The sequence below is a fragment of the Streptomyces flavochromogenes genome (assembly GCF_000717595.1).
GTDB lineage: Bacteria > Actinomycetota > Actinomycetes > Streptomycetales > Streptomycetaceae > Streptomyces > Streptomyces flavochromogenes.
Genome location: NZ_JNZO01000028.1, coordinates 1 through 55,975, shown reverse-complemented (window position 1 = coordinate 55,975; position 55,975 = coordinate 1). Strand labels below are relative to the sequence as shown.

Here is a 55,975-nt window from a genome sequence, read left to right as displayed (position 1 = left end):
CCGGTGCACCCCGTGGGGCAGTGGCGCCCCGTCGAGGGCGGCCAGCCGGCGCCGCACGTCCTCGGGGTCGGCGAGGTCGGCACCGCAGGAGCGCAGGAGCGAGGCGTACCACCGGTGCCAGGTCAGGTTCCCCGGGTCGGTCATGGCCCGCTCGAAGTCGGCGGCGGCCTCCCGGACGGCCACGGCGACCTGCTCGCCCCGGCCGCCGTCGAAGCGCGCCGCGAGCCGGCCGACCACGGCGGGATAGACGGCGAGCGCCCCGGGCGGCACGTACACGAACGTCGGCAGGTCCTCGACGAGCAGCTGCCGTACGAGCCCGGGTGTCGGCTCGGGCACCCCCGACTCCCGGTCGGCCCCCCGGAGGGCGAGGAGACCCAGCACCGCCTCGGCGGCACGCACGAAAACGGGATCGCGGCGCTCGGGTGCTCCGTCGAGGAAGCTGTCGAGCCCGGTGTTGGTGAGAACGGTCTCGGCCACGCCTCCCAGGGTAGTTCGGCGGGGGACGAATCGGGCGTACGACGCAGGGGCGGGGTGAGGAATCGCCTGCGTCAGGGGCGTCTCCGCAGGGCGCGGACGACCTGGGCCAGGTGCGGGACGTGACCCGCGCACAGCCGGACGCCCGGCTTCAGGGACCCTCCGCCTCCCCTGCTTCGTGGGGTGAGGGGCCGCGGCGCACGGCGGAAGGGGGCGATTCCGGCCGTTCCGTGGGCCGATCCGCGGCGCCGGCATCAGCGCACCACCACCGTCCGGGGGGCCGAGAGGTCGCCCCAGGTGCCGTCCGGGAGTTGGGCGCGGAGGGTGACCGTGTAGCGGGTGCCCGGGGGGTCCTGGACCGGGAAGGTGTAGGTGGCGCGGCCGGGGGGCGGGGCGGTGCCCCAGATGATCGTGGTGGCGAACCTGCCGTTGAGGTGGAGTTCGTGGTGGGTCACCGGCGCGCCGGTGTCCGGTGGGGTCCAGGTGACGGTGATCTCGCCCTTGGCCGCCGTCGCCGTGAGGCGGGTGGGGGCGGTGTTCTCGGGCGCGCCCGGGGAGGGGGCCGTGGTGAGGTCGGCGGGGGCGCTGTCCGGGGAGGAGTTCTCGGCGGCGTCGCGGGCGCGGACGGTGAACGCGTAGGCGGTGCCGGGGCGCAGGCCGGTGACGCGTGCGGTGGTGCCGGTTCCGGGCACGGTGTGGACGCGGGTGTCGGCCTGGTAGACGTCGTACGCGGTGACCTCGGTGTCGTCCTCGGAGGCGGACCACCGGAGGGTCACGGCGCGGCTGCCGTCGGGGGCGGCGCGGAGCCCGGTCGGCGTGGTGGGGGGCGTGCGGTCCTCGGCTGCGGCGCGGAGGGTGGTCGCGGTGACGGTGGCGCTCGGGGGCGAGACGTTGCCGGCGGCGTCCCGGGCCCGGACGGTGAAGCGGTGGAGGGTGGCGGGGGCGAGGGCGAACACGTCGGTCATCAGGGCGGTGGCCGGGAGGTCCTTCACCTTGCGGCCCTCGCTGTAGACCGCGTACCCGGTGACGGCCCGGTCGTCGGTGGCCGCATTCCACATCACATGGACCGTGGTGGCGCTGCCCGCCGTCGCGGTGACGCCGGAGGGGACGGTCGGGGCGCGGGTGTCCCTGGTCTCGGGGACGGCGGCGCCGGAGCAGCCGGTGAGGGTGAGCATCAGCGCGAGGGCAGTCAACATGCTTGCGGCGAGCGGGCGTTGCACGGGCCGGCCTCCGTCCGTCGGAAAGGTCCAGACCTATATCGCACAGTCGGGCCGGGCTCGACAAGAGGGCGTTGTCGGTGACGTGCGCTTCACTGAGAACATCACTCTCCGTAGTCGATTCTGGGGGAATCATGACGGACCGTACGACCTATGTGAGCCACGTCGGGGTACGCCGACGCGGCTGGACCGACACGATGGTGCGTGAGCTGCTCGGTACACCCGATGTGCAGGGCCGCGACCCGCGCCGCTGGTCCCCCGCGCCCCTGCGGCTCTACCTCCTGGCGCGGGTCGAAACGGTGGAGCGGACACCCGAGTTCGCCGAGACATCGGCGCACTCGGGTGTCTCCTCGGCCGCCGCCGCGCACGCCGAGCGGCGCAGGGCCGCCGTCCTCGCCGCGATCCGCGCGGAACCGATCGAGGTTCCCCGGCTTCCCGGACCCGAGTTGGAGCGGCGCGCGGTCCGGCACCGGAAGCTCCTGGGGGCGCGCAGTCCCGGGACGCCACCGGGAGAAGGGGCTCCGGCCGGCGCGCTCGTACGGTGGCAGGTGAGCTATCTCCGGCACGCCCTCGCGCGGTACGAGGCGCTGCTCGACGGCCTGTACGGGGAGACCGGGCGCGGCGAGGCCGAGCGGCTGCTGCGACGACGGCTGTACGAGGCGATCGGGGCCGCGTATCCGGCGCTGGCTCAGGAGTGCCGCCGCAGGATCGCGGTGGAACGGTGAGCGGGCGCGCGGCCGGGGAGCGCCGACCTCACCGCGACAGGAGGCGGAGGATCGCCCGGCAGGCGGCCGGGATCGGGGCCACGATCCTGACCGCGCACCGGGTGCGGAGCTCCTCCGCCGCGTCGCCCAGCGGGCCGCCGCCGATCACGACCGCCCTTGCCCCGTCCCGCTCCCCGCACGCGCGGACCGCGCGCTCCAGTTGGTCGAGGAGCAACTCCGGTTCCGCGGAGAGGTGTTCCGGGGCGCCTTCGGTCAGGCGAAGGCCCGTGAACCGGTCGCCGAGCCCGAGGGCCGTCACATGGGCCGCGATGGCGCCGGCCAGGAGCGGTGTCGTGGTGGCGATGCCGAAGGGGGTACCACCGGCGGCCGCTTCCCGGAGGGCCGCCTCGCCCAGGCCCACCGCCGGCACGTCGGTGGCGGCGCGCAGCTCCGCCAGGCCCGGGTCGCCGAAGGCTCCGACCAGGAGCGCCGCGCAGTCGCCCCGGGCCGTGGCGCGGAGGCCCGCGGCGAGGACCCCGGGCGCGGCGGCGCGCAGGGCCGCGGGGTCGGTGAGCATGTCGGGGCCCCGGTCCACGGTCACGCCCCGGACGGGGTGGTCCCCGCCGAGGGCGCGCCGGGCGATCGCGGTCATCATCGCGGTCGTGGCGGCGGAGGTGTTGGGGTTGATCAGTACGACCTGGCCGTTCGTCGGCCGGAGGGCGCTCGTCGGCGCGTCAACGCCTGGCGCCGCGCGGTGGGGCGGTATCGCGGGGCCGGCCGGTGTGGTGGGGCCGGTCGGCATCGCGCGGTGGCCCGGCGTCGCGTCGCCGCCCCGCACCGCCGCCCCGGGCCCCGCGTCGTGCGCGGGGACCGGGGCGTGCGCGGGGACCGGGGCGTGCGCGGGGGCAGCGGGCGGGTTCAGTGGACGTGCGCCGCCTTCACCGTGTGGCTGCCGGAGATCTCCTCGCCGGGCTCCATCGGCGCGGTGACGTCGTCGTCGTCGCGGCCCCGGCCCAGGTGGTTGAAGACCACGTTGAGCAGGACGGCCGCGACACAGCCGGTCGAGATGCCCGAGTCCAGGATGATCTTCGCCGTCTCCGGGAAGGCGTGGTAGAACTCCGGCGCGGTGATCGGGATGATGCCGACGGCCAGGGAGACGGCCACGATGAGGACGTTGTTGTCCTTGTCCAGACCGGCCTTGACCAGCGTCTGGATGCCGCTGGCGGCGACCGAGCCGAAGAGGACGACGCCCGCACCGCCGAGGACCGGCCGGGGGACGACCGAGATCAGCGAGGCGGCGACCGGCGAGAGGCCCATCAGGACCAGGAAGCCACCGCCGCAGGCGACGACGAAGCGGCTGCGGATGCGGGTCATGGCGACCAGGCCGATGTTCTGCGCGAAGGCGCTGCACATGAAGCCGTTGAAGAGCGGGCTGATCGCGGAGCCGAGGGTGTCGGCGCGCAGTCCGGCCGCGATGGTCTTCTCGTCGGCGGGCCGTTCGACGATCTCGCCGAGGGCCAGCATGTCGGCGGTCGACTCGGTCATGGACACCAGCATCACCACGCACATCGAGATGATCGCGGCGAGGGCGAACTGCGGGCCGCCGAAGTGGAACGGCGTCGGGAAGCCGACGATGTCCGCCTCGGTCACCGGCGAGAAGTCGGTGACGCCGAAGGGGATGGCGATGACGGTGCCGATGACGAGGCCCAGGAGGACCGCGATCTGCTTGACGAAACCGCGGGTGAAGCGGCGGAGCAGGAGGACGACGACGAGCGTGATGGCGGCCAGCGACAGGAACGTGGTCGAACCGTAGTCCTCGGCCGCGGGGTTGGGCCCCTGGGCCCAGCCGAAGGCGACCGGGAGGAGGGAGACGCCTATGAGGGTGATCACGGTGCCGGTGACGACCGGCGGGAAGAACCGCACGAGCCGGGAGAACCAGGGGGCGGCCAGGAAGCCGAGGAGGCCGGCGACGATGATCGCGCCGAAGATCACAGGGAGGGCGTCGGCCTTGTCGTCGGTGGTGTCGACGATGGCGAGCATCGGCGCGACGCCGGCGAAGGTGACGCCGTTGACGAAGGGAAGCCGGGCGCCGATCTTCCAGACCCCGAGCGTCTGGAGGAAGGTCGCGAGCCCCGCGGTGAAGAGGCTGGCTCCGGTCAGGAAGGTGAGTTCGGTACCGGAGAGGCCGACGGCCGCTCCGACGATCAGGGGCGGGGCGACAACGCCCGCGTACATGGCGGCCACGTGCTGGAGGCCGCTGGTGAGCATCTTCAGTGGGGGCAGCGTCTCGTCGACCGGATGCGTCTCCCGGTCGTCGGGGGCGGAGCCTGCGTCTTGTGCATTGCGAACCTGGGGCTTGGCGGCCACGGCGGTTCCTCCGGTCGGTTACACGTCGGCGGCGACGCGGGGTTCAGGGAGGTGGTGCGATGCGGTGCGGGTGCAGGAGGTGCGGCTCGTTGCGGGGTGGTGCGGTGCGCGCGTGGGGAGTCCGCGACGCGGGGACGGATGCCCGGTGGGGGTGCGGGCCGACATCACCGTCCCGGGAGGTGCCGTACGTCTTCTGCGCACGGCACCTCCCGGTCGGGCTGCCACGGACCCCGCTCGGGTCCGCGGCGACCGACCGAGGGCCGTCCCCCTCGGTCGGACTCCTTGGGGAGGGTCAGCCCTGGGCCGCGATGCGGGCCAGACGCTGGGCCTCCGCGCGCGCGTCGCGCGCGATGGCGTCCTCGTCGACGGTGAGCAGTCGGTCGTTCTCGACGATCTGCTTGCCGTTGACGAAGGAGGCCGTGACCGGGGCCGCCGCGCCGAAGACGATGGCGGTGACCGGGTCGGCGATCGTGGAGTGGCCGAGACCGTCGATCTTCCACAGGACGAAGTCGGCGAGCTTGCCGGCCTCGAGGGAGCCGATGTTGTCGGCGCGGCCGAGGACCTGCGCGCCGCCGTAGGTGCCGAGGCGCAGGGCCTGGCGGGCGTTGAGCGCGGCCTCGCGGTGGGCGCCGAGCCGGTTGATGAGGAGCGCGTTGCGCAGCTCGGTGTGGAGCTCACCGGACTCGTTGGAGGCGGTGCCGTCGACACCGAGGCCGACGGGTACGCCCGCCTTCAGCATGTCGGGGACGCGGGCGATGCCGGCGGCGAGACGGGCGTTGGACGAGGGGCAGTGCGCCACACCGGTCTTGGTGCGGGCGAAGGCCGCGATGTCGGAGTCGTTCATGTGGACGCAGTGCGCCATCCACACGTCCTCGCCGAGGAAGCCGGTGGACTCGAAGTAGTCCGTCGGGCCCATGCCGAACAGCTCGTGGCAGAACTTCTCCTCCTCCACGGTCTCCGAGCCGTGGGTGTGCATGCGCACCCCGAGGCGGCGGCCGAGCGCGGCGCCCTCACGGAGGAGTTCGGTGGAGATGGAGAAGGGCGAGCAGGGGGCGACGGCGACCTGGGTCATCGCGTCGAAGGAGGCGTCGTGGTACTTCTTCACCGTCTCCTCGGTCGCGGCGAGCGCGCCCTCGGTGGTCTCGACGGCGAAGTCCGGCGGCAGACCGCCGTCCTTCTCGCTGCGGTCCATGGAACCGCGGGCCAGGGTGAAGCGGACGCCCATCTCGGAGGCGGCGCCGATGATGGCACCGGACAGGTCACCGGAGTTCACCGGGTACACGTAGTGGTGGTCCATGGCGGTGGTGACACCGCCGCGGGCCATCATGGCCAGCGAGCCCTGCGCCGCGGCGCGCACCATCTGCTCGTCGATCCGCGCCCAGGTCGGGTAGAGGGCGACGAGCCAGTTGAAGAGGTTGTGGTCGGTCGCCAGGCCCCGGGTGATCCACTGGTAGAAGTGGTGGTGCGTGTTGACGAGACCGGGCGTGACGAGATGGCCGGTGGCGTCGATGCGCCGGACCACGTTCTCCAGGCCCTCGGGAGCCTTGCCGGCGCCGATGGACTCGATCCTGTTGCCCGCGACGACGAGGTAGCCGGAGGCGTACTCGGTGTCGTTCGCGTCGACGGTCGCGATCGCCGCGTTCTCGATGACGATGCGCTGGGCTGCCGAAGGTGCTGCCATGGCGGTGCTTCCTTCATTCCTCGGGGGTGGTGTGGGCACGGCAGGACCCTAGGAGGATTTGAGTGCCGGAGCCGTGTGACGGCTCCGGGTGCCGAGATGGTGGAAGAACAGATTCAGCAGGACGGCGACGAGTGCGCCGGCGCTGATGCCGGAGCCGAGCACGGTCTGCGCCCAGGCGGGGAACTCGGCGTAGAAGGTGGGTGCGGCGAGCGGGATGATGCCCGCTCCGAGCGCGACGGCCACCAGGATGATGTTGGAGCTGTCGTCGAGTCCGGCTTCCGAGAGGGTCCGGATGCCGCTGACCGCGATCGAGCCGAAGAGGACGATGCCGGCGCCACCGAGGACGGGCATCGGGACCATGGAGACGACCGCGCCGAGGACCGGGAACGCACCGAGGACCAGCAGGGCGCCGCCGGCGACGGCGACCACGTAGCGGGAGCGCACCCGGGTCAGCGAGACGACTCCGACGTTCTGGGCGAAGGCCGAGGTGGGGAAGCCGCCGAAGACGGGGCCGATCAGGGTGGCGATGCCGTCGGTGCGCAGTCCGCGGGTGATGGTGCGGCCGTCGCTGCGCCGTTCGCAGATCTCGCCGAGGGCGAGCATGCCGGCGCTGGACTCGGTCATCAGGACCAGCATCACGATGCACAGGGAGAGGATCGCGGCGGGCTGGAACTCGGGGGCGCCGAAGGCGAAGGGGGCGGGCAGGGCCGCGACGGGCGCCTCTCGCAGGGCGGTGAAGTCGGCCATCCCGAAGGGGATCGCGGCGAGGGTGCCGATGAAGAGGCCGAGCAGCAGGGCGATCTGCTTGACGAAGCCCTTGCCGAAGCGCTGGAAGAGCAGGATGACGACGAGGGTGAAGCCGGCGAGTGCCAGGTACTTCATGGCGCCGAAGTCGGCGGCGTTCCTGTCGCCGCCCTGCGCCCAGCCGACGGGCACGGGCATCAGGGTGACCCCGATGAGGGTGATGACGACGCCGGTGACGAGCGGCGGGAAGAAGCGCAGGAGCCTGCCGAAGAAGGGTCCGACGGCGAGGCAGAACACTCCGGCGACCATCACCGCGCCGTAGATGGCGGGGAGTTGGCGGCCGGGGGCGCTGGTCTCGGCGATGGCGAGCATCGGCGCGATGCCGGCGGAGGAGGCGGCGTTGACGAACGGCAGCCGGTTGCCGGCGAAGCCCCGGACGCCGAGCGTCTGCAGGATGGTCGCGCAGCCGGCGATGAGCAGGCTGGCGGCGATGAGCCGGGTCATTCCGGCGGCGTCCAGGCCGACCGCCTGGCCGATGATGAGCGGAGGGGTGACGACGCCGGCGTACATCGCGGCGATGTGCTGGAGCGCCGCGGGGACGAGCCGCGAGGCGGGAAGCTTTTCGTCCACCGGGTGGACCTGGTCGGTCGTGCCCGGCGGGGTGGAACACGGGCCTTCGGCGGGTGCCGGCCCCTTTGCTGGCTGTGCCATGAGAATCCCTCCGGTCCGGCGCGGCCCCCGCCCGACTGCGGGCGGGCGGGGGCCGGTCACTCGGACGCCGCTTAGAGGTTGGTCATGTCGACCGGGATCTGCGCCGTGGCTCCGTCGCGGAGGACGGTGGCCTCGATGAGGCCGTACATGCGGTCGGCGGCGTAGTAGACCTCGTTGTCGTTCTTGAGGCCGAAGGGCTCGAGGTCGACCAGGAAGTGGTGCTTGTTCGGGAGCGAGAAGCGGACTTCGTCGATCTCCGAGCGGTGGTTGATGATGCGCGTGGCCATCTGGTACAGCGTCTGCTGGAGGGAGTACGAGTACGTCTCCGAGAAGGCCTCGAGCATGTGCTTCCTGGTCTGCTCGTAGGACCGCTCCCAGTTCGGCATGCGCTGCTCGTCGTCGGTCCAGTTGAACCGCCAGCGGGCGGACACCTGCGTGGCCAGGATGCGGTCGTACGCCTCCTGGAGCGTCGTGTACTGGTCCTTGATGTAGCCCCAGAACTCCGAGTTGGTGGAGTTCATGACGACGAGGTCCTTGAGGCCGGAGATGACCTCCCAGGTGGCACCGTCGTAGGTGATCTGGGTGACGCGGGTCTCCTGGCCCTTGCGGGCGAAGGAGTGGTTGACCTCGTCGGCGCCGATGAACTTGGAGTTGGCCTCGGAGGACGCGATGCGCTCCCAGGAGTACTCCTCGATCCGGATGCGCGCCTTCTTGATCGGCTCCTGGCTCGTCACGAAGTGGCGGGCGAGGTGGATGCCGAACTGCTCGGCGGACTCGATGCCGTACTCCTTGGCGAACGCGAAGATGGTGTTCTTCGTCGTGTCGGTGGGGAGGCAGTGGGCGTTGGAGCCGGTGAGGTGGACGTCGTCGAGGTCGCCGGAGAGGGCGACGGAGACGTTCAGGTCCTTGATGTGGTGGGTGTCGCCGTCCCGCGTGATCTTGACGACGCGGTTCTCTGCTTTGCCGTACTGGTTCTGGCCGAGAATCGTGGGCATGTCTGCTAGCTCCCTCGGTATACGGAGTAGCCGAACGGGTTGAGCAGCAGCGGTACGTGATAGTGCTCGCCCGGCGTGACGGCGAACGTGATCGCCACCTCCGGGAAGAACGCACCGCTGTCCCTTACGCGGGGGGCGTCCTGCTGCGCCTCGGCTTGCTTCTTGGAGAAGTACGTCTCGACCTCGAAGTCGAGGCGTACGTGGGTGGTGCCCTCCGGCAGCGCCGGCAGGTCCTTGCAGCGCCCGTCCGCGTCGGTGGCGGAGCCGCCGAGCGCGACCCACTCCGCGTCGAAGCCGCTGCGGGCCGCGAGCGTGATGGCGACGCCCTCGGCGGGGCGGCCGATGCTGGTGTCCAGGATGTGCGTGGACACCGAGGCCGTGGTGTCGGTGCTCATGCGGAGCTCTCTTCCTCGGAGGTCTCTACGAGACGGGTCAGCCGGATGCGGTTGATCTTGCCCAGTTCGGTGCGGACGATCTCCCGCTCCTCCTCGGGCGAGTTGCCGATCCGCCGGCGGAGCGCGTCGCGCATCTGCTCGCCGGTCCGGCCGGTGGCGCAGATGAGGAAGACGTGTCCGAACGTGTCCTGGTAGGCCAGGTTGAGTTCGAGCATCTCGGCCTTGAGCTCCGCGGAGGCGCCGGCCATCCCGCTCTGTTCGCGGGAGGAGGTCGGGTCCCCGGCCTTCGGACGACCGATCGGCGGGTGCCCCGCCATCGCCTCGGCCAGGTCCTCGGCGGTCAGCTCGGCCATGGCGGCGTCACTGGCGAGGAAGAGAGCTTCGGCGGTGGTGTACGGGCGCCGGGCGAGGATCTCGCTCGCCCACGCCGAACTGGAACACACCTCGTGGAGCGCGGCGAGGGCCTCGCTGTCCGCCGAGGTGTTGAACCGGGTGAGGCCCGGTGTCGTACCTGAAGTCACGGGAAGCCTCCGTGGCTGTTTTTCGCTGTGCGTCGGACGGGCTGCGGATAGCTAACGCCCTCCGCAACACGACGTCAACACTTTGTTGAAAACTCGGCCACACAAAAGCCGTCGTCCCGACATCCGGACGACGGCTTATGGCCACACATGATCAACTACTCGCCCTTGGCGGCCTTTTCCCTGCTCAGGGCGGTCTCCCTGTTCAGGTAGTTGTACACGGTGAAGCGGCTGACACCGAGTGCACCCGCCACCGTCTCCACGCCATGCCGCACCGCGAAGGCCCCGCGCGCCTCCAGGAGACGGACGGCCTCCTGCTTGGCCTTGCGGTCCAGTTCGGCCAGTGGCATCCCGTGCCGCCGCTCCATCGCCGCGAGGATGTGATCGAGGGATTCGGACAGCTGCGGCAGCCGTACGGCGAGCACGTCCTCCCCCTCCCAGGACAGGACGACGTCGTCGGCCTCCGCCTGCGCGGGGACGAGAAGCTCGGCGCCCATGGCGTCGACCAGCGGCTTCACCGCAGTGACCAGCGGGTGCTCGTTCACTTCTCGCCCTCCCCGATCACGTTGACCTGGAGCGAGACGCGGGTGGCCCCGGCCGCGAGCGACTTGCGCAACAGCGCGTCGACGGCGGTGAGCACCTCGTCGGCACCGCCTTCCGCCGTGTTGCCGAAGGGGCCGACGTCGACCGCGTCCAGCTGGGCCGACTGGATGACCTCACGGGCCACGACCGCGTGCGCCGGCGCCTCGTCGAGGTCGAACGGCTCGGTCGTGAACTCCACTCTCAAACGCACCATGGCCCCACGCTACGGGCCCGCTCGCGCGTACGGGAGCCCCGGACCTGCGGCGACCTCTTGACAAGCAGCTCCCCGGCCTTGCAACATTCCGTCAGACAGAAACTTACTTCCGCGATACGGAAGGAGCGCCGCCCCTCATGGGATACACGGACCAGCGCTTCGATGTGAACCTGTCGATCCTCTTCACGGAACTCCCGCTCCTGGAGCGCCCCGCGGCCGCCGCCGCGGCGGGCTTCACCGCGGTCGAGCTGTGGTGGCCCTGGATCGACACCGCCACCCCCGAGCAGAGCGAGCTCGACGCCCTCAAGAAGGCTCTTGAGGACGCCGGCACCCAGCTGGTGGGCCTGAACTTCTACGCCGGACAGCTCCCCGGCCCCGACCGCGGAGCCCTCTCCGTACCCGGGGACGAGTCGGACCGCTTCCGCGCCAACATCGAGGTGGCCGCCGACTTCGCCGCCTCGGTCGGCTGCAAGGCGCTCAACGCGCTCTACGGCAACCGCGTCGAGGGCGTCGACCCGCAGATCCAGGACACCCTCGCCCTGGAGAACCTGGTCCTGGCCGCCCGCGCGGCCGACCGGATCGGCGCGATCCTCCTCGTCGAGACCCTCAACAAGCCGGAGTCGCCGCTCTACCCGCTGGTGAGCGCTCCCTCCGCGATCGAGGTCATCGACAAGGTCAACGCGGCCACCGGGCTCGGCAACGCCAAGTTCCTCCTCGACATCTACCACCTGTCGATGAACGGCGAGGACGTCAGCCGGGTCATCGCGGAGTACGCGGCCAAGACCGGCCACGTCCAGATCGCGGACAACCCGGGCCGCGGCGCGCCGGGTACCGGCGACCTGCCGCTGGAGCAGCTCCTCGACGAGCTGAACAAGGCCGGGTACGAGGGCTGGATCGGCCTGGAGTACAAGGCCGCCGACGCCGCCGCGTCCTTCGAGTGGCTCCCGGCCGAGGCCCGCCCCGCCCGCTGATCCGCCGACCGGCGCCCCCTCCCCCGTACCACCATGTTTCGAGAGGCACCCTCACCATGAGCACTCTTCCCAAGATCGCTTGGATCGGCCTCGGCATCATGGGTTCGCCCATGTCCGAGAACCTGATCAAGGCCGGCTACTCCGTCACCGGCTTCACCCTGGAGCAGGACAAGCTGGACCGCCTCACCGCGGCCGGCGGCACCTCCGCCGCGTCGATCGCCGAGGCCGTCGAGGACGCCGACGTGATCATCACGATGGTGCCCGCCTCCCCGCAGGTCGAGGCCATCTCCTACGGCCCGGACGGCATCCTGGAGAACGCCAGGCAGGGCGCGCTGATCGTCGACATGTCGTCGATCACCCCGCAGACCTCGGTCGACCTGGCATCGAGCGCCAAGGAGAAGGGCATCCGCGTCATCGACGCGCCCGTGTCCGGCGGCGAGGCAGGCGCCATCGAGGCCGTGCTCTCGATCATGGTCGGCGGCGAGAAGGCCGACTTCGACGAGGCCCTCCCGATCCTCGAGGCCCTCGGCAAGACCATCGTCCTCTGTGGCCCGCACGGCTCCGGCCAGACGGTGAAGGCCGCCAACCAGCTGATCGTCGCGGTCAACATCCAGGCCTGCGCCGAGGCCGTGGTCTTCCTGGAGAAGTCCGGTGTGGACCTCCAGGCCGCCCTCGACGTGCTCAACGGCGGTCTGGCCGGCTCGACCGTGCTGACCCGCAAGAAGGACAACTTCCTGAACCGGGACTTCAAGCCCGGCTTCCGGATCGACCTGCACCACAAGGACATGGGCATCGTCACCGACGCCGCCCGCAACGTCGGTGCGGCCCTCCCGGTCGGCGCGGTCGTCGCCCAGCTCGTGGCCTCGCTGCGCGCCCAGGGTGACGGCGGCCTGGACCACTCGGCCCTGCTGCGCGCCGTCGAGCGCCTCTCCGGCCAGCAGGTCTGATCCAGCGCCCCCGTGAGCGGGGGCCCCAGATTTCCGGTCGGTGGCGGCGCTGACAACTGTCCTGTCGCGCCCAGGCGCCGCCGCCGACCGGAACACCACACTTCCTTTTCAACAAACTGTTGACGTTACGTTCGAGCCGAATTTACGCTCCTCGCACCGTCAGCAGAGCTCCCGTACGGAAGGTCACGATGTCGAAGCGCGTGCTTACGACCGAGTCCGGCGCCCCCGTCGCCGACAACCAGAACTCCGCCACCGCCGGCGTCGGTGGCCCTCTCCTCCTCCAGGACCAGCACCTGCTGGAGAAGCTCGCGCGCTTCAACCGTGAGCGGATCCCGGAGCGCGTGGTGCACGCCCGCGGCTCCGGCGCGTACGGCTACTTCGAGGTGACCGACGACGTCACCGGTTTCACCAAGGCGAACTTCCTCGGTGAGGTCGGCAAGAAGACCGAGACGTTCATCCGCTTCTCCACCGTGGCCGACTCGCTCGGCGGCGCGGACGCCGTCCGCGACCCGCGCGGCTTCGCGCTCAAGTTCTACACCGAAGAGGGCAACTACGACCTCGTCGGCAACAACACCCCGGTGTTCTTCATCAAGGACCCGATCAAGTTCCCCGACTTCATCCACTCCCAGAAGCGCGACCCCTTCACGGGCAAGCAGGAGGCGGACAACGTCTGGGACTTCTGGGCCCACGCCCCCGAGGCCACCCACCAGATCACCTGGCTCATGGGCGACCGCGGCATCCCGGCCTCGTACCGCCACATGAACGGCTACGGCTCGCACACCTACCAGTGGACCAACGAGGCGGGCGAGGCCTTCTTCGTCAAGTACCACTTCAAGACGAACCAGGGCATCCGCTCCCTCTCGGCCGACCAGGCCGCCGAGCTCGTCGGCAAGGACGCGAACTCGCACCAGACCGACCTGCTGCAGGCCATCGAGCGCGGTGTGAACCCCTCGTGGACCCTGTACGTCCAGGCGATGCCGGCCGCCGAGGCCGCGGACTACCGCTTCAACCCCTTCGACCTCACCAAGGTGTGGCCGCACAGCGACTACCCGCTGCAGCGCGTGGGCCGTCTGGTCCTCGACCGCAACCCGGACAACGTCTTCGCCGAGGTCGAGCAGGCCGCGTTCTCCCCGAACAACTTCGTCCCGGGCATCGGCCCCTCGCCGGACAAGATGCTCCAGGGCCGCCTCTTCGCCTACGCGGACGCCCACCGCTACCGCCTCGGTGTCAACCACACCCAGCTCGCGGTGAACGCCCCGAAGGCGACCGTGGCCGAGAACTACGGCCGGGACGGCGCCATGGCCACCCGCCAGGGCTCGCGCCACGACAAGAACTACGAGCCCAACTCGTACCAGGGCCCGGCCCAGACCGACGCGGCGCTCTCCGCCCCGCTCGCGATCCACGGCTGGACCGGCACCCACGAGGCGCCGCAGCACACCAAGGACGACGACTTCTTCCAGGCCGGCGAGCTCTACCGCCTGATGTCCGAGGACGAGAAGAAGCGCCTGGTCGCCAACATCGCCGGCGGCCTGTCCCAGGTGTCCCGCGAGGACGTCATCGAGAAGAACCTCGCGCACTTCGCCGCCGCCGACGCGGACTACGGCAAGCGCGTGGCCGAGGCCGTCAACGCCCTGCGCGAGGACTGACCTACCGGCAACACCCAGACTGCGTACGACACCTGACGGGAGGTCAGTGTCGTACGTGGTCCGGATCGCCGACCCGGATGAGGGGTGGCCGGTGATCCGGACAAGCGTGAGGACCGCGGCGGCGCCGAGCCAGTGCGGTGGTAAGGGCGCCGATCCCCCTTCTTGACCTGAAAGAAGCGGAGCACCGGTCGTCCGTCGGCACCGCCGCGGTCCCAACGCCCCTCCTGAGGGAGGCACAGCACAGCCCCAAGACTCCGCCCGGCGGCGCGAACGTCCTGTCGCGCCAGCCTCGTGCCGTCGGGCGGGTACAAGCCGGAGAGCGCGGAACCAGGTTTACGGTCCCTGGTTCCGCGCTCTTCTTGTGCGCGGGCCCGCCGGCGCGCGCTCTTCTTGTGCGCGCGGGCCCGCCAGCGCATCGTTTCTGCGGTGAAGATCCGCACCCGCTCGGAGGAGCCCACCGCGATTCGGGCCCCCCGCACCCGGTCACCGGCGCTATCCACTCGTACATGATCAAGAACCTGTTGCGGGGGTTCACCCCGCTCGCCCTCATCCTGTCCCCGCTCGCCGTCACCTCCCCCGCCCTCTCCGCGAACGTCGTGATGCTGCCCGACGCGCTCGCCGATCTCACCGAGGCGGCCGAGGACCCGGACGGCTTCAGGGAGAGCGCCTTCCCCCACTGGAACGCCGGCCTCGACGCGACGGACGGCTGCGACACCCGCTCCGAGGTCCTGCTCTCCGAGGCCGTCGACGCGCCCACCACCGGTGCCGGCTGCGCGCTGACCGGGGGCCGCTGGACCTCGTACTACGACGGCCAGAACGTCTCCGACCCGGCCGCGCTCCGCGTCGACCACCTCGTCCCGCTGAGCGAGGCCTGGGAGTCGGGGGCCTCCGGCTGGACCGCGTCCCGGCGCGAGCGGTTCGCCAACGACCAGGGCGCGACCGCGACCCTCGTCGCCGTCACCGCCCGCAGCCTCCAGGACAAGGCGGGACGGGACCCGGCCGGGTGGGTGCCCTCGGACGCCGCCCGGTACTGCCGCTACGTCGGCGAGTGGGTGTCCACCAAACTGCGATGGGGCCTGTCGGCGGACAAGGACGAGGTGGAGGCGCTCAAGCTGTTCGCCGACGGGCCCTGCGAGGAGACGGTCGTGATCCGCTCGGCGACACCGAAGTAGGCCCCTGCGCCCTCCCCTCGGCCCGTGCCAGCGAGTACGTCACGGTGAGCGAGGCGAGGGCGAGGACCACCATCCCCGTGCGCGGTGACGTGTACTGGGCGAGGGTGCCGGCGAGCGCCGCGCTCGCTCCCTGGAGCGCGAGCATCCCCGAGGTGTGGAGGCCGAGGGCATGGCCGACGAGTTCCTCCGGCACCAGGGCCATCAGCCGCTCCTGGTGCAGGAGGCCGGCCGCGTAGCCGCTCGCCGAGACCGTCACGGCGAGGAGCGCGAGCGGCAGTGCGGGGTCCAGGGCGAACACCGGGAACGGCGCGGCGAGCAGCGCCTGGAGCGGGAAACGGATCCGTCCGCGCAGCCGTGCCGGCAGGAAGCGGCCGACGGCGGTGTCCCCGAGCAGCATCCCGAGCGCGGCACACGCGAAGAGGAGTCCCGCGCGCTCGGGGTCGTACGGCACGAAGAGCGACTCGCAGCCCACGATGAGCCCGTTGGGGACCCAGAGGGCCAGGTAGGCGCGGCGGCGCGCGGGAGAGGACAGCAGCAGCCGGTTGGTCCGCCAGGTCTCCCCGACCGAGGCGCGGCCGGCGGCGCGGGGCGGGCGCGCCCCGAGGCCGAGGCGGGCGAGGAGCGCGGCGGTGAGGTAGAGGCCGGCGCCCACGAGGACCGTGCCCCGCGGCGAGAAGAGGGCGATCAGGAGGCCGCCGGCCGCGAAGCCGCCGATCTGGCAGGCGCCGACGGCCATGTTCGTCACCGAGCGGCCGAGGAGGAAGTGCTCGCGGGCGAGGACCTCGTTCAGGAGGCCGTGGCGCACGCCGCCGCCGAGCGCGGCGGCGAGCCCCTCGGCGAGCAGGACGAGGAAGACCGCCCAGGCCGGCAGGCCGGGAACCGCGAGGACGGCGGTGCCCAGGGCGAAGAAGAGCGCGATCCCGGAGATCGCGGCGCGCGGCGGCAGCCGGTCGGCGGCCGACAGCAGGGTGGTCGCGCCGATCAGCTGGGCGAGCGAGGGCCCGAAGAGGGCGAGCGCGGACAGGAGCGGGGACCCGGTCGCGCGGAACACGAGCGTGGCGAGCCCGAGCCCGGCGACCGTCTGGGCGGCGGTGTGGGCGGCGCCGGTGAGGAAGAGCGGGGTGAACTCGGGCGTGCGGAAGAGGTCGCGGTAGCGGGGCATGCGGGGAGTCTCGGGCGCGGGCGACGGCCTCGATAGTGTTTCGCGGAGTGGCGAAACGACGGGGGCGCGCGGCATGGGCTGGTGGCAGATCGGTACGGACTCCCTCGCCGGGAGCAGATTCGTCGTCTCCCCGCTCGCCGAGACGATCGCGGCCCTCAAGACCCTCCACGCGGCGGCCGGCGGCCACGGGTCCGGCGCCCATCCGGGCGAGCGCGCCTGGCTGGCCGCCCACCTGCCCGCTTACCGGTCGCGCCTCGCCGCCGAGCCGCTCGACTCGCTGCTCGTACGGGCGGCCCTCGGCCCCACCTGGAACGCCGACTTCCTGACGCCGACGCCGACGGGTGACCGCGAGCGGACCTTCGAGGAGGAGGTCGCGGCGGTCCGTGAGGCCGAACCCGCTTCCGCTGTGCCCCAGTTGGAGGTCGCGGTCGGTGGCCCCGTACCGGAGCCGCTGCGGTCGGCGGCGGAGCTTCCGCGGCGCATGGCGGAGGTCCTGGAGTGGGTGTGGCGGGAGACGGTGCTGCCCGACTGGCCGCGCCGTCGCCGGATCCTGGAGGCGGACGTGGTCGCGCGGACGGCCCGGTTGGCCCGGGACGGCTGGGCGGCGGCATTCGACGAGCTGTCTCCGGGGAGGATGCGCTGGCTGGGCGACGGGCGGCTCCAGGTCAACCCCCGCGCGTATCCGCCGCGTTCGGTCGAGGGCGGCCGTCTGCTGTTCGTCCCGGTGACCCCCGGCACGGGCTGGGTCTCCTGGGAGGGCACGGAACGGTTCGCGGTGGTCTACCCGTGCGCGGGCGCCCTGGCGGACCAGCCGGGCCCCGTCGCACCCCGGGCGCTCGGAGCGCTGCTCGGCCCGGCGCGCGCCGGGGTCCTCGTCAGGCTCGAATCGCCCATGTCCACGAGCCAGTTGGTGGCGCTCACCGGTCAGGGACTCGGATCGGTGGGGCGGCATCTGAAGGTGCTGCTCGACGCCGGGCTCGTACGGCGGGGACGGGCGGGCCGGTCGGTGCTGTACGAGTGGACGGAGGCGGGCGCGGTACTCGTGGCGGCACAGGGAGACCCCCGCCCCGGTGCTCCTCGGGGCGGGGGTCGGTCCCTCTGACGAGGGGGACGATCAGACCTTGAGGGCCTTGATCGCGGTCGGCGCGTGGCCGGGCTCGGTGGCCAGCTCCTCGAACTCGGTGACATCGCTCATGTCGACCGTCTTGCTCATCGCGATGTTGGTGATGCGCTCCAGGATGGCCTCGACGACGACCGGGACCCGGTGCTCGACGGCCAGCTTCTTGGCCTCCTCGAACGCCTCGCCCAGCTTGTCGGGGTCGGTGACGCGGATCGCCTTGACGCCCAGGCCCTCGGCGACCTTGACGTGGTCGACGCCGTAGACGCCGATCTCCGGGGTGTTGATGTTCTCGAACTCGAGGTTGACCTCGAAGTTGATGCCCAGGTTGCCCTGCGCCTGGCGGATCAGGCCCAGGTAGGCGTTGTTCACCAGGACGTGGACGTACGGGACCTTGTGCTGGGCGGCGACCGCCAGCTCCTCGATCATGAACTGGAAGTCGTAGTCGCCGGAGAGGGCGACGATCGGGGTCTCCGGGTCCGCGGTGGCGGCACCGATGGCGGCCGGGATGGTCCAGCCGAGCGGGCCGGCCTGGCCGCAGTTGATCCAGTTGCGCGGCTTGTAGACGTGCAGGAACTGGGCCGCGGCGATCTGGGAGAGACCGATGGTGGTGACGTAGCGGGTCTCCGGGCCGAAGGCCTTGTTCATCTCCTCGTAGACGCGCTGCGGCTTCAGGGGGATGTTGTCGAAGTGCGTACGGCGCTGGAGGGTCGCCTTGCGCTCCTGCGCGGAGGCGGCCCAGGCGGAGAAGTCCGGGAGCCTGCCCGCGGCCTTGAGCTCCTTGGCGATCTCCACGAAGAGTTCGAGCGCGGCCTTGGCGTCGGAGGCGATGCCGAAGTCCGGGGCGAAGATCTTGCCGATCTGGGTGGGCTCGATGTCGACGTGGACGAACTTCCGGCCCTTGGTGTACGCGTCCATGTTGTAGCCGGTGTGGCGGTTGGCCCAGCGGTTGCCGATGCCGAGGACGAAGTCCGACTCCAGGAAGGTCGCGTTGCCGTAACGGTGCGCGGTCTGGACACCGACCATGCCGGCGGCCAGCTCGTGGTCGTCCGGGATGGTGCCCCAGCCCATCAGGGTGGAGATGACCGGGATGTTGGTCAGCTCGGCGAACTCGACGAGCAGGTCGGAGGCGTCGGCGTTGATGATGCCGCCACCGGCGACGATCAGCGGGCGCTCGGACTCCAGGAGGAAGTTCAGCGCCTTCTCGGCCTGTGCGCGGGTCGCGGTCGGCTTGTAGACCGGCAGCGGCTCGTACGTCTCCGGGTCGAACTCGATCTCGGTCAGCTGGACGTCGATCGGGAGGTCGATGAGGACCGGGCCGGGACGGCCGGAGCGCATCAGGTGGAAGGCCTGCTGGAAGACGCCGGGGACCTGTGCGGCCTCCAGGACGGTCGTCGCGGCCTTGGTCACCGGCTTGGCGATGGCGGCGATGTCGACGGCCTGGAAGTCCTCCTTGTGGAGCTTGGAGACCGGGGCCTGGCCGGTGATGCACAGGATCGGGATCGAGTCGGCGATCGCCGAGTACAGGCCGGTGATCATGTCGGTGCCGGCCGGGCCGGAGGTACCGATGCAGACGCCGATGTTGCCGGCCTTGGCACGGGTGTAGCCCTCGGCCATGTGGGACGCGCCCTCGACGTGGCGGGCCAGCGTGTGGCCGATGCCGCCGACGTTCTTGAGCTCGCGGTAGAAGGGGTTGATCGCCGCGCCGGGCACGCCGAACGCGGTGGTGACGCCTTCGCGCTTGAGGATCTCAACGGCCGCTGCGGCGGCGGTCATACGAGGCATGGGAGTGCTCCTGCTTCGGCCGGGCGGATCCAAGCCCACCGGTCGGCTCGGAAGCCCGGAGTGACTTGTTTCCGTAATGCGGAAATACTGTTCTGCTATACGGAAGCAATGTAGGTCGGGCCCCGGAGAGCCGTCAAGAGAAGTCCGACCGGCGGGATCACGGAAGTGGCCGAACACCTCCCCCCGAGGCGTCCGATGGGTGGACGATGGGGCGGAGCGACAGGGGGTTGGTTGTGGGCGATTCGGTACCGGTGCGCTGCCCGGAATGCCTGCGCACGCAGGCGTACGCGGCACCCGTCTTCCCCTGCGCGTGCGGAAGCCCGGTGGCGCCTCCCCTGACGGCGGACGCGGCGGCGGAACCCATCACGCACCGGAACTGGACGGACGAGTGGGTCACCGTCCGCTGCGGAGCCTGCGGCCGCGAGGACGACTGGCCGCACCCGGAGATGGGCTGCGCGTGCGGGACGGTCCTGCGGATAGCGGTACGGGCGGTGGAGTCGGGGACCCGGACGGCCGGCGGGCCCGCGGAGGGCTCCGGAGGAGCCGCGGGACCGTGGCCGGAAGCGGACGCCGACCGATCGGGCACGGACTCGGGTACGCGTCCGGGTGCGGGCACGGGCACGGATTCGGGTACGCGTCCGGGTGCGGGCAGGGGTACGGGTTCGGGTTCGGGTACGGGCACGGGCACGGCCGCTGCCGGGCCGGGAGCGGCCGGCGACGGCCGGGCCTCGTCCTCACCTCCTTCGCCCGGGTCCGCTCCGTCCGGTGCATCCGGCCCGTCCGGTCCGATCGGTTCCTCCGGCCCGGTCGGTCCTTTCGCCGCGGACGGGCCCTGCCCGCCCCGGGCGGACGCCTCGCCCGGTACGGAGCACGCGCAGCCGGCCGAACCCGGATCGGCGTGGTTCGGTCCGGGACCCGGCGCCTCGCATACGGACCCCGACGTCCCCGGAGCCGCACCCGGTCCCGCACCCGACGCCCCCGGGGCCTCACCCGGATCCGCCGCCCACCGTCACCCCGCGCACCCGCCCCGGCCCGGCGCCCCCCGCGCCTTCGCCGAGCGCTACCCCTCCCACATACCCCTGCCGCCCACCGCACCGCGTCCGGCTCCGGTGCGGGGAGACTTCCGCCCGCTGACGATCCGGACCGCGCGGGACGCCGTCGCCGCGGCCGCCGGGTACCTGCGCTGGCTGGGGTTCCGGGACGTGGTCCAGCCCGAGGAGCGCCCCGCGTCCGGGGTGGACCTGCGGGCGCCGGGGCTCGTCGCGCAGGTCGACCCGAGCACCCGGCCCACCGGCCTCCGGGCCGTCGAGTGCCTCTGGCTGAACGGACTGAGCGCCTCCTCCGTGAGCGTGTTCTTCTCGCTCGCCGGCTACACCCCGGACGCCCGTTCGCGGGCCGCCGAGATCGGCCTTCCGCTCTTCGTCCTCGATCTGACCGGCACCCCGCAGCCGGTGAACGGCGCCGCCGACGACCTGGCCTCGGGCACTCCCTGAGGGTGCCGTCCGCGGGCGCCGCCCGAGCGCGTCCACGGCCGCCGTCGACGGGCCGGGCACCGGTGGCGTGGCGCCCACGACACCTCGGCATCCGAAACCGGCCATTCACGCGTGACGATCACGCTCACCCGGGCACAACACCTTCGGGGGGTGGGCGTCATGCCGACGGGGATGTGGTGGTTCATAGGAGCGGCCTGCGGGCAACTGCTGCTCGCCGTCGCGTTGTTGCGAACCCGCAGCAAGGAAAGCGAAGGGCCGCGTCCGGACGACGTGCCGCCACCGCAGGCCCTGGCGCTGCTGCGGGGCGGACGGCGGGCGGCCGTCACCGTGGCGCTGGTGGCACTGCACCAGCGCGGCGCGGTCGCGGCGGGCCGCAAACATACGATTCGGGCCAACGGCGGCCCCGGCCGCACCCGGGACCCCGTCCAGCTGGGGGTGCACGGGGCGCTCCACCGGGCGTTCGCGTTGCGTGATCTGGCGCTGCGCCCCGAGGCGCGGCGGGCGGTGGACGTGCTGCGCCGCGAGCTGCGCGGGGCGGGGCTGCTGCAGCCGCCGGCGCGGTTGTGGGCGGCCAGGGCGCTGCTCGGCTGCGTACCGCTGACGGTGGCGGCGGGGGCGTACGCGACGGGGGCGACCGGTACCGGTCTGGCCGGGGCGCTGGTGGCCGGGGCCCTGCCCGTCCTGCTCGCGGCGGTGGTGCTGCTGCGGCTGCCGCCGGCGACCCGGGCGGCGCGGCGGCTCCTCGCCGGGCTCCGGGACCGGTACCCGCTGCCGGCGCATCGGCGCGAGGTGACGGACGGGTGGCTCGTCCAGCTGTACGTGGCGCTGTACGGCGATCCGGCGCTCGCGCTGTTCCTGCCCCACTTCTCGCGGGACGGCGGGCTGCTCGACCGGCCCGGTGAGGTGGACCGGAACCGGCCGCCGCAGGAGCGTGGTCCGGTTCCGGGCGACGGCGCGGGGTGAGGCCGCGCCATACTGTCGTATGCGCATCAGAGCGGCCGCTCCGGCCGAACTCCCGCTGCTCCAGGACATCGAACGGGCGGCGGGCGAGCCGTTCCGCACCCTCGGCATGGCGGCGATCGCCGACGACGACCCCCTGCCCCTGGACGTCCTGGAGTCCTATCGCCGCGCGGGCCGGGCGTGGGTGGCGGCGGACGCCGCCGATCGCCCGGTCGCGTATCTGCTGACCGACACGATCGACGGATCCGCCCACATCGAGCAGGTGTCGGTGCATCCGGACGCCGCCCGCCGGGGTGTCGGCCGGGTGCTGATCGAGCATCTGGCGGCGGCCGCGAGGGATCAGGGCCTGGCGGCGCTGACCCTGACGACGTTCACCGAGGTGCCGTGGAACGCGCCGTACTACGCGCGGCTCGGTTTCCGTCCGCTGACCGACTCCGATCCGGCGCTGACGGAGGGCCTGCGTGCCATCAGCCGCGCGGAGGCGGCCCACGGCCTCTCCGTCTGGCCCCGGGTGTGCATGCGCCGGGAGGTGCGGCACGCCCCGGCGGACCTGGGCGTCCCGGAGGCGCGGGAGGAGGCCCGGGAGGCCCGGCAGCGGGGCTAGGAGGTTCCCGGGCATCGCCGCCCGGCTCGCCCGGGCCCAGGGCAGCGCCGCCCGGCTCGCCCGAGGTCCTAGGGAGCGCCGCCCGGTTCGCCGTACCGCTGCCGTAGTTCCACCTTCCGCACCTTCCCGCTCACCGTCATCGGGAACTCGGTGAGGATCTCCACCCGGCGCGGGATCTTGTAGTGGGCGAGCCGGTCGCGGCAGAAGGCGGTGACCTCCTCCAGGGTGGGCGGATCGGCCGGGTCGCGGGGGATGACGCAGGCGAGGATCTCCTCGCCGTAGCGCTCGTCGGGCACGCCCACGACCTGGACGTCGGCGATCTTCTCGTACCCGTAGAGGAACTCCTCGATCTCGCGCGGGTACACGTTCTCGCCGCCCCGGATGATCATGTCCTTGATGCGGCCGACGATCTGGACGTAGCCGTCGTCGCGGATCACCGCCAGGTCGCCGGTGTGCATCCAGCGGCCGGGGTCGATCGCCTCCGCGGTCTTCTCCGGTTCGTCCCAGTAGCCGAGCATCACGCTGTAGCCACGGGTGCAGAGTTCGCCCGCGGCGCCGCGCTCGACGGTGAGGCCCGTCGCCGGGTCGACGACCTTCACCTCGACGTGCGGCATGACCCGTCCGACCGTGCCCGTGCGGCGCTCCAGGTCGTCGTCGCGGCGGGTCTGGGTAGAGACCGGCGAGGTCTCGGTCATGCCGTAACAGATCGACACCTCCGCCATGTTCATCTCGGCGACGACCCGCTTCATCACCTCCACCGGGCACGGCGAGCCGGCCATGATCCCGGTGCGCAGGCTCGACAGGTCGTAGGCGGCGAAGTCGGGGAGATTCAGCTCGGCGATGAACATCGTGGGCACCCCGTAGAGCGAGGTGCAGCGCTCCTCCTGCACGGCCCGGAGGGTGGCGGCCGGGTCGAAGGAGGGCGCGGGGATCACCATGCAGGCGCCGTGAGAGGTGGCGGCCAGGTTTCCCATGACCATGCCGAAGCAGTGGTAGAAGGGCACCGGGATGCAGATGCGGTCCTGCTCGGAGTAGGCGATCATCTCGCCCACGAAGTAGCCGTTGTTGAGGATGTTGTGGTGGGAGAGCGTGGCCCCCTTGGGGAAGCCCGTGGTCCCCGAGGTGTACTGGATGTTCACCGGCTCGTCGCAGGAGAGCGGCTCGGGGCGCAGATCTCCCGGCGTACGGGCGAGGAACGCGTCCCAGCCCGGGTCGCCGAAGTAGACCGTCTCGCGCAACTCCGGGCATTCGGAGCGCACTTCATCGACCATCGCCCGGTAGTCGCTCGTCTTGTGCGCGAGTGAGGCGAAGAGCAGGGTGATCCCGGCCTGGTCGAGGACGTACGCCAACTCGTGGGAACGGTACGCGGGGTTGATGTTGACCATGACCGCGCCGATCCGGGCGGTGGCGTACTGCACGAGGACCCACTCGGCGCAGTTGACCGCCCAGATGCCGACCCGGTCGCCCTTCCGCACCCCGCTGCCGAGCAGGGAACCGGCCAGCCGGTCGACGTCGGCGCCGAATCGGGCGTACGTCCAGCGGCGTCCGGTGGGCACGTCGACGAGTGCCTCCCGCTCCGGCCAGGCGGCGACGGCCCGGTCCAGGTTGGCACCGATGGTGTCGCCGAGGAGCGGAGTCTCCGACACCCCATGGGCGTAGGAGAGTGCGGTGGTCTCTACGGTTCCGGACGGTGTCATGCCAGGTCCCCTTCCACGAATTCCCTGCCGCCGCCCTCGGCGGTCAGCCGGCGCAGTTCCACCCGCCGGATCTTGCCGGAGACGGTCTTGGGCAGCTCGGCGAACTCGATGCGCCGGACCCGCTTGTACGGGGCGAGGACCGCGCGCGAGTGGGCGAAGAGGACCTTCGCGGTCTCCGCGTCGGGCTCCCAGCCGGCCGCGAGGACGACGTACGCCTTGGGGACGGCGAGCCGCAGCGGATCCGGTGCGGGGACGACGGCGGCCTCGGCGACGGCCTCGTGCTCCAGGAGCGCGCTCTCCAGCTCGAAGGGGCTGATCTTGTAGTCGGAGGCCTTGAAGACGTCGTCGGCGCGTCCGATGTAGGTGATGTACCCCTCGGCGTCCCTCGAACCGATGTCGCCGGTGCGGTAGTAGCCGCCGGCCATGGCCTCCGCCGTACGCTCCGGATCGCCGTGGTAGCCGGTCATCAGGCCCACCGGGTTGGCGGACAGGTCGAGACAGATCTCGCCCTCCTCCACGTCCGCCTGGCCGCTCACCGGGTCGACGAGGGTGACCCGGAAGCCGGGGCTCGGGCGCCCCATGGAGCCCTCCTTGAGGCGTTGGCCGGGACTGTTGGAGACCTGGACGGCGGTCTCGGTCTGGCCGAAGCCGTCTCGGATGGTGACGCCCCAGGCGCGCCGCACGGACTCGATGACCTCGGGGTTCAGCGGTTCGCCGGCGGCGACGACCTCGCGCGGCGGGGCCTTCAGCCGGCCGAGGTCGGACTGGATCAGCATCCGCCACACGGTCGGCGGGGCGCAGAAGCTGGTGACGCCGTTGCGCTCCATCTCGTTCATCAGCCGGGCCGGGTCGAAGCGCGTGTAGTTGTGGATGAAGACGGTCGCCTCGGCGTTCCACGGGGCGAAGAGGTTGGACCAGGCGTGCTTGGCCCAGCCCGGCGAGGAGATGTTGAGGTGGACGTCGCCGGGCTTGAGGCCGATCCAGTACATCGTCGACAGGTGCCCGACCGGGTACGAGGTGTGGGTGTGCTCGACCAGCTTGGGACGGGCCGTCGTGCCGGACGTGAAGTACAGCATGAGGGTGTCCTCGGCGAGGGTGACGCCCTCGGGCTCGAACACCTCGGACTCGCGGACGGCATCCTCGTACCCCAGCCAGCTCACCCCGTCCCCGCCGACCGCGATCCGGGTGTACTCCCCCGGGACGTCGTCGAACTTGGCGGTGTCCTCGGCGCGCACGACGACATGCCGGGCGCGGCCCCGGTCCACGCGGTCGCGGAGGTCGGCGGGGCCGAGGAGCGGGGTGGCCGGGATGACGACGGCGCGCAGCTTCATGGCGGCGAGCACGGTCTCCCACAGCTCGGCCTGGTTGCCCAGCATCACGATGATCCGGTCGCCGGCGCGGACGCCCTGGGCGCGCAGCCAGTTCGCGACGCGGTTGGAGCGCGCGGACATGTCGGCGAAGGACACCTTCGTCTCGGATCCGTCCTCCTCCACGATGTGGAGCGCGGTCCGGGCGTTGCCCTCGGCGATGACGTCGAACCATTCGAGCGCCCAGTTGAACCGGTCGGACCGGGGCCAGACGAATCCCTCGTAGGCCGTCTCGTAGTCCTCGCGGTGCTGAAGCAGGAAGTCCCGGGCCGCCCGGAACCTCTCCGTCGCACTGGTCGCGCTCTGTGCCGTCATACGTCCTCCTCATTGCGGGACACGCCTCGGACATCGTGTAATCAGTGACCCAGGTCTCACTACCCCCGTTCGGGGGTGAAGGAGTGGTCCCGTGCCCGAGCGGATGGAAACGGCCGAGCTGCGCGCGGCGCTGCTGCGGCTGCGCCGGGCCAGCGGACTGCCCGTGGTCTTCGGCGGGCTGCTCCAGGACGGGCGGCCGATGCGGATCGGCGAGACCTGCGGGGCGGTGACACCCGCGCTGCACGGCCTGGCGATCTCCACCGGCTCGGGCCTCGGCGGCAAGTGCCTGGCCCTGTCACGGCCGTGCGCGGTCACGGACTACCCCTCGGCCCGGCACATCACCCACGAGTACGACGGCCCGGTCGCGGCGGAGGGGCTGCGCTCGGTGATCGCGGTGCCCGTCGTCGTACGCCGCAAGGTGCGCGGTGTCCTGTACGGGGCGCTGCGCGACGCCCTGCCGATCGGCGAGCGGGTCTTCGACGCGGCGGTCGCGGCGGCCCGCGATGTGGAGCAGGCCCTGGCCGTACGGGACGAGGTCGGCCGCCTCGACACCGCTCCGGCCCCGGGGCCGTCCTGGGAGGAGGTCCGCCAGGCCTACGGGGAGCTGCGCGAACTGGCCCCGCAGGTCCCGGACCCGGAACTGCGGGAACGCCTGCTCGCGGTCTGCGGCCGCCTGGAGACGGCCTCGGGGACACCTCGCGACCTGCCGGGAGTGGCGCTGACCCCCCGGGAGACGGACGTCCTCGCGGCGGTGGCCTCGGGCGCGACGAACGCGGCGGCGGCGAGCCGTCTCGGCCTGCGCCCGGAGACGGTCAAGGGCTACCTGCGCTCGGCGATGCGCAAGCTGGGCGCGCACACCCGCCTGGAGGCGGTGGTGGCGGCGCGGAGGGCGGGGGCGCTGCCGTAGGGCGCCTCGGTGACGGCCACGGCCGGGCACGTCACCGGAAGAAGTCCCGTGCTTCCCGCTGGGGCCCGTACAGCAGACAGCCGACGGCCTCGTGCGCGGTCAGACCCAGGAAATAGGGACCGGTGTGGTGCAGGAGGAAGAAGCGCGCGGTGGCGTCGACGAGGACCATCGCCCCGTCGAACGTCTCGTATCCGACGGGAAACAGCCTCCTGCCCAGGTTCCCGGCGAGCTCGGCGACGTCCTCGGCGCTCTCGTCGTAGATCCAGTGCGGGGTGAACCCGACGGCGATCGGCGGAGTTCCCGGAATCTCCAGGCGCACTCCACCGAACTCCCGGACGAAGTCCCGAGCGGCACGGAACGGTTCGACCGGATGGCCTTCCTCGGCGAACCGGTCGATGACGAACGCCAGGAGCTCGGGCAGCCGCGCGCCGATGTCGCGCCCCGGGTACCAGCCGGCCGCGGCGAGGGCGCCGGCCACGGCTTCCTCCCGTGTCACCCGGCCGTCTCCGCCGTCACTCCGCATGGACGATCTCGTACGGGATGTCCGAAGGCGTCATGAGCCGGAGGGTCCGCTCGGCCTCGGCGGTGAGCTCGGCGCGCTGGGCGCGCGTCACGTGCGCGAAGGGCTCGACGGTGAGGGTGATGCGGTCCTTGCCCTCGTCGAGGTGCCAGAGCCCGGCGAGGAAGCCGTCGAGGAGGAAGACGCGGTGGGCCTGGTTGCCGGTCCAGGTGCGGCCCTTGTGCTCGGCGGGCATGACACGGCTGCGGTTGGCGTGCGACAGCAGCAGGTTGTCGAACTCGGGGAGGAACCGGGGCGGGGCCGGGGTGTCCTCGTCGGGGCGGGACGCGTCCGGCAGGTCGAAGAGCTCGGTGCCGCGCTCGTCCTGGAAGACGAGGAGCCGGGGCCGCAGCCGCTCGAACGCCTCACCGAGTCGGGTCAGGCCGCACCAGGTCTGCATGTCCTTGACGGAGGCGGGCCCGAAGGCCCCGAGGTAGCGGAGCACGGTCTCGTCGAGATCGGCGGCGCCGTCGGCGGGGTCGCCGAACCACTGGTCGGTCGTGGTGAGCGCGACCTGGCCGCCACGCCCCCAGAGGCCGCGCGGGGTGACCTGGACCAGTGGCAGGAGACAGCGGGCGGCGACGGAGAGCGACGGCGGGTCGGCGTCGGGCCACTGGGGAAGCAGCTCCTCGCGCAGCTCCTTGGGCGTGCGGGGCCGCTCGGCGACGAGCGCACGGGCGATCTCGGCGAGCCGGTCGAGATCGACGCCGTCGAGACCGCCGCGGGAGACGAAGACGGCGAGCTCGCGGTCGATGGCCCCGGGCTGGACGAGCCCGCGCAGGGCGACCGCGTCACGAGCGGTGTGGGTGTGCACCGTGGAGCGCATGGTGACGATGCGGGCGACGTCACGGGACTCCATGAGCGCGGACAGCTGCTCGGGCCGGAATCCTTCGAGGCGGGCGGCGAGCGCGTAGTACGGCGGCTTGGTGTTCTGCGCCTGGAGCCCGAGAAGGTGCTCGACGGCCTCCGTGACGCCCAGGGAGGCGGGGCGGAGAAGCAGCTGGCGGTCGAGGGTGGCACGGTTCAGGGCGCGGACACCGAGCACGGGGTGGGTCGTCTTGAGGGCCATGATCGGCACGCTACCCGGACTTGCGGACAGATACGGTCCGCAAGGCGCTAGCGGCGCCACCGCGACGTGGGGGAACACCGACGCCAATCCCTCATCATTCACCCGAAACCAACCCCATATATCCTTCCCGGAGACTCAGGAGGTGCACGAGATGTCCGACCGTCGCCCACGCCAGGCATGGCGCCGCCCCCAGGCGGAGCCGCCCGCCGCCGCCTCCCCGGAGGCGGCGGAGGAGCGGCGGAGCGTGGTGCAGGCGAGTCTGTACCGGGACGGCCGTCGCGTCTCCTCGCCGGCGACGCTCGCGGAGACCTTCCGACAACTGCGCGAGCACCCCGACGGCATGGCGTGGATCGGTCTCCAACGCCCGACCGAGGAGGAACTCCACTCCCTGGCAGCCGAGTTCGACCTGCACGAACTGGCCGTCGAGGACGCGATGGAGGCGCATCAGCGCCCCAAGCTGGAGAGGTACGGCGACACACTCTTCGTGGTCCTCCGGGCGGCCCGCTACCTGGACGCGCAGGAGGAGGTCGAGTTCGGCGAGCTCCACATCTTCGTGGGCCCGGACTTCCTGATCACGGTCCGCCACGGCGCGGCACCGGACCTCTCCACGGTCCGCCGCCGCATGGAGAAGGACCCGGAGCTGCTCGCCCTGGGCCCGGAGGCGGTCCTGTACGCGATCCTCGACGCGGTGGTCGACGGCTACGCGCCGGTGGTGGCGGGCGTCCAGAACGACATCGACGAGATCGAGACGGAGGTCTTCGGCGGCGACCCGGCGGTCTCCCGCCGCATCTACGAACTCTCCCGGGAAATGGTCGAGTTCCAGCGCGCCACCCGCCCGCTGGTCGGCATGCTGCACGGCCTGATGGCGGGCTTCGCCAAGTACGGCACGGACGAGGAACTCCAGCGCTACCTGCGCGACGTGGCGGACCACGTCACCCACACCAGCGAGCGCGTCGACGGCTTCCGCCAGGCACTCACGGACATCCTCACGGTCAACGCGACCCTGGTCACCCAGCAACAGAACGCGGAGATGCGGGCGTTGGCGGAGGCCGGATTCGAGCAGAACGAGGAGATCAAGAAGATCTCCTCGTGGGCGGCGATTCTGTTCGCACCCACGCTGGTGGGAACCATCTACGGAATGAACTTCGACAACATGCCGGAGCTGCACTGGGCGGGCGGGTATCCGTTCGCGGTGGTGCTGATGGCGGTGGTGTGCACGAGCCTGTACGTGGTCTTCAAGAAGAAGGACTGGCTGTAGCAACCCACCCAGCCTCTTGATCCATTCAGCGTTGGGCAAACAGGGGACGGCGTCCCCGAAACCCCCGCGGAGCATCCGGGGGTCTTGCGCGGGTGAGGGTCGATCGACATCAGGGGCTCCGCCTCTCCAAAGGGCGACGCCCGGCGCGGGCACCGCTGGCCGCGCTCCGTGCGAGCAGGCCATTCGAAGGGTGCTACCGGGCGTCGCGCCGCCGGCGCGCGCTCGAACTCGGCGACATCCGTCATCCAGGGACCGTGCCGTTCGAGTGCGGCGCAGCTGCCGCGGACGAAGGCGCTCACCAGGTTCCGCTCTCGTCGAGCACGGCGGGCTACACACAGAGACCACGGAGACCGGGTCGCAGACCACCGAGAGCCCCTGTCGCACGGCTCTGGGCAGACCTGTGCCAGACAACCCCCGCGAGATACCCTTTCTATATGACCGAAATGAGCAATGAAGTCCATTTGGCACTCACGGGACGCATCACGTTCGAACAGGACATCAATGTGGCCCAAGGCGCACACGTCATCGCCATCGTCCAGGCACCCACGGGTCTGATCCACGCCACTCCTGGCCCCGAGCCGCCCGGTTCGCCCCCCGAGCCCGCCCTGGCGAGAGAAGAGGGCGTCCGCGAGCTGCCTTCCCGCGGTCGGCCGACGCGGCAGTCACTGCCGGAGAGTCCCCGCCGCGCACTCGACGCCTCCGGCGCCAAGACCGTCCCGGAGAAGATCACCGCCTTCGCCGCCTACCTGACGCTGGTGGAAGGCCGTGAGACATTCGGCCATCAGGATCTTCGAAGACTCTTCGAGCGGGCGCGTGAACGCATCCCCACGCATTTCTCGCGGGAGTTCGACAAGGCCGTGCGGGCCGGCTGGATCCACGAGGGGACGGAGCGGGGGTCCTACTACCTCTCGGACTCCCTGCTGAACCTCCTCGAAGACGGCTACGCAAGTCACCGGAGCAAGCGCACCCGCACATCATCTGCGTCCACGACCACCACCCGCACAAACGCCCGGCGGAAGCCGCGCATGCTCGCCGTTCCCGACGACTTCTCCGGGATCGATCAACTCCCGGCGTCCATCGACGGCGGGCCGCCTTACCAGCAGGTCAGGCTCAAGCGCGACCGGCTCCTATGGGCGATCAAGCTGGCGAAGGATCTGGGCGTACTCGCGCTGAAGACCAGCGACGTCACCTGGCTGACCGACAAACTCGGCGACGCCATCCTTTCCCGTGACATCACGGCGCACTTCAAGGGCCTGCATCGTGACGGCCTCGCCAACCGCTCAGTGGTCGACAACGCCATGCGGATCACGGAGAAGGGCGAGGAGTACCTCGCCGCCCTCTGACCCGCGTACACCCCGGCACCACATTCTCGCGGCTCCCGAACACTCCGAAACCCTGGAGAAGAACGTCACGCCGGTCCACGCGCGCAGCGTCGGTCGGTGACGCCGGATACCGACATCACCGACCGACGCACGGGCCGGTACACCCGTCACCCGCCCACTCCACCGGAATCCGCCGCGGGCGCGCCGTTCGGCGTGCAGGCCGGGCTCTACGGTCTGACGACGCTGACCGGCGGGCACTTCGGGTACGCGCTGAAGGCCGGCGCCCGGATCGAGGACTCCGCGGTCATCTACAACGAGAGCGACGAGGCCCGGGCCTTCCACGTCTACGGAGCCGACGTCACCCACGCGGCCGGTGGCGGCCCGGCCCCCGCGCAAGAGGGCCAGAGGATGGGCGGGGTCGGGGCCTGGCTGAGGCCGGACTCCGCCGCCACCGCCACCGTGCGGCCGAAGAGCCGCGCCACGGTCCGCTTCTCCCTCGCGGTCCCTGACGGCACCCCGCCGGGCAGCTACCTCGGCAGCCTGGTCGCCGCGCTGCGCACCCCCGCCGTCAGCGGCAGGGTGAACACCGAGACCCGCATGGCCCGGCTCGTCGAACTCGCCGTCCCCGGCACCGCCGACCTCCAGGTCTCCCTCACGGAACTGGAGCACCGGCCCGCGGGCGACGGCGAGCCTCTCCTCGTCATGACGCGCAGGCGACGGCGCGCCTGGCTGCGGCGCCGCGCAGAGGAACGGACCGCGCTGCGCGCACTGCGGCGGGAACTGCGGGCGGGCGACCCGCCTGCCGACGACCCCCGTGAAGCGCAGGCAGACGGCACGAGGCACCCGTGACCGGGGCAACGGGCTGCGGCGGGGGCCGGCCGTGCGACCAGGCGGGCGAAGGAGCGCTTTCCCGTCACTCGTAGCGGTACTTCAGCGAGTCCGCCTCCGCCTGCTCGATGTCGGCGATCGTCAGCTCCGGCATCCGCAGCTGGGCCAGTGTCACCTCGGCCGAGGTCGGCTGCGCGTCCGCCGACAGCCACTGCTCCGGCTTCCAGGCCCCGCTGCGCAGAAGCGACTTGGGGCAGTGCGGATACACCTCCTCGATCCCCACCACCAGCGCGCTGGCCGGCGGCTTGCCCACCGCGGTCAGCTGCGAGAGCAGGTCCGGACGGGTGGAGACACAGGCCCGACCGTTCACCCTGAGCGTCGTGGTGCGCCCCGGGATGACGAACAGCAGCCCGGCCCGTCCCGTCGCGATGACGTTCTGCAGGGTGTCCAGACGCTTGTTGCCCGTCGCGTCCGGTATCGCCACCGTCCGCGCGTCGAGGACGGTGACGAACCCGGCGGGGCCGCCGCGCGGGGAAACGTCGCAGTTGCCCTCCGCGTCCGCGCTTGCGACCAGGACCAGTGAGGACAGTCCGATCAACTGGCGTGCCTTCTCGGTGAGTTCTGTCATCTGCTTCCGCACGGCCGTGTCGTTGGGGAGTGCGTAGACCTGGCGCAGCGCCTCCTGGTCGGGCACGGAGTCGAGGCGGAGCGAGTCGAAGGCACTGCCGATGAGGGGTGTCGTCATGCCCCGAACCTAGTCGGCCGGCCCACGGCTGGTCTCGGGAGGGGGAACAAGGACGACCCGCATGCGCTGCCCGACGGGACTGTCCGGCGTGACCTGGAGTGCGGGGGTGCCGTCGTACAGCATCGGGCAGGCCGCACGGCTGCTCGGAGTGAGTTCGGAGACCGTGCGCCGGTGGGCGGACGGCGGTCGTCCGCGCATGGACCGGGACAGCTCGGGCAACCGGGTGATCGACGGGGTGGGGCTCGCGCGCTTCGCCCAGGAGCGCGGGGCCGGGCTGCACGCCGTCCCCGAGGACGAGGTGTCGACCTCGGTGCGGAACTCCTTCGTGGGGATCGTCACCGGGGTGCGGATCGACGACGTGGCCGCGCAGGTGGAGGTGCAGTCCGGGCCCCACCGGCTGGTGTCCCTGGTGACCCGGGAGGCCGTCGAGGAGCTGGGGCTCGACGTCGGGGTGACGGTGACGGCGCGGGTGAAGTCGACCAGCGTGCACATCGACCTGCCGTGACGGCCGCGGGTCAGCGGCAGAGGAGGGCGGCGCTCAGGTCCACCCGGTCGTCGAGGCGGGACAGGTCCCGGCCGGTGAGGGTCTCGATGCGTTCGACGCGGTAGTGGACCGTGTTGACGTGGATGTGCAGGGCCTCGGCGGTGCGTGTCCAGGAACAGTCGTGCGCCAGGAAGACCTCCAGGGTCTCCAGGAGCATGCCCCCCGACCGCCCGCCGTCCAGCAGGGGTCCGAGGGCCGTCCGGCGGTAGACCTCCCGTACCGCCTCGGGGACGCCGCCCAGCAGCAGGGCGAGGCCGTCGAGGTCACTGAGCCCGGCGACCGGTGGAGCCGAACGTGTCGTGGTGCGGGCCGCCGCGAGGGCGTAACGGGCCTCCGACAGCGCGGTGTTCAGCTCCGACCAGGGCACCGCGATGGCGATGATCGCCACCGGACCGCCCGGTGGCCACTACGCCGACGCCCGCGTGTCGCTGCTCGAGGACGGCACGTACGACATCGCCGTCGGCACCGCCGAGTCCACCTCACGGAGACGTCCGACGCGATCGGCCCGCTCGGGGCGAAGTCCATGAGCGAGAGCCCGTTCAACCCGGTCGCCCCGGCCTTCGCCAACGCCCTGCGGGACGCCACGGGTATCCGTTTCACCGAGCTGCCCGTCACCCGCGACCGCGTCTGGCTCGCCCTCGACCGCCGGGCGAGGACCGAGGCCTGGGACCCGCGTATCAGCAGGTGACACCGTCGGCCACTGTCGTCACTTCCTCCAACCCACCTCTCATTCGCGATGGAGAGTCCCACGAAGTTGTTGCAGATGAGATCAGACTCGGCCTACGGTGTCGCATATGCAGTCCTACACGATCGGGCAGGCCGCTCGTCTGCTGGGCGTCAGCCCGGACACGGCACGGCGCTTGGCGGACGCGGGCAGGGTTGCGACCCACCGCGACGAGAGCGGTCGGCGCGTCATCGACGGGAAGTCGCTCGCGGAGTTCTCCGCGGAGATCGCGCAGGGCGACGACGACGACGCGTCGTACACCTCGGCGCGCAACGCGTTCCCGGGGATCGTCACGGCGATCAGGCTCGGCGACGTCGCGGCCCAGGTCACGATCCAGGCCGGTCCGCACCGGCTCGTCTCCCTCCTCACCCGTGAGGCCGTGGAGGAACTGGGACTGGAAGTCGGCATGCAGGCCACCGCCCGCGTGAAGTCGACCAGCGTGCACATCGATCGCACCTGACCATCCCTCACGCAGTACCGAGCTTCTCGGCCGTCGGCGCGGCCGCCTCCCACCGCACCTTCCGTTCCCGTCAAGGAGTCCAGACCCTCATGCCCCTCACGCTCACCCCCACCAGACGTCGTACCGCCGCCGCAGTGCTCACCGCCGCCCTGCTGGTGCCGCTCGCGGCCTGCGGGAACAGCGACGACACCAAGGCGGACGCCGCCGGCCCCTCCGGTTCGGCCTCCGCCACCGGCTCCGCGAGCGGCGCGCCCGCGGCGAACCTGACCGTGCTCGCCGCCGCCTCGCTCACAGACGTCTTCAAGACCGCCGGTGCGGCGTACGAGAAGTCCCACCCGGGCACGAAGCTCACCTTCTCCTTCGCCGGCTCGCAGGAGCTCGTCGCGCAGGTCTCGCAGGGCTCGCCCGCCGACGTCCTGGTCACCGCCGACACCAAGAGCATGGACAAGGTGAAGGCCGACACCGGCACCCCCGCGATCATCGCGAAGAACCGGCTCGTCATCGCCACCGGCGAGGGCAACCCCTTCAAGGTCGACGACCTGAAGGACCTGGCCGACACCAGGCTCAAGGTCGTCCTCGCCGCCCCCGAGGTCCCGGCCGGCAAGTACAGCAAGCAGATCCTGGACGCCCAGAAGGTCACGGTGAAGCCGGTCTCCCAGGAGCCCAACGTGCGCGCCGTCCTCAGCAAGGTCGAGCTCGGCGAGGCCGACGCCGGCCTCGTCTACAAGACGGACGCCGCGAGCGCGGCGGACAAGGTCGACGCCGTCGAGATCCCCGACGACCAGAACGCCATCGCGAAGTACCCGGCCGCCACGATCAAGGACTCCGAGAACGCCGAGGCGGCCGCCGCGTTCGTCGCCTGGCTTTCCTCGCCCGAAGGCCGGAAGATCCTCCAGGACGCCGGCTTCCAGAAGCCGTGACCGGCCGGGATCACCAGATCGTGAGGGCTGCCCGTCCCGGGGGAACGGGCAGCCCTCCTCCCTCATGTCTTCGGGGTCGTCGATGAAACGAGCAGACGCACGCACGGCCGGCACCCGGCCGCCCCTGGCCCTCGCGCTGCCCGCGCTCCTGGCCGTGGCCTTCCTGACCCTGCCGCTGCTCGGCATCCTCGTCCGGACGGAGTGGGGCGCCCTCGCCGACCACCTCCGCTCACCGGGCACGGTCGAGGCGCTGAAACTCTCCCTCGTCGTGTCGTTCTGGGCGCTGGGGCTCTCCCTGCTGCTCGGTGTGCCGCTCGCCTGGCTGCTGGCCCGCGTGCCGTTCCCCGGCAAGGCCCTCGTCCGCTCACTCGTCCTGCTGCCGATGGTGCTGCCGCCGACGGTCGGCGGTGTGGCGCTGCTGCTCGCCTTCGGCCGACGCGGGCTCCTCGGCCCCTGGCTCGAAAGCACCTTCGGCGTCGTCTTCCCGTTCCACACGTCAGGGGCCGTCATCGCGGCCACGTTCGTCGCGATGCCGTTCCTCGTGATCAGCCTGGAAGGCGCGCTCGGCGGGCTGCGGCCGCGGTACGAGGAGACGGCGGCCTCGCTCGGCGCCTCGCCGGTACGGGTCTTCTTCACGGTCACACTGCCGATGGTCGCGCCCGGCCTGATCGCGGGCGCGGCCCTCACCTGGGCACGGGCGCTGGGCGAGTTCGGCGCCACGATCACCTTCGCCGGAAACCTGCCGGGAACGACGCAGACGCTGCCGCTGCAGGTCTACCTCCTGCTCCAGGACGAGCCCGAGGCCGCCACCTCCGTCTCGCTCCTGCTCCTCGCCATCGCCATGGGCGTCCTGATCGCCCTGCGCGGCCGGTGGACGGGGACGCCCTCGGACCGTCGTCCCCGCCCCGCCCCGGAGGCCGGGCGGGAGGAGCCGGCGCCGATCCCGCAGGCTCCTCCCGCACCCGCCACACCGAAGGACACCGAACGCTGGGCGCTGCACGCCGAGGTCACCGGCTTCACCCGACTCACCCTGGACGCCGCCCCGGGCACGACCATCGCCGTCGTGGGCCCCAACGGCGCCGGAAAGACCACGCTGCTCCGCGCCCTCCTCGGCCTCACCCCCCGCGCCCACGCCGGTCTGCGGCTCGGCGACGAGGACGTCACCGCGCTGCCCCCGCACCGACGGCATGTCGCCTGGGTCCCCCAGGACGGCGCGCTGTTCCCGCACATGAGCGCCCTCGCGAACACGGCGTACGGACTCCGCGCCCAGGGCGTCGGACGTGCCGAGGCCCGGCGCGAGGCCCAGACCTGGCTCGACCGGCTCGGCGTCGGCCCTCTCGCCCATCGCAGGCCGACCCAGCTCTCCGGCGGGCAGGCCCAGCGCGTCGCCCTGGCCCGGGCGCTGGCCGCCAGGCCCCGGCTCCTCGTCCTCGACGAACCGCTCGCCGCGCTCGACCAGACCACCCGTGCCCATGTACGCCACACCCTGCGCACCCACCTCACCGGCTTCGGCGGCGTCTGTCTGATCGTCACCCACGACCCGGTCGAAGCGGTCTCGCTCGCCGACCGCGTCCTCGTCCTCGACGAGGGCCGGGCCCTCCAGGACGCGGCCCCCGTCGAAGTCACCCGGCACCCCCGGTCCCCCTGGGTCGCCCGCATGCTCGGCCGCAACGCCTGGCCGGGCACGGCGACCCCGGAGGGCCTCGCGCTGGACGGCGGCGGAAACCTGGTCGCGACCGACCCGCCGCCGCCCGGCACCCCCGCGCTCGCGATCGTCGCGCCCGAGGCGGTGTCCGTCCACCGCGAGAAGCCCGCGGGCAGCCCTCGTAACGTCTGGCCCGGCACCGTACGCGAGATCACGGCGAGCGGCAGCCGGCTCCGGATCCTGATCACCTCGGACCGGGCCCCCGACCTGGTCGCCGAGATCACACCGCAGTCGGCGACCGAACTCGGCCTCGCCGACGGGGTGTCCGTCTGGACGAGCGTCAAGGCGACGGAGGCGACGATCGTTCCGCTGTGACGGGACCGCGTTCCCCTCTTCACCCCGCCCCCGCTTCCGCGAGGCGCGGGGTCAGGCCGAAGCGAGGGAGATCTCGGGCGACTTGATCAGCGCGACGACGGAGGTGTCGGCGTGCAGACCCAGGTCCTCGACGGCGTCTGCGGTGATCGCGGCGGTGATGTCCTGGCCACCGGCCAGGCGCACCTTCACCGACGCCATCGCCTCGCCGGCGGTGACGGACGTGACCGTGCCGGGGAACTGATTGCGCATGGACAGGGTCATGGACATCACGCCTCGCGAAGCCGGAAACGGAACAGTCGGCACTTCTGTGACCTGCGTCACGATCGTCCGTACCGGAAGGGAGGCTCCGCGCGCCGAACCGCCTCGCACACGACGCTCGGTGCCTCCGCACCAGCGAACCTGAAACCATCAGCAGCCCAGCAGATGTGAAGCACAGAAGCGCTATCCCCTCTTGGATGATCCACTGTACCGACCTCGGCCTTCGGCCTGTTTCCGTGTCTGTGTCCAGTCGTCACGCCGGGGTGACGACTGATTCACTGCTCACACCGGCCCCGGCGACGGAGTGGCTCTCGCCGCCGGGCCAACCGGACCAGGAGGGTCCTGAGCGCTGTCCGCGGTGTTCGGCGCGCAGGAACCCTGCGGCGGCAGCGGCCCGGCGAGGGCACCGGAGCCCGGTTTCCTCCCCGCCCCGCCCGGGCTTCGTCGACGACGGCGTCCGCGAAAGACTCGACCGCACCCTGCGCCACGACCTGACGTCCGGCGCCCTGGACGAGCGCTTCGCCGACCTGCGCACACGACCCACGTACGAGGGCTCACTCGTCCTCGTCCGGACCACGCCCCGACCCCTGCGCCAGGAACAGGCCGCGGCCCACCGCGACGTCCGTGAGGCGCTGCAGATGCTCCAGGTCCGCCTGGAGAGGGCTGGGCGGCACCGCGAGAACCGGGCACGGGGCGTGGGCCAGGCAGTAGCGGGCTACCGACGGCCGCAGCACCCGGAGCAGCCCGCGCGAGCCGGTGCCGACGACAAGGAGGTCGCCCGGGCCGTTGATCGCGTCGACGAGGACGACACCGGGAGTGCCCCGGACCATGCGCCCGACCGGAGCCGCGCCCGGCCGGCAGGCGCCGAGGGCTTCGAGGGTCTCCCGCAGCAGCGCGGCCGCCGCGTCCCGGCAGTCGGCGAGTACGGAGGGCCCGCAGGAGGCCCGGTTGCCGGGGCCGCCGCCGGGCGGTTGCCAGGCCAGTACGACCAGCAGCTCCGCATCCCGCGCCCGGGCCTGAGTCGCGGCCTCGTGCAGGGCCGCCAGGCTCCCCAGGGATCCGTTCGTCCCGACCACGACTCGTCCTCGCACTGCCGGTCACGCCTTCCTCTTCACGGCTCGTCGGCTACAAGGGAAGCCCGGCGGGAGGCGTGCGCCGCTGGTGCTGACGGTCCCCTGACGCCGGGAGCGAGATCCCTGGCGGATCCCTGACGCGGCCGGCCGTCACCCCGGCGCCCGGCGCGGTACCGGGCGCGGACCGGGCGTGCGTCCCGGAGCCCGCCCCCTCCGGCCCGTACGAAACCGACGAGGGTTTCGCGGGAGATCAGTCGCCGCGCGGCGCGTACATGATGACGGCCATGCCGGCGAGGCAGATGAGCGCGCCGGCGACGTCGTAACGGTCGGGGCGGTAGCCGTCGGCGACCATGCCCCAGGCGATCGACCCGGCCACGAAGATCCCGCCGTACGCGGCGAGGATGCGGCCGAAGTCGTCGTCGGACTGGAACGTGGCCACCACCCCGTACAGGCCGAGGGCGATGACTCCGGCGCCGATCCAGACCCAGCCCTTGTGCTCACGGATGCCCTGCCAGACGAGCCAGGCGCCGCCGATCTCGAAGAGGGCGGCCACCACGAACAGGGCAACGGAACGAGCGACAGTCATGATCGGTGACCCTACCGGCGGCCCCTGCTCATGACCCATGCGGCGGGTCGGCGCCCCGGGCGCGCTGCCGTTCGGCGGCGTCCGAGGGTGACGGCCGCCGCCTTGGCCGGTTCCCGTCCCCGCCGGGGAGATTCCTGTCAGGCGCATGACCGAGCACCGAGAGCCCTCGGCCCCCGGCGTTCTGCGCGGGCTCCGCACCCCGCCGCCCACCCGAGTCGTCCATAAACGGCTGGCGTGACATCAGGCCCCGGCGGATCATGCGAAGGGTCCCCGCTCGTCACGAGCCCGCTCACCCGTCCGGGAGAAGTCGCGATGGCAGTCACCCCGCCCGCACCGCACGAGCCGACCCCGTCGCCCCGGCCGTCCCAACCGTCCGGCCCGCCCCAGCCGTCCGGTTTCCGGCCCGAGGTCCGCTCAGCGGCCGGTGCGGTCCGAGGTACGCATGAGGCGGGTGTGGCGGTCTTCCGGGGCATCCCGTTCGCCGAGGCCCCGGTCGGCGCGCTGCGCTTCGCCGCGCCCCGGCCCGCCCGGAGCTGGAGCGGGGTGCGGGAGGCCGTCTCGTACGGGCCACCACCCCCGCAGTCGGGGCATTTCGGCATGGACGCCCTCGCGCGGGACACGCCGGGCGACGACTGGCTGACGGTCAACGTCTGGTCGCCCGAGCCGACCCCCGGCACCGGGCTGCCGGTCATGGTCTGGATCCAGGGCGGCGCGTACGTCTTCGGGACGTCCGGCCTTCCCGAGTACGACGGCGGCCGCCTCGCCCGGGACGGCGGCGTGGTCGTGGTGACGTTCAACTACCGCGTCGGCATCGAGGGCTTCGGGCACATCGAGGGGGCTCCGCCCAACCGGGGGCTGCTCGACCAGGTCGCCGCCCTGGAATGGGTGCGCGACAACATCCGGTCCTTCGGCGGCGACCCCGGCCGGGTCACGGTCTTCGGCCAGTCGGCGGGCGGGGGATCCGTCGCCGCCCTGCTCGCGATGGACCGGGCGGCCGGACTCTTCCGCCGGGCAGTCGCGCAGAGCGTCCAGGGCACGTACTTCTCCCCCGAGCTCGCCTCGGACATCGCCACGGCCTGCGCCGCCGAACTGGGCCTGCGGCCCACGACGGCCGACCTGTCCGACGTCCCCCCGTACGAACTGCCGGCCGCGGGCGACGCGCTCAGCGCCACGATGGACCGGTGGGCGGACCGCTGGGGCGCGCCGGCGTACCGGACGATCCCGTTCGCTCCGGTCGTCGACGGCGACATCCTGCCCACCACACCGTGGCAGGCCCTGTCCGAAGGCGCCGGCCGTGACGTCGAGCTCCTCGTCGGCCACACCCGCGACGAGCAGCGCCTGTTCACCGCGGTCACCGGCCTGCTCGGAGAGGTGAGCGAGGAGCAGGCGGCGGCCGCCCTCCGCTTCCTCGCTCCCGGCCCGGACGGCGCGCGCCGGTATCGCGACGCCTTTCCGACGGCGGACCCGGACGGGCTGTACGAACTGGTCCACTCCGACTGGCTCTTCCGCATGCCGTCGCTCCGCCTCGCCGAGTCCCGGGCGGCCGCCGGCGGTCGCACCCATGTGTACGAGCTGACGTGGGCCGCCCCCGGCATGGGCGGCGCCTTCGGTGCCTGCCACGGCCTCGATGTCCCCCTCGTCTTCGGCAATCTGGACCGCGGGCAGCCCGCCGTGCTGATCGGTGAGGAGCCGTCCCCGGAGGCAGAGGCCCTGTCGGCGCGGATGCGCGCCGCCTGGACGTCCTTCGCCGCCCACGGCGACCCCGGCTGGCCGGCCTACGACCCCGGACAACGGCTCGTCCAGGTCTTCGACACCCACCCCGCCGTCATCGCCTACCCGGAGGAGGCCTCCCGTCTGATCTGGCAGGACCACGCCTTCCCCGTGCTCACGCCGGTGACGGGAGACGCCGCCGTATGAGTACGCCGTTCTCGAAGCCAGGAGCTGCGCGGACCGACGGATCGTCCGTCAGGATCGGCGCTCTCGTTCCGCTGACACCGCCCGGCTGGGTCGAGGCCGGCCGGCATCTGCTCGCCGGACTCGAACTGGCCGTTCGCGAGGTCAACCACGCCGGCGGGATCGGCGGCACCGTGGCGGGCGCGAGCGGCGGAAGGCCGCTCGAACTGGTGGTCCGGGACACCGCGGCCGATCCGCGACGGGCCGCGGCGGCGGTGGAGGAACTGGCCGGGCTCGGCGTGGCCGCTCTGGCCGGCGAGTATCACAGCGTCGTCGCCCGCGCCGCCGCCGCCGGGGCCGACGCCCTCGGCCTGCCGTACCTCTGCTCGTCGGCCGTCCTCGACGCGCTCACCGACGAGCCGACGGAGCGGGTGGCGCGCCTCGCCCCCGCGCAGTCCCACGGCTGGCGGATCTACGCGGACTTCCTGCTCGCCGCGGGGCACCGTCGTGTCGCCGTCGCCGCCCAGCCGAGCGTCTACTGGGCGTCGGGGACCCGCGTTCTGCGGGACCGTCTCGCCGCCCGCGGCGGCACGGTCGTCCCCCTCGACATGGGCGAGCTCACGCCCGCGGCGGTGTGCGACGCCCTCGTCGACCGGCAGGCCACCGCACTCCTCCTCCTGGTGGGCCACCCCGAGCCGGCTGTGCCGCTCGTCCGGGCCGTCCGCCGCGACCGGCGCCTCGCCGAGATCCTGATCGGCGCTCCGGCCGGGCAGCCGGAGTTCGGCTCGTGGGCGACGGCGCTCGGCGAGGACGGCGCGGCGATCCCGTTCCTGCGCTACCTGCCCGAGCGCCTCGGCCCGCTCGGCGACCGGGTCGGGGCGGCCCTGCGCGAGCGGCTGGGCGAGGCGCCCTCCTTCGTCGCCTTCGAGGGCTACGACACCGTCACCGTCCTCGCCGACCTGCTGCGCTCCCACGGCACGGACCGGGCGGGCGTCGCGCGGTCCTGGCCGCGCGTCGACGTCGAGGGCACCCGGGGGCGGATCCGGTTCTCCCGCACGCCGGGCATCGGCGTGTGGCAGTGGGCGTGGCCGCCCGTCCAGGTCGTCGACCGGGATCCGGCGGGGCCCGAACGTTTCCGCGTCCTCCACACGGGACCGGCCTGAACCCGCTACCAGTAGCGCTCCAGGGCCCCTTCCTTGTACGGGGCGGGGCTCACGCTGAGTTCACCGGCGAAGGGGCGGTCCAGGACGAAGACCAGGAGCAGACTGAAGCCGATCAGGGCGGCGACGGAGGCGACGAAGAGGAGCTGGATCCGCAGCTTGCGCATGCCGTACAGGAAGGTGAGCGGGATCAGGACGAAGGCGCCGCCGAAGGCGAGGACCTGGAGCAGCGGGGGCAGTTCCTGTTCGGCCATGGTCAGGCGGGCCCGGCGCTGCGAGGCCACGCCGTTGAGGTGGCTGACGGCCTCCTCGTAGAAGACCTCTTCGCGCGGGGTCTTCGGGTCGTACGCCTGGAGGACGTCGTAGACGACCTGGAGCTTCGCGGCGGTGGCCCCGTAACTCGGCTGCCCCTCCCGCATCCGGGGCCATTGGACCTCGACGACGGAGTGGACGTAGTCGCTGAGCGCGTCGTCGACGCGGGCGCGGACCGGGGGCGGGAAGGCGGCGGCGTCGCGGGCGATGAGGGCGACGTCGGTGGCCTCGGAGGCCACGATGGTCTGTGTGCTCTCCAGCTGGGTCCAGAGGGTCACGATGACGAAGGCGAGGATGATCCCGTAGATCGCGCCGAACATGCCCAGGGTCACCCCGACCATGTCGTTGTGCTCGCCGTCGGCCAGCGACGGGTGCCTGCGGCGCAGAAGCACACTGCCGGCCACCGCCACGAGGACGGTTCCGCCGACGGTGACCGCGGCCAGGGTGAAGGTGCTGAATTGATTGAGCAGCCAGAGCGACATGTGCGGGGAGTCTAGGGATCCGGCCACCCGTCGCCCGGCACACGCGCAGCGCCCGTTCCCGGCCACAACCGCCGGAGCGCACGCCTGTGCGCGTGCGCGCCGCGTGCGTTCGCACCCGAGGTTCACCCCATCGAGTGAGCGGGTCGACGCGGTCGTGCCGAGGAGGGCCGGAGGGCGGGTCAGTCGTGGGTGCTCTGCCTGCCCGCCTCCTCGTCGACGGCGTACGGGTGGACGTAACGGTCGTCGTCGAACGGGGTGAACCACGTGCCGATCGCCAGCGGGGTGACGCCGATGCCGGCGACCGCGGGGTCCTCGACGGCGCCGTCCCGCGTGTCGTCGTACAGCCACTCGAAGTCCATGTCCTCGTACACCTCGTCGGCGAAACGCTCCAGGGCTTCCGCGACGTCGTCGCCGAGGAGCCCGTACAGATCGAGCGTGGAGTGCGCCCGCTGCAGGAGCAGCTTCAGTACGAGCTCCTCCGCGAGGCAGCCGAGCTCACGGAAGCTCCCGTCGGTGAACCGGGTGGTCAGGGCTATGGCGGTCACCAGGAAGCGGCGCGCGAAGAGCTCGTCGTACGCGAGGCCGTAGCGCGGCGGAAGCTCGGCGAGGTGCCACAGTTCGGCCCGGCACTCGGCGACGTTGGTCTCCTCGTCGGCGAGGGTCTGGACGTCGTCGTACAGCTCGTCGATGAGGACCTCCGAGGCGTAGACCAGGGCTCCGGCGGCCAGTTCGGCGGCTTCGGAGGCGAGGGCGGCCGCCGCGCCGCCCTCCGGCTCCCGCCGCGCTCCGAGGAGGCTCCCGAAGGAGATCAGGCGCGGGGCCAGGGCGCGGATCCGGACCTCCAGATCGGCCTGGTCCTCGTCGTCGTCCCCGCTCCCGTCCGCGCCGTCGGCGCCGTCGAGAGGGTGGGTGGGGTGCGTGACGGCGGAGGGGTCGGTCCCGGCCGTGTGGCGGGCGCGGCGGGCCCGGAGATCGCTGGGCGGCGCGTCCGGCCCGTCGGCGGCCTCCAGGCTCTCGCGGGTCAGATCGATGTGGAGTTTGACCTCGCTGCTCTCGACCACCCAGTCGGCGAGGAGCTCGGAGCGTTCGAGGACCTCCGCGGCGACGGAGCCGACGGCGTCCTCCGCGGTCTCCAGGGAGGGAGCGTGGACGAACACCTTCACGATCGACCCGCGCGGGTGGACGGCGACGATCGTCTCGAGGACGTCGACCTCGACCCCTCCGGGCCCCTCGATCCCCTCCACCGCTTCGAAGCCGTGCTCCAGGAGTGCGGACGCGCCGACCTGTTGCAGCGCGTCCAACTCGTCGGCACCGTCGGGCAGGCAGGTTTCCACTGTTACGACGTAGCTCACGTCGGCAAGCGTGCCAGGCGGGGCCCCGTCGCCGGGGCGGAATCCCGGGAGAACGCGGGCCTGTCGGGGAGTTCCTTCCGCCCCGGGCGGGCGCCTTCGGTCAGACGCCACCGAAGTGGGCGCGGTAGGACTCCATGTCCTCCTCGGTGATCTTGGCGAAGAGGACCGGCGGGACGGTGAAGGGGGTGCCCGCGGGGACCGTGTCCAGGGACCTGGCCCGGTCGGCGTCGACCCAGGCCGGGGCGGAGCCGGCGAGGGCGAAGGCGCCGCGCATGGCGGCGGCCGTGGCCGGGACGAAGGGCTCGGAGACCACCCCGTACAGATGGATCAGGTTCATCGCCGTGCGCAGGGTCAGCGCGGCGCCCTCGGGGTCGGTCCTGATCTCCAGCCAGGGCGCCTTCTCCTCCAGGTAGGAGTTGCCCGCGGACCACAGGGCGCGCAGTGCGGCGGCGGCCTTGCGGAACTGGAGGGCGTCCATCTGCTCCTCGTACGCGGCGAGCAGGCGCGCGATCTCGTCGCCGAGCCGTGTCTCCGCCTCGCCGGCGGCGCGGCCGGCCGGGACCTCGTCGCCGAAGCGCTTGCGGGAGAAGGAGAGGACGCGGTTGACGAAGTTGCCGAGGGTGTCGGCGAGGTCCTTGTTCACCGTGGTGGTGAAGTGCTCCCAGGTGAAGGAGGAGTCGTCGGACTCGGGGGCGTTGGCGACGAGGAAATAGCGCCAGTAGTCGGCGGGCAGCAGCGACAGGGCGGTGTCGGTGAAGACGCCGCGCTTCTGGGAGGTGGAGAACTTGCCGCCGTAGTACGTCAGCCAGTTGAAGCCCTTGACGAGGTCGACCCTCTTCCACGGCTCGCGCACGCCGAGCTCGGTGGCGGGGAACATCACCGTGTGGAAGGGGATGTTGTCCTTGGCCATGAACTGGGTGTAGCGGACGGTGTCGTCGGCGTCGTACCACCAGGACCGCCAGTCGCGGGTCTCGCCCTCGGGGGCGGCGTCGGCCCATTCCTCGGTGGCGGCGATGTACTCGATCGGGGCGTCGAACCAGACGTAGAAGACCTTGCCCTCGGCGGCGAGCTCCGGCCATGTGTCGGCCGGCACCGGCACGCCCCAGTCCAGGTCGCGGGTGATCGCACGGTCCTGCAGCCCCTCGGTGAGCCACTTGCGGGCGATGGAGGTGGAGAGGACGGGCCAGTCGTCGCCGACGGCGTCGATCCAGGCCTCGACCTCGTGCTGGAGCCTGGACTGCAGCAGGAAGAGGTGCTTGGTCTCGCGGACCTCCAGGTCCGTGGAGCCGCTGATCGCCGAGCGCGGCTCGATCAGGTCGGTGGGGTCGAGGACGCGGGTGCAGTTCTCGCACTGGTCGCCGCGGGCCTTGTCGTAACCGCAGTGGGGACAGGTCCCCTCGACGTACCGGTCGGGCAGGAAGCGACCGTCGACGGGCGAGTAGACCTGACGGACGGCCCGCTCCTCGATGAACCCGTTCTCGTGCAGCCGGCGGGCGAAGTGCTGGGTGAGGCCGGCGTTCTGCCGCGAGGAGCTGCGGCCGAAGTGGTCGAAGGACAGCTCGAAGCCGTCGTACACGGCCTTCTGCGCGTCGTGCGCCCGCGCGCAGAACTCGGCGACCGTCAGTCCGGCCTCCTTGGCGGCCAGCTCGGCGGGGGTGCCGTGCTCGTCGGTGGCGCAGATGTAGAGCACGTCGTGGCCGCGCCGGCGGAGGTACCGGGAGTACACGTCCGCCGGGAGCATCGACCCGACCATGTTGCCCAGGTGCTTGATCCCGTTGATGTAGGGAAGCGCGCTGGTCACCAGGTGTCGGGTCATTCTCGGATGCTCCGTTTCGTGGGTAGGGGGACGGGGCCGGCCGGATTCGAACCGGCGTCCTCCTCATGAGCAGTGAGGCGCGACGACCGCTGCGCTACGAGCCCCGTCCGCCGACGATCCTACGAGCCGTCCGCCCTCCACCGCGCGCGCATTTCCGTGGGCGCGCCCGGGTGCGGCGGACGGCGGACGGCGCGGCGGACCGTCCCGACGGCGCGGGCCGTCCTGACGGCGCGGCGGACAGCGGACGGCGCGGCCGGGCACCCCGGATGCGGGGCCGGCGACCTTTCCGCGACGCGCCCTTACCCCGCGCCGCCCCACCTCAGGGCCGCCCCGGTGACCCCCGTGGCGCCGAACGAGTGGACTTGGCGGGCGGTGGGGCGGGCGGAGGGCAGGGGTGCGGGGTGGCGGTGGTGATGTGGCCGTCCCTGACCGTGACCCTGGAAGAGGTCTGCCGACATGCGACGTACCCCCTATCGCCGATTGTTCGCCGCGACGGTCCTCGTGGCCTCCGTGCTCGCGCCGATGGCGGCGGCTCCCGCCACGACCGTCCACGCCGCAGCCGTCGTCGACCGGCACGGTGACGACGACTGTCCGCCCGGCGGGCTGGGGCCCGAGCTGACCGCCCGGCTCGACAAGACGATCGCGGACGTCCGCAAGCAGGCCGGTATCCCCGGGGTCGTGGTCGGGATCTGGATGCCCGGCAAGGGGAGCTACGTCCGTGCCACCGGGGTCGCCGACAAGGTCACCCGCGAGCCGATGTTCACCAACACCTTCGTCCGGATCGGCAGCGAGACCAAGACCTTCACGGTCACCGCGCTGCTCAAGCTCGTCGACGAGGGCCGCATCGGCCTCGACGACCCGATCGCCAGGTACGTCCGCGGCGTCCCGAACGGCCACCGGATCACCTTGCGGCACCTCGCCGAGATGCGCAGCGGCCTCTTCCCGTACACCGCCGACGCGGACTTCGTCCACGACCTGCTGAGCGACCCGCAGCGCTACTTCACGCCGCACGAATCGCTCGCGTACGGCTTCAAGCACAAGAACACCTTCAAGCCCGGCGCCCAGTTCCAGTACTCCAACACCAATCTCGTCCTCCTCGGCCTCGTGATCGAGAAGGTCACCGGTCAGCGGCTCGACGACGTCATCGAGCGGCGGGTGCTCCGCCCGGCCCGTCTGCGGCACACGCTCTTCCCCGAAGGCCCCGAGTTCCCCGAGCCGCACGCCCGCGGCTACACCGACCAGACGCTGACCGGCGCGACCGCGGACGCCACCGACTGGAACCCCAGCTGGGCCTGGGCGGCCGGCGCGATGATCTCGGACCTGCACGACCTGCGCCGCTGGGCCAAGATCCTCGCCACCGGAGAGCTGCTGAGCCCCGAGACGCAGGCACAGCGTCTCAAGACGCTGCCGACCGGGTTCCCCGGCGTGAGCTACGGCCTCGGGATCTTCGACGCCGACGGCTGGATCGGGCACAACGGCTCCATCCCCGGCTACGAGACCGTGACGGTCTACCTGCCCTCGCAGAAGGCCACCATGGTCCTCATGCTCAACACCGACTCCCAGGTGGGGGGCCAGGAGCCGTCCACGCTGCTCGCCCGGGCGATCACGGCGGTCATCACGCCGGACAACGTCTACGACGGTGGGATCGCGCCGCGTTAGAACGTCCGCGTCAGGAGCCTCCGCGTCGGGGTCCACGCGTCAAGGCCCGTGCGTCAGGGACGCGTTGGGCCTCCGCGTCAGGGCCCTTGCGTCAGGGACGCGTAGTACGCCTGCAGTGCCGCCTCGCTGCCCGAACCCATGGCGGTCATGATCCGCTGGAAGCGGGCGGCGCGCAGGTCACCGGCCACGAGGACCCGGAAGTGCTGGTCCGCCGGCCGGCAGTAGCCGTCCTCGCCCCGGACGAGGCCGCGGCCCGGGACGGTGGGTGCGCTCCCGATGCTCACGTACGCGGCGTCCGCCGTGACCGTACGCCGTTCCCCGTCCCGGCACGTCAGCTCCGCCGACGTGCCGTCCGGGCCCCACCGGGTCAGCGTCACGTGCTCGACGGGGAGGAGCGTGACGCGCGGGTCGTCGCGGATCTCCTCGATCTTGTACGTGTCCGCCTCCGGGTACGCGACGAGGAGGCGGGTCCGGTCGGCCGGGTGGGCGCGGAGGAACGTGCCGATCGGGCGGTCGCCGCCCAGGACGAGGATCGTGCGGGACGACGCGTCGGCGGCCGCGTCCGCCTGCCAGAGCGGGGGCAGCTTCAGTTCGCCCGGGGCGGTGATCCAGGTGACGTCGCCGGGCTGGAGGGGGGACACGCCGGTGGCGACCACGGCGTACGGCGCCGTGAACACCTTCCCGTTCCCGTCGGCGTCCGGCGCGGCGGTGACGTCGGCGGCGACGGTGACCCGGTCGTCCTCGGCGTGAACAACCGTGACACGACTGCCCAGTTCGAGGCGGCACAGCTCCGTGCTCCTGAGGTCCGCCGCGATGGAGTCGGCGAGTTCCCGGCCGTTGGTCCAGCCGCCGAGGACGTTGTCCAGTGCCGGGATCCGGTGGAGGCTGCGGCAGAGCCCGTTCGGCTCGATCAGGATCGTGCGCAGGCCCACGCCGGCCGCGGTCCGGGCGGCCGCGCAGCCGGCCGGGCCGCCGCCGACGACGATCAGGTCGGTCGCGTCGTCCTCGCGTGCGGGGGCACGGGGGTGCGTGGAAGGGCGAGCGCTGGAACCCGTGTCGGCCATGCCGCCATTGCAGCACCAGGGCCCCGCCACCGGTACCGGACCTGCCGGCGACTCGTCCTGCGGGGCGCTCTCTTCGGGGCCGCTCGGGACCGCGCTCCGGTCTCGGACCGGCCGGGGCTCCCTTGAGGAGGGGGCCGCGGTGCCAGTGCCGGAAACCGGCGGCGGGACGGCCGAAAGGAAAGGGCGAGAAGGTGTACTCACCTCTCGCCACTTACAACTTATACCGCACAGGGGGGCTTGCGGCAAGGCCCCCGCTGTACCGCAGAATCACTCTCCTCAGCCCCGGACCTGCAGAAATGAGACTCACCCAGTGCGTGTGCCTTCGTCGGTGGACCAGTCGTGCGGCACCAGTGCCTTCGACCTTCCCGACCGCCTCTCCCCCAAGGCCGACCCGGCTCTGATCGCCGGTGACGAGCGGCACTTCGCGGCCGTCGCGAAGAGCCTCGAAGAGACGATCGCCGAACTGTCCGACCGGCTCGACGCCACGCGCAAGGCTCCCGGCGGCGCCGGCCGGGAGGCGATGGACCGTGACGCGGAGATCCACCGTTTGACCGGGCGCCTGCGCACCCTGCGCCGCTTCGGCCTGGACCTGTGCCTCGGGCGCATCGTCGGCGCCGAGGGCGCGGAAGGTACGGAGGAGGTGGACGGCAGCGACGGCGCGGAGCCCGTGTACATCGGGCGTCTCGGCCTCACCGACAGCACCGGCCGCCGTCTCCTCGTCGACTGGCGCTCGCCCGCGGCCGAGCCGTTCTTCGCGGCGACCCACGCCAGCCCGATGGGGCTGTCGAGCCGCCGCAGGTACCGCTGGAACGGCGGCCGGATCAGCGACTACTGGGACGAGGTGTTCACCGCCGACGGCCTCGACGAGCACGCGGCGCTCGACGACCAGTCCGCGTTCATCGCCAGCCTGGGCGGCAGCCGTTCGCCCCGGATGCGCGACGTGCTCGCCACCATCCAGGCCGACCAGGACGCCATCATCCGGGCGGGCTCCCGCGGCACCCTCGTCGTCGACGGCGGCCCTGGTACGGGAAAGACCGTCGTCGCGCTGCACCGCTCCGCGCACCTGCTGTACGCGGACCCCCGTCTCGGGCACCGTCGCGGGGGCGTCCTGTTCGTCGGCCCGCACCAGCCGTACCTGGCGTACGTCGCCGACGTCCTCCCCAGCCTCGGCGAGGAGGGCGTCCAGACCTGCACCGTGCGGGACCTCGTCGCCGAGGGCGCCAAGGCGGCGACCGAGCGCGACTCCGAGGTGGCGCGGCTGAAGTCGTCCGCCGGCATGGTGCGGGCGATCGAGGCGGCCGTCCGGTTCTACGAGGAGCCGCCCACCCACGGGATGACGGTCTCGACCGACTGGGCCGACGTCCGGCTGACCGCCGGCGACTGGGCCGAGGCGTTCGAGGCGCCGGAGGCGGGAACGCCGCACAACGAGGCGCGCGAGCAGATCTGGGAGGAGCTGGGCTCGATCCTCCTGGGCAAGCTCGGCGACGAGGTCCCTGAGGACGAGTTCCGCCGGGCGCTGCGGCAGGACGAAGAGGTGTCCGGGGCCCTCCACGGCGCGTGGCCGCTGCTCGAGGCGACCGACCTGGTCGGCGACCTGTGGTCGGTCCCCGCGTACCTGCGGAAGTGCGCCCCGTGGCTCGACCGCGAGGAGGTCCGGACGCTCCAGCGGGAGGACGCGCAGGCCTGGACGGTGTCCGACCTGCCGCTTCTGGACGCGGCGCGGCAGCGGCTCGGTGACCCGGAGGCGGCGCGGCGCAAGCGCCGGCAGCAGGCCACCGTCGCCGCCGAACGGGCGCGCATGGCCGATGTGATCGCCGACGTCCTCGCCGCCGACGTCGACGGCGAGGGCGCGGTGACGATGCTGCGCGGGCAGGACCTCAAGGACAGCCTGGTCGACGAGGCCGCGCTGCCCGGCGTCGAGCCCGACCTGCTGGCCGGCCCGTTCGCGCACATCGTGGTGGACGAGGCGCAGGAACTGACGGACGCCGAGTGGCAGATGCTGCTGCTCCGCTGCCCGTCCCGCAGCTTCACGATCGTCGGTGACCGCGCGCAGGCGAGGCAGGGCTTCACGGAGTCGTGGCAGGAGCGGCTGGAGCGGGTCGGGCTCGACCGGATCACCGTGGCGTCCCTGAGCATCAACTACCGGACGCCGGAAGAGGTCATGGCGGAGGCCGAGCCGGCGATCCGGGCCGCGCTGCCGGACGCGAACGTGCCGACGTCGGTCCGCAGCAGCGGTGTCCCCGTCGTCCACGGCGCGGTGACGGAACGGGACGCGATCCTCGACGAGTGGCTCGACGCGAATGCCGACGGGACCGCGTGCGTCATCGGCGATCCCCGGTTCCGGCCGAGGCCCCGCGTGCAGTCGCTCACGCCGAGCCTGTCGAAGGGCCTCGAGTTCGACCTGGTCGTCCTCGTCGACCCGGAGAGGTACGGCGTGGGCATCGAGGGAGCGGTCGACCGCTATGTGGCGATGACGCGCGCGACCAGGCAGCTCGTCGTCCTGACCAGCGCCTGACGGCGGGCGGGACCGCTTCCGGGGGCCCGGCCCGGCGCCTGTTCAGGTGCCGGGCCGGGCCTCCCCTGCCTCCGTGGGGCGAACCGGTGTCGCACGTGGGCGCGCCATGGACGTTCCTGCGATGACATGACGTATCGATAGGTGCATGACTCAGACACGCGCGCACGCCGCCGCTCCCGTTCTCCACGACCAGGCCGTTCCCGGTGGGGAGTGCCCCGAGGTCGCGTCGCTTGTCGCGCCGTACCTGGGCATCATTCGTTCCGCTCTTCCCCCCGTAGAGGCGGAACGATTCTTCGTACGGGCCCTGGACGCGCACGAGGAGGAGCGGCGCCGGGCGGGCGCCCCCCAGCTCGGGTTCAGCGCGTACCTCTCGGACGGTCTCGGTGAGACCTGGGGCGGATCCCTGGCGCACACCTCCGCCTGGGAGGCCATGCAGGCGATCCGCCAGCTCGTCCGCAAGGCCCCGCGCGCGGACCTCGCCGCGTACCTGCGACTCGGCCTCCGGACGGTCCGCGAACTCGGCACCGCGGCCCCGGGCCGCACGCCGGTACCGGTGGGCGCCTGACCCCGCGTCCGGCGCTCAGCCCTCCGAGCGGTCTCGCTCGCTCTCCGGAGTGTCCGGCAGCCAGGGGTCCGGGCCCGGGTCGCCGCCCTCGGCGCGGGTCGCGAGCCGGTCCACGTAGTGCTGCCAGCTCTCCGCGTGGGCCTCACACGCCTCCGTGGAGGGCAGGCCGCTGTGGATCATGCGGAGGAGGGTGCCGTCCGGGGTGGGTGCGAGGGTGATCTCGATCGTGCTGGAGCCCGGCGGGACGGGCAGCGGACCGGACTCCCAGCCCCAGCTGAAGACGACCCGCCGGTGCGGATCGACGGTGATGAAACGCCCGGAGGCGACGTTCTCCCCGGTGACCCGGGTGCGGTACGAGCCTCCCGGCTCGAAGGTGAACGATCCGTCGGCCCCCATCCACGACAGCCACTTCTCCCGGTCGGTGAGGAAGCCGAAGACCGTCTCGGGGCGGGCGGCGATGCGCCGCTCCAGGGTGACGGTGTCCATGGGAGTCGGTGGGATCGTCATCTGGGCCTCTCGCTTCGTCCGGCCTCGTCGGCGAGCCGGGCCGGGGTGTCGGGCCCGGTGGCCCGCACGGCCCCTCCGTGCGCAGCGTAACGAGACCGGCGTCTTTCGGCACGTCGAGGTGCCGGGGGAGGCCGCCGCGGGGGGCCGTCCGCCCGCCTTGGGATGTTGGACCGGACGATGGCGACGCCCCCGTCCTTCTCGCGACCCGCATGGACGACACGGACCTCGACGCCGCCGGTACCCAGCTCGTCGCTCCCTCCGACCGGTGTGGTGCCCGGTACGTCAGCACGGTGACCGGGATCTGGATCGGGGCCTGCCCGGTGCCGCTGCCGGGACCGGTGCCGGTGCGGGTCTGACCGGGGAGAAGGGGTCCCCGCGCACGGTCGGCCGGGGAAGCCGACTGCGCGCCCGCCGTTGCCGCGTTGCCGGGCGACCACCGCGGCGACGCGCAGGACTCCCCGGGCGACGTCCCGCCAGAAGGAGTCGACGCCCCGCGCGACGAGACCGTTCTCCGGGCAGCCCAGCCGACCTCCCTCCCCTCCGCGGGCCGCCGGAGCACGCAAGGGCTTGCCCTACAAGCATGTTTACGTAAACATGCTTGTAGCAGCAATCACCCGAGCACAGGAGCCGCCACCTCATGCCCGTTCTCCAGACAGACAAGGCCGGTTTCCTGCTCGACGGCCGCCCCTTCCGGCTCCTGTCCGGCGGGCTGCACTACTTCCGGGTCCACCCCGGACAGTGGGCCGACCGCCTGCGCAAGGCCCGGCTCATGGGGCTCAACACCGTCGAGACCTACGTCCCCTGGAATCTCCACCAGCCGCGCCCCGACACCTTCCGCCTCGACGGCGGCCTCGACCTGCCGCGCTTCGTCGAACTCGCCGCCACCGAGGGGCTGCACGTCCTGCTCAGGCCCGGCCCGTACATCTGCGCCGAGTGGGAGGGCGGCGGGCTTCCGTCCTGGCTGCTCGCCGAACCGGACATACGACTGCGCTCCCGCGATCCCCGGTTCCTGGCGGCCGTCGACGACTACCTCGCCCGCCTGCTCACCCCGCTCCGGCCGCACCTGGCCTCACAGGGCGGCCCGATCCTCGCCGTACAGGTGGAGAACGAGTACGGGGCGTACGGGGACGACACCGCCTATCTGGAGCATCTCGCGGACTCCCTGCGCCGCTGCGGGGTCGACGTCCCCCTGTTCACCTGCGACCAGCCGGTGGACCTGGAGCGCGGAGCGCTGCCCGGGGTCCTGGCCACGGCCAACTTCGGCAGCCGGTCGGCCCACCATCTGGCCGCCCTGCGCGCACAGCGTCCCGAAGGGCCGCTGATGACGTCGGAGTTCTGGATCGGCTGGTTCGACCGCTGGGGCGCACACCACGTGGTCAGGGACGCGGACACGGCGGCCCGGGAGCTGGACGAACTTCTCGCCACCGGCGCGTCGGTCAACTTCTACATGTTCCACGGCGGCACCAACTTCGGCTTCACCAACGGCGCCAACGACAAGGGGACCTACCGCCCCACCGTCACGTCCTACGACTACGACTCTCCGCTGGACGAGGCCGGCGACCCGACGGCGAAGTACACGGCCTTCCGTGACGTCATCGCCAAGTACGCCCCCGTTCCGGGCGAGCCCGTACCCGCTCCCGGCCCCAAACTCGCCCTGCCCGCGCTCGTGTTGACGGAGAGCGCCGAGCTGCTGCCGCACGCGGCCGCGCTCTCCCCGTCGACCGTGGAGTCGCGCCGCCCGCTCACGATGGAGGAGCTGGAGCAGGACTTCGGCTTCGTCCTCTACGAGACGACGCTGCCCGTCAGGGGCCCGGCGCTCCTGGAGATCGAGCAGGTCCGCGACCGTGCCCAGGTGTTCGTCGACGGGCAGCCCGTGGGCGTCCTGGAGCGCGAACAGCACGAGCACGCACTGGCGTTCGCCGCGCCGCGGGCGGGCAGCGTCCTCACCGTCCTCGTCGAGAACCAGGGACGGGTGAACTACGGGCAGGGCATCCACGACCGCAAGGGCCTGCTCGGGAAGGTCCTCCTGGACGGGGTCGAACTCGCCGGCTGGACCAACCGCCCCCTCCCGCTGGCCGACCCGGCCGGCATCCCCTTCGCGCCCACCACGGCGACGCCCGTCGGGCCGGCCTTCCACCGGGCCGTCTTCGACGTGGACGAGACCGCCGACACCTTCCTCCACCTGGACGGCTGGACCAAGGGCAACGCGTGGATCAACGGCTTCCCGCTGGGCCGCTACTGGTCCCGGGGGCCGCAGCGTTCCCTGTACGTCCCCGCTCCCGTACTGCGCTCCGGCCCGAACGAGCTCGTCGTCCTCGAACTGCACGCCGGTCACCGGGCGCGTACGGTCGCCTTCCGCGCGACGCCGGACCTCGGCCCCACGGAGGAGTAGGGCTCCCCGACAGCGGGGTGCCCTGATCTCCGGGGGGATCAGGGCACCCGCATCCGCGCACCGCGGTTCAGGCGACGCCGCCCGGGGGCGTCGTCGTCCCGGGCGTCGCCGTCACCGGCTTCGTGGAGAGGATCGAGCGGGCCTGTTCCGCGGCTCGGGCGGTGCTCTCGGAGACGAACTCGAGGAAGCGGGCGATGCCTTCGAGGCGGGCCCCGGCCGGGGTGCCGGAACCGAGGACGCCTACTCCCTGGCGTGCGGTCTCGACGATCTGGAGAGCGGCGCGGGCGCTGGCCATCATCGACTGGTACCAGATGTCGTCGTCGACGACATAGCGCTCACGACGGCGCTCGTCGCGTTCGCGACGGACGAGCCCCTGACTGTCGAGGAACGCGATCGCCTTCGAGATGGACGCCGGGCTGACCTGGAGGTGCTGGACGAGCTCGGACGCGGTGAGGCTTCCCGAGTCGGTGAGACAGAGACAGGCCATCACACGGGCCATCATCTTGGGCGTCCCCGACTGTATGAGGACGGTCGTGAAGACCTCCTCGAACTCGCGCACCGCTTCGGCGTCGCGCCCGTCGGCCCGCACGGGCGCCTTCGGGTCCCGGGACGCGGCCTGCTTGCGGCGGGCCCGGTGTTCGGTGGCCCGGTGGGCGAGGTCGGAACGGTAGCCGGTCGGGCCGCCGTTCCGCATGACCTCACGCGTGATCGTCGAGGTCGGACGGTCGAGACGCCTGGCGATCTCGGCATAGGCGAGGCCGTCCGCCAATCCCAGCGCGATCTGCTGGCGTTCCTGCTGGGTGAGCCTGCCTCCCGGCATCGGGTCTCCTTCGTGGTCCGTGGGGACCCCACTATAGCGTTCACCGCCAATCCATTGCAACGAAACGAAGCAGGAGTGTTGCGTTAAGCGTAAGTCCATTGCAATGAATTTCCGCCTCTCACCTGCATTGATGGGAATTCTACGCAACGACCTTGTTGCCATAGTCATGAACGCAACGTAGCTTTTCCCTCATCGGAAACGGCGGGCCCGCGAGTGGGTCCGCCCCATAGAAGGAGAAGCACCGTGCAGAAGTTCGCCACCGCCTCCGCCATCGCCGCCGTCCTCGACATCCCGGCCGGCCGTATCCAGCTCATCGCCGCCGACCGG

The 55,975-nt window shown here is 72.0% G+C and carries 50 protein-coding genes, 1 tRNA gene and 5 pseudogenes (1 of these 56 cut by a window edge); 26 read left to right on the top strand and 30 right to left on the bottom strand.

Annotation, left to right across the window (positions count from 1 at the left end; translation table 11 throughout):
• Both IF00_RS0131250 and IF00_RS0131245 read right to left on the bottom strand, forming a co-directional pair.
• Positions 1-477 carry the 5' end (the start) of a hypothetical protein gene (locus tag IF00_RS0131250; RefSeq protein ID WP_030323862.1) on the bottom strand. The gene continues 1,323 nt to the left of window position 1, outside the view, so only the first 477 of its 1,800 coding nucleotides appear in the window; it begins with the start codon at positions 475-477; its stop codon lies beyond the left edge, outside the window.
• 251 nt (positions 478-728) lie between these two features.
• Positions 729-1,670, bottom strand: coding sequence for a fibronectin type III domain-containing protein (locus IF00_RS0131245; protein ID WP_209439818.1), 942 nt, complete (start codon positions 1,668-1,670; stop codon positions 729-731).
• A gap of 155 nt (positions 1,671-1,825) precedes the next feature.
• Here IF00_RS0131245 and IF00_RS0131240 point away from each other — a divergent pair, with 155 nt between their 5' ends.
• A complete protein-coding gene (locus tag IF00_RS0131240; RefSeq protein ID WP_030323858.1) occupies positions 1,826-2,416 on the top strand; it encodes a hypothetical protein in 591 nt (196 codons plus the stop codon).
• Between the two features lie 28 nt (positions 2,417-2,444).
• Here the strand turns inward: IF00_RS0131240 and IF00_RS0131235 are convergent, their stop codons facing one another.
• From IF00_RS0131235 to IF00_RS0131195, 9 genes are all read right to left on the bottom strand, one after another.
• Entirely contained in the window at positions 2,445-3,197 is a 753-nt protein-coding gene (locus tag IF00_RS0131235) for an aspartate/glutamate racemase family protein (RefSeq protein ID WP_245234685.1), read from the bottom strand.
• Positions 3,198-3,313: 116 nt separating this feature from the next.
• Positions 3,314-4,762 carry a nucleobase:cation symporter-2 family protein gene (locus IF00_RS0131230; protein WP_030323855.1) on the bottom strand — a complete coding sequence of 483 codons (1,449 nt, stop codon included), beginning with the start codon at positions 4,760-4,762 and terminating at the stop codon, positions 3,314-3,316.
• A gap of 292 nt (positions 4,763-5,054) precedes the next feature.
• Positions 5,055-6,443 (bottom strand): 8-oxoguanine deaminase, encoded by a 1,389-nt coding sequence (locus IF00_RS0131225; protein ID WP_030323854.1) that lies wholly within the window; start codon positions 6,441-6,443, stop codon positions 5,055-5,057.
• Between the two features lie 48 nt (positions 6,444-6,491).
• Complete coding sequence (locus IF00_RS0131220) at positions 6,492-7,898, bottom strand: nucleobase:cation symporter-2 family protein (RefSeq protein ID WP_030323852.1); 1,407 nt, start codon at positions 7,896-7,898, stop codon at positions 6,492-6,494.
• Between the two features lie 71 nt (positions 7,899-7,969).
• Positions 7,970-8,893, bottom strand: coding sequence for a factor-independent urate hydroxylase (gene pucL / locus IF00_RS0131215; RefSeq protein WP_030323851.1), 924 nt, complete (start codon positions 8,891-8,893; stop codon positions 7,970-7,972).
• 5 nt (positions 8,894-8,898) lie between these two features.
• Positions 8,899-9,288: a hydroxyisourate hydrolase gene (uraH, locus tag IF00_RS0131210; protein WP_030323849.1), complete on the bottom strand. Its 390-nt coding sequence runs from the start codon at positions 9,286-9,288 to the stop codon at positions 8,899-8,901.
• Positions 9,285-9,809: a 2-oxo-4-hydroxy-4-carboxy-5-ureidoimidazoline decarboxylase gene (gene uraD / locus IF00_RS0131205; protein WP_030323847.1), complete on the bottom strand. Its 525-nt coding sequence runs from the start codon at positions 9,807-9,809 to the stop codon at positions 9,285-9,287. The genes uraH and uraD overlap by 4 nt, the downstream gene beginning before the upstream one ends.
• Positions 9,810-9,964: 155 nt before the next feature.
• On the bottom strand, positions 9,965-10,303 hold the full coding sequence (locus IF00_RS0131200; protein WP_051820705.1) for a helix-turn-helix domain-containing protein: 339 nt from the start codon (positions 10,301-10,303) through the stop codon (positions 9,965-9,967).
• A gap of 44 nt (positions 10,304-10,347) precedes the next feature.
• Entirely contained in the window at positions 10,348-10,599 is a 252-nt protein-coding gene (locus tag IF00_RS0131195) for a thiamine-binding protein (RefSeq protein ID WP_037639434.1), read from the bottom strand.
• Positions 10,600-10,739: 140 nt separating this feature from the next.
• Here IF00_RS0131195 and IF00_RS0131190 point away from each other — a divergent pair, with 140 nt between their 5' ends.
• From IF00_RS0131190 to IF00_RS0131175, 4 genes are all read left to right on the top strand, one after another.
• The gene (locus IF00_RS0131190; RefSeq protein WP_030323842.1) at positions 10,740-11,573 is read left to right on the top strand and encodes a TIM barrel protein; all 834 of its coding nucleotides are present in this window, start codon (positions 10,740-10,742) and stop codon (positions 11,571-11,573) included.
• Positions 11,574-11,629: 56 nt separating this feature from the next.
• The gene (locus tag IF00_RS0131185) at positions 11,630-12,520 is read left to right on the top strand and encodes a 2-hydroxy-3-oxopropionate reductase (RefSeq protein ID WP_030323840.1); all 891 of its coding nucleotides are present in this window, start codon (positions 11,630-11,632) and stop codon (positions 12,518-12,520) included.
• A gap of 188 nt (positions 12,521-12,708) precedes the next feature.
• A complete protein-coding gene (locus tag IF00_RS0131180) occupies positions 12,709-14,166 on the top strand; it encodes a catalase (protein WP_030323838.1) in 1,458 nt (485 codons plus the stop codon).
• Between the two features lie 506 nt (positions 14,167-14,672).
• Positions 14,673-15,338 (top strand): GmrSD restriction endonuclease domain-containing protein, encoded by a 666-nt coding sequence (locus tag IF00_RS0131175; protein ID WP_030323836.1) that lies wholly within the window; start codon positions 14,673-14,675, stop codon positions 15,336-15,338.
• Here IF00_RS0131175 and IF00_RS0131170 read toward each other — a convergent pair.
• Positions 15,274-16,500, bottom strand: coding sequence for an MFS transporter (locus IF00_RS0131170; protein WP_030323834.1), 1,227 nt, complete (start codon positions 16,498-16,500; stop codon positions 15,274-15,276). The genes IF00_RS0131175 and IF00_RS0131170 overlap by 65 nt on opposite strands.
• Positions 16,501-16,573: 73 nt before the next feature.
• On the opposite strand from IF00_RS0131170, the gene IF00_RS0131165 reads away from it, so the two are divergent.
• The gene (locus IF00_RS0131165; protein WP_030323833.1) at positions 16,574-17,602 is read left to right on the top strand and encodes an ArsR/SmtB family transcription factor; all 1,029 of its coding nucleotides are present in this window, start codon (positions 16,574-16,576) and stop codon (positions 17,600-17,602) included.
• A gap of 12 nt (positions 17,603-17,614) precedes the next feature.
• Here the strand turns inward: IF00_RS0131165 and gcl are convergent, their stop codons facing one another.
• Positions 17,615-19,402 (bottom strand): glyoxylate carboligase, encoded by a 1,788-nt coding sequence (gene gcl, locus IF00_RS0131160; protein WP_078944918.1) that lies wholly within the window; start codon positions 19,400-19,402, stop codon positions 17,615-17,617.
• A gap of 323 nt (positions 19,403-19,725) precedes the next feature.
• Here gcl and IF00_RS48120 point away from each other — a divergent pair, with 323 nt between their 5' ends.
• From IF00_RS48120 to IF00_RS0131140, 3 genes are all read left to right on the top strand, one after another.
• Entirely contained in the window at positions 19,726-20,895 is a 1,170-nt protein-coding gene (locus IF00_RS48120; protein ID WP_425338350.1) for a hypothetical protein, read from the top strand.
• A 159-nt stretch (positions 20,896-21,054) separates the two neighbouring features.
• Positions 21,055-21,858 (top strand): TIGR04222 domain-containing membrane protein, encoded by an 804-nt coding sequence (locus tag IF00_RS0131145; protein WP_030323829.1) that lies wholly within the window; start codon positions 21,055-21,057, stop codon positions 21,856-21,858.
• Between the two features lie 19 nt (positions 21,859-21,877).
• Positions 21,878-22,459, top strand: a complete 582-nt coding sequence (locus IF00_RS0131140) for a GNAT family N-acetyltransferase (RefSeq protein ID WP_245234684.1) — start codon at positions 21,878-21,880, stop codon at positions 22,457-22,459.
• Positions 22,460-22,527: 68 nt separating this feature from the next.
• On the opposite strand, the gene IF00_RS0131135 is transcribed toward IF00_RS0131140, so the two are convergent.
• Entirely contained in the window at positions 22,528-24,156 is a 1,629-nt protein-coding gene (locus IF00_RS0131135) for an AMP-binding protein (RefSeq protein ID WP_030323826.1), read from the bottom strand.
• Positions 24,153-25,838 carry an AMP-binding protein gene (locus tag IF00_RS0131130; protein ID WP_030323824.1) on the bottom strand — a complete coding sequence of 562 codons (1,686 nt, stop codon included), beginning with the start codon at positions 25,836-25,838 and terminating at the stop codon, positions 24,153-24,155. The genes IF00_RS0131135 and IF00_RS0131130 overlap by 4 nt, the downstream gene beginning before the upstream one ends.
• Positions 25,839-25,929: 91 nt before the next feature.
• Between IF00_RS0131130 and IF00_RS0131125 the strand changes: the two genes are divergently transcribed.
• Positions 25,930-26,745: a helix-turn-helix transcriptional regulator gene (locus IF00_RS0131125; protein ID WP_030323823.1), complete on the top strand. Its 816-nt coding sequence runs from the start codon at positions 25,930-25,932 to the stop codon at positions 26,743-26,745.
• Between the two features lie 31 nt (positions 26,746-26,776).
• On the opposite strand, the gene IF00_RS0131120 is transcribed toward IF00_RS0131125, so the two are convergent.
• Both IF00_RS0131120 and IF00_RS0131115 read right to left on the bottom strand, forming a co-directional pair.
• On the bottom strand, positions 26,777-27,241 hold the full coding sequence (locus IF00_RS0131120; RefSeq protein WP_030323821.1) for an SUKH-3 domain-containing protein: 465 nt from the start codon (positions 27,239-27,241) through the stop codon (positions 26,777-26,779).
• A 16-nt stretch (positions 27,242-27,257) separates the two neighbouring features.
• On the bottom strand, positions 27,258-28,373 hold the full coding sequence (locus tag IF00_RS0131115; RefSeq protein WP_037639429.1) for a winged helix DNA-binding domain-containing protein: 1,116 nt from the start codon (positions 28,371-28,373) through the stop codon (positions 27,258-27,260).
• Between the two features lie 151 nt (positions 28,374-28,524).
• Between IF00_RS0131115 and IF00_RS0131110 the strand changes: the two genes are divergently transcribed.
• A complete protein-coding gene (locus IF00_RS0131110) occupies positions 28,525-29,631 on the top strand; it encodes a magnesium and cobalt transport protein CorA (protein ID WP_030323817.1) in 1,107 nt (368 codons plus the stop codon).
• 257 nt (positions 29,632-29,888) lie between these two features.
• Here the strand turns inward: IF00_RS0131110 and IF00_RS48115 are convergent.
• Positions 29,889-30,092: pseudogene (locus IF00_RS48115) on the bottom strand (hypothetical protein); the annotation flags it as partial.
• On the opposite strand from IF00_RS48115, the gene IF00_RS0131105 reads away from it, so the two are divergent.
• On the top strand, positions 30,075-30,974 hold the full coding sequence (locus IF00_RS0131105) for a hypothetical protein (protein ID WP_158710536.1): 900 nt from the start codon (positions 30,075-30,077) through the stop codon (positions 30,972-30,974). The pseudogene IF00_RS48115 and the gene IF00_RS0131105 sit on opposite strands and share 18 nt — an antisense overlap.
• A gap of 96 nt (positions 30,975-31,070) precedes the next feature.
• Positions 31,071-31,802, top strand: coding sequence for a hypothetical protein (locus IF00_RS0131100; protein WP_030323813.1), 732 nt, complete (start codon positions 31,071-31,073; stop codon positions 31,800-31,802).
• Positions 31,803-31,866: 64 nt separating this feature from the next.
• On the opposite strand, the gene IF00_RS0131095 is transcribed toward IF00_RS0131100, so the two are convergent.
• A complete protein-coding gene (locus tag IF00_RS0131095; RefSeq protein ID WP_030323811.1) occupies positions 31,867-32,526 on the bottom strand; it encodes an MSMEG_1061 family FMN-dependent PPOX-type flavoprotein in 660 nt (219 codons plus the stop codon).
• A 106-nt stretch (positions 32,527-32,632) separates the two neighbouring features.
• Here IF00_RS0131095 and IF00_RS0131090 point away from each other — a divergent pair, with 106 nt between their 5' ends.
• The gene (locus tag IF00_RS0131090) at positions 32,633-33,031 is read left to right on the top strand and encodes a TOBE domain-containing protein (protein WP_030323809.1); all 399 of its coding nucleotides are present in this window, start codon (positions 32,633-32,635) and stop codon (positions 33,029-33,031) included.
• A gap of 10 nt (positions 33,032-33,041) precedes the next feature.
• On the opposite strand, the gene IF00_RS0131085 is transcribed toward IF00_RS0131090, so the two are convergent.
• Positions 33,042-33,458 (bottom strand): PucR family transcriptional regulator, encoded by a 417-nt coding sequence (locus IF00_RS0131085; protein ID WP_063740702.1) that lies wholly within the window; start codon positions 33,456-33,458, stop codon positions 33,042-33,044.
• 84 nt (positions 33,459-33,542) lie between these two features.
• On the opposite strand from IF00_RS0131085, the pseudogene IF00_RS44175 reads away from it, so the two are divergent.
• The 4 genes and pseudogenes from IF00_RS44175 to IF00_RS0131065 all read left to right on the top strand — a co-directional run.
• Positions 33,543-33,758, top strand: a pseudogene (locus IF00_RS44175) (hypothetical protein); the annotation flags it as partial.
• A gap of 106 nt (positions 33,759-33,864) precedes the next feature.
• Positions 33,865-34,254 carry a TOBE domain-containing protein gene (locus tag IF00_RS0131075; RefSeq protein ID WP_030323805.1) on the top strand — a complete coding sequence of 130 codons (390 nt, stop codon included), beginning with the start codon at positions 33,865-33,867 and terminating at the stop codon, positions 34,252-34,254.
• A gap of 89 nt (positions 34,255-34,343) precedes the next feature.
• Positions 34,344-35,174, top strand: a complete 831-nt coding sequence (modA, locus tag IF00_RS0131070) for a molybdate ABC transporter substrate-binding protein (protein ID WP_030323803.1) — start codon at positions 34,344-34,346, stop codon at positions 35,172-35,174.
• A gap of 82 nt (positions 35,175-35,256) precedes the next feature.
• A complete protein-coding gene (locus IF00_RS0131065) occupies positions 35,257-37,194 on the top strand; it encodes an ABC transporter permease (protein WP_030323802.1) in 1,938 nt (645 codons plus the stop codon).
• Between the two features lie 57 nt (positions 37,195-37,251).
• Here IF00_RS0131065 and IF00_RS0131060 read toward each other — a convergent pair.
• From IF00_RS0131060 to IF00_RS0131050, 3 genes and pseudogenes are all read right to left on the bottom strand, one after another.
• A pseudogene (locus IF00_RS0131060) lies at positions 37,252-37,455 on the bottom strand (TOBE domain-containing protein); the annotation flags it as partial.
• 551 nt (positions 37,456-38,006) lie between these two features.
• Positions 38,007-38,528 carry a universal stress protein gene (locus IF00_RS0131055; RefSeq protein ID WP_245234683.1) on the bottom strand — a complete coding sequence of 174 codons (522 nt, stop codon included), beginning with the start codon at positions 38,526-38,528 and terminating at the stop codon, positions 38,007-38,009.
• A 247-nt stretch (positions 38,529-38,775) separates the two neighbouring features.
• Positions 38,776-39,111 (bottom strand): YnfA family protein, encoded by a 336-nt coding sequence (locus IF00_RS0131050; RefSeq protein WP_030323795.1) that lies wholly within the window; start codon positions 39,109-39,111, stop codon positions 38,776-38,778.
• A gap of 312 nt (positions 39,112-39,423) precedes the next feature.
• On the opposite strand from IF00_RS0131050, the gene IF00_RS0131045 reads away from it, so the two are divergent.
• Together IF00_RS0131045 and IF00_RS0131040 are read left to right on the top strand one after the other, a co-directional pair.
• Positions 39,424-41,028, top strand: a complete 1,605-nt coding sequence (locus IF00_RS0131045; RefSeq protein WP_078944915.1) for a carboxylesterase/lipase family protein — start codon at positions 39,424-39,426, stop codon at positions 41,026-41,028.
• Complete coding sequence (locus tag IF00_RS0131040) at positions 41,025-42,167, top strand: ABC transporter substrate-binding protein (RefSeq protein WP_030323793.1); 1,143 nt, start codon at positions 41,025-41,027, stop codon at positions 42,165-42,167. Before IF00_RS0131045 ends, IF00_RS0131040 begins: the two co-directional genes overlap by 4 nt.
• A gap of 5 nt (positions 42,168-42,172) precedes the next feature.
• On the opposite strand, the gene IF00_RS0131035 is transcribed toward IF00_RS0131040, so the two are convergent.
• From IF00_RS0131035 to IF00_RS0131020, 4 genes are all read right to left on the bottom strand, one after another.
• On the bottom strand, positions 42,173-42,958 hold the full coding sequence (locus tag IF00_RS0131035; protein WP_030323792.1) for a bestrophin-like domain: 786 nt from the start codon (positions 42,956-42,958) through the stop codon (positions 42,173-42,175).
• A gap of 179 nt (positions 42,959-43,137) precedes the next feature.
• Positions 43,138-44,310, bottom strand: a complete 1,173-nt coding sequence (locus tag IF00_RS0131030) for a hypothetical protein (RefSeq protein WP_037639407.1) — start codon at positions 44,308-44,310, stop codon at positions 43,138-43,140.
• 100 nt (positions 44,311-44,410) lie between these two features.
• Positions 44,411-46,126 (bottom strand): methionine--tRNA ligase, encoded by a 1,716-nt coding sequence (gene metG / locus IF00_RS0131025; protein ID WP_030323789.1) that lies wholly within the window; start codon positions 46,124-46,126, stop codon positions 44,411-44,413.
• A gap of 31 nt (positions 46,127-46,157) precedes the next feature.
• A tRNA-Ser gene (locus IF00_RS0131020) sits at positions 46,158-46,231 on the bottom strand.
• 351 nt (positions 46,232-46,582) lie between these two features.
• Between IF00_RS0131020 and IF00_RS0131015 the strand changes: the two genes are divergently transcribed.
• Positions 46,583-47,785, top strand: a complete 1,203-nt coding sequence (locus IF00_RS0131015; protein WP_030323784.1) for a serine hydrolase domain-containing protein — start codon at positions 46,583-46,585, stop codon at positions 47,783-47,785.
• Between the two features lie 77 nt (positions 47,786-47,862).
• Here IF00_RS0131015 and IF00_RS0131010 read toward each other — a convergent pair whose 3' ends face one another.
• Positions 47,863-48,849, bottom strand: coding sequence for an FAD-dependent oxidoreductase (locus IF00_RS0131010; protein ID WP_078944913.1), 987 nt, complete (start codon positions 48,847-48,849; stop codon positions 47,863-47,865).
• A 310-nt stretch (positions 48,850-49,159) separates the two neighbouring features.
• Between IF00_RS0131010 and helR the strand changes: the two genes are divergently transcribed.
• Together helR and IF00_RS0131000 are read left to right on the top strand one after the other, a co-directional pair.
• The gene (gene helR / locus IF00_RS0131005) at positions 49,160-51,364 is read left to right on the top strand and encodes an RNA polymerase recycling motor ATPase HelR (protein WP_209439817.1); all 2,205 of its coding nucleotides are present in this window, start codon (positions 49,160-49,162) and stop codon (positions 51,362-51,364) included.
• A gap of 145 nt (positions 51,365-51,509) precedes the next feature.
• Positions 51,510-51,929 carry a hypothetical protein gene (locus tag IF00_RS0131000; protein ID WP_030323778.1) on the top strand — a complete coding sequence of 140 codons (420 nt, stop codon included), beginning with the start codon at positions 51,510-51,512 and terminating at the stop codon, positions 51,927-51,929.
• Between the two features lie 15 nt (positions 51,930-51,944).
• Here the strand turns inward: IF00_RS0131000 and IF00_RS0130995 are convergent, their stop codons facing one another.
• Positions 51,945-52,415 (bottom strand): SRPBCC family protein, encoded by a 471-nt coding sequence (locus tag IF00_RS0130995; protein ID WP_051820699.1) that lies wholly within the window; start codon positions 52,413-52,415, stop codon positions 51,945-51,947.
• 194 nt (positions 52,416-52,609) lie between these two features.
• Between IF00_RS0130995 and IF00_RS44165 the strand changes: the two are divergent.
• Positions 52,610-52,792 (top strand): annotated as a pseudogene (locus IF00_RS44165) (hypothetical protein); the annotation flags it as partial.
• A gap of 281 nt (positions 52,793-53,073) precedes the next feature.
• Complete coding sequence (locus IF00_RS0130985) at positions 53,074-54,828, top strand: beta-galactosidase (RefSeq protein ID WP_030323770.1); 1,755 nt, start codon at positions 53,074-53,076, stop codon at positions 54,826-54,828.
• Positions 54,829-54,895: 67 nt separating this feature from the next.
• On the opposite strand, the gene IF00_RS0130980 is transcribed toward IF00_RS0130985, so the two are convergent.
• On the bottom strand, positions 54,896-55,648 hold the full coding sequence (locus tag IF00_RS0130980) for a helix-turn-helix domain-containing protein (protein ID WP_030323769.1): 753 nt from the start codon (positions 55,646-55,648) through the stop codon (positions 54,896-54,898).
• A gap of 243 nt (positions 55,649-55,891) precedes the next feature.
• On the opposite strand from IF00_RS0130980, the pseudogene IF00_RS48235 reads away from it, so the two are divergent.
• Positions 55,892-55,975: pseudogene (locus IF00_RS48235) on the top strand (DUF4097 family beta strand repeat-containing protein); the annotation flags it as partial.

Bases quoted from the DNA above. Each gene is read 5' to 3' on its own strand.
- uraH (WP_030323849.1), bottom strand. From the start codon at position 9,288: ATGAGCACCGACACCACGGCCTCGGTGTCCACGCACATCCTGGACACC.
- IF00_RS0131035 (WP_030323792.1), bottom strand. From the start codon at position 42,958: ATGTCGCTCTGGCTGCTCAATCAATTCAGCACCTTCACCCTGGCCGCG.
- IF00_RS0131065 (WP_030323802.1), top strand. From the start codon at position 35,257: ATGAAACGAGCAGACGCACGCACGGCCGGCACCCGGCCGCCCCTGGCC.
- IF00_RS0131115 (WP_037639429.1), bottom strand. From the start codon at position 28,373: ATGGCCCTCAAGACGACCCACCCCGTGCTCGGTGTCCGCGCCCTGAAC.
- IF00_RS0131110 (WP_030323817.1), top strand. From the start codon at position 28,525: ATGTCCGACCGTCGCCCACGCCAGGCATGGCGCCGCCCCCAGGCGGAG.
- IF00_RS0131240 (WP_030323858.1), top strand. From the start codon at position 1,826: ATGACGGACCGTACGACCTATGTGAGCCACGTCGGGGTACGCCGACGC.
- IF00_RS0131015 (WP_030323784.1), top strand. From the start codon at position 46,583: ATGCGACGTACCCCCTATCGCCGATTGTTCGCCGCGACGGTCCTCGTG.
- IF00_RS0131175 (WP_030323836.1), top strand. From the start codon at position 14,673: ATGATCAAGAACCTGTTGCGGGGGTTCACCCCGCTCGCCCTCATCCTG.
- IF00_RS0131180 (WP_030323838.1), top strand. From the start codon at position 12,709: ATGTCGAAGCGCGTGCTTACGACCGAGTCCGGCGCCCCCGTCGCCGAC.
- IF00_RS0130995 (WP_051820699.1), bottom strand. From the start codon at position 52,415: ATGGACACCGTCACCCTGGAGCGGCGCATCGCCGCCCGCCCCGAGACG.
- IF00_RS0130980 (WP_030323769.1), bottom strand. From the start codon at position 55,648: ATGCCGGGAGGCAGGCTCACCCAGCAGGAACGCCAGCAGATCGCGCTG.
- IF00_RS0131220 (WP_030323852.1), bottom strand. From the start codon at position 7,898: ATGGCACAGCCAGCAAAGGGGCCGGCACCCGCCGAAGGCCCGTGTTCC.
- IF00_RS0130985 (WP_030323770.1), top strand. From the start codon at position 53,074: ATGCCCGTTCTCCAGACAGACAAGGCCGGTTTCCTGCTCGACGGCCGC.
- IF00_RS0131200 (WP_051820705.1), bottom strand. From the start codon at position 10,303: ATGGGCGCCGAGCTTCTCGTCCCCGCGCAGGCGGAGGCCGACGACGTC.
- metG (WP_030323789.1), bottom strand. From the start codon at position 46,126: ATGACCCGACACCTGGTGACCAGCGCGCTTCCCTACATCAACGGGATC.
- IF00_RS0131045 (WP_078944915.1), top strand. From the start codon at position 39,424: ATGGCAGTCACCCCGCCCGCACCGCACGAGCCGACCCCGTCGCCCCGG.
- IF00_RS0131145 (WP_030323829.1), top strand. From the start codon at position 21,055: ATGCCGACGGGGATGTGGTGGTTCATAGGAGCGGCCTGCGGGCAACTG.
- IF00_RS0131225 (WP_030323854.1), bottom strand. From the start codon at position 6,443: ATGGCAGCACCTTCGGCAGCCCAGCGCATCGTCATCGAGAACGCGGCG.
- IF00_RS0131075 (WP_030323805.1), top strand. From the start codon at position 33,865: ATGCAGTCCTACACGATCGGGCAGGCCGCTCGTCTGCTGGGCGTCAGC.
- IF00_RS0131135 (WP_030323826.1), bottom strand. From the start codon at position 24,156: ATGACACCGTCCGGAACCGTAGAGACCACCGCACTCTCCTACGCCCAT.
- gcl (WP_078944918.1), bottom strand. From the start codon at position 19,402: ATGCCTCGTATGACCGCCGCCGCAGCGGCCGTTGAGATCCTCAAGCGC.
- IF00_RS0131050 (WP_030323795.1), bottom strand. From the start codon at position 39,111: ATGACTGTCGCTCGTTCCGTTGCCCTGTTCGTGGTGGCCGCCCTCTTC.
- IF00_RS0131165 (WP_030323833.1), top strand. From the start codon at position 16,574: ATGGGCTGGTGGCAGATCGGTACGGACTCCCTCGCCGGGAGCAGATTC.
- IF00_RS0131235 (WP_245234685.1), bottom strand. From the start codon at position 3,197: ATGCCGACCGGCCCCACCACACCGGCCGGCCCCGCGATACCGCCCCAC.
- IF00_RS0131105 (WP_158710536.1), top strand. From the start codon at position 30,075: ATGAGCAATGAAGTCCATTTGGCACTCACGGGACGCATCACGTTCGAA.
- IF00_RS0131040 (WP_030323793.1), top strand. From the start codon at position 41,025: ATGAGTACGCCGTTCTCGAAGCCAGGAGCTGCGCGGACCGACGGATCG.
- IF00_RS0131095 (WP_030323811.1), bottom strand. From the start codon at position 32,526: ATGACGACACCCCTCATCGGCAGTGCCTTCGACTCGCTCCGCCTCGAC.
- modA (WP_030323803.1), top strand. From the start codon at position 34,344: ATGCCCCTCACGCTCACCCCCACCAGACGTCGTACCGCCGCCGCAGTG.
- IF00_RS0131130 (WP_030323824.1), bottom strand. From the start codon at position 25,838: ATGACGGCACAGAGCGCGACCAGTGCGACGGAGAGGTTCCGGGCGGCC.
- IF00_RS0131190 (WP_030323842.1), top strand. From the start codon at position 10,740: ATGGGATACACGGACCAGCGCTTCGATGTGAACCTGTCGATCCTCTTC.
- IF00_RS0131010 (WP_078944913.1), bottom strand. From the start codon at position 48,849: ATGGCCGACACGGGTTCCAGCGCTCGCCCTTCCACGCACCCCCGTGCC.
- IF00_RS0131185 (WP_030323840.1), top strand. From the start codon at position 11,630: ATGAGCACTCTTCCCAAGATCGCTTGGATCGGCCTCGGCATCATGGGT.
- pucL (WP_030323851.1), bottom strand. From the start codon at position 8,893: ATGCCCACGATTCTCGGCCAGAACCAGTACGGCAAAGCAGAGAACCGC.
- IF00_RS0131140 (WP_245234684.1), top strand. From the start codon at position 21,878: ATGCGCATCAGAGCGGCCGCTCCGGCCGAACTCCCGCTGCTCCAGGAC.
- IF00_RS0131245 (WP_209439818.1), bottom strand. From the start codon at position 1,670: ATGTTGACTGCCCTCGCGCTGATGCTCACCCTCACCGGCTGCTCCGGC.
- IF00_RS0131000 (WP_030323778.1), top strand. From the start codon at position 51,510: ATGACTCAGACACGCGCGCACGCCGCCGCTCCCGTTCTCCACGACCAG.
- IF00_RS0131170 (WP_030323834.1), bottom strand. From the start codon at position 16,500: ATGCCCCGCTACCGCGACCTCTTCCGCACGCCCGAGTTCACCCCGCTC.